The 57,671-nt window shown below is 73.0% G+C and carries 44 protein-coding genes, 1 tRNA gene and 1 riboswitch (2 of these 46 running past the window's edge); of the genes, 28 read left to right on the top strand and 17 right to left on the bottom strand.

What is annotated here, in order from left to right; all coding sequences use genetic code 11:
• From GD748_RS01060 to deoC, 4 genes are all read left to right on the top strand, one after another.
• On the top strand, nucleotides 1–457 hold the final stretch of the coding sequence (locus tag GD748_RS01060) for an arylsulfotransferase family protein (RefSeq protein ID WP_152193356.1). Its footprint begins 1,424 nt before the window's first position; only the last 457 of its 1,881 coding nucleotides appear in the window; its start codon lies beyond the left edge, outside the window; it ends in the stop codon at nucleotides 455–457.
• A gap of 106 nt (nucleotides 458–563) precedes the next feature.
• Nucleotides 564–776: a hypothetical protein gene (locus GD748_RS01055; RefSeq protein ID WP_152193355.1), complete on the top strand. Its 213-nt coding sequence runs from the start codon at nucleotides 564–566 to the stop codon at nucleotides 774–776.
• Nucleotides 777–917: 141 nt separating this feature from the next.
• Nucleotides 918–2,567 (top strand): serine/threonine-protein kinase, encoded by a 1,650-nt coding sequence (locus tag GD748_RS01050; RefSeq protein ID WP_193312757.1) that lies wholly within the window; start codon nucleotides 918–920, stop codon nucleotides 2,565–2,567.
• A gap of 264 nt (nucleotides 2,568–2,831) precedes the next feature.
• Nucleotides 2,832–3,536 carry a deoxyribose-phosphate aldolase gene (gene deoC, locus GD748_RS01045; RefSeq protein ID WP_152193353.1) on the top strand — a complete coding sequence of 235 codons (705 nt, stop codon included), beginning with the start codon at nucleotides 2,832–2,834 and terminating at the stop codon, nucleotides 3,534–3,536.
• Between the two features lie 24 nt (nucleotides 3,537–3,560).
• Here deoC and GD748_RS01040 read toward each other — a convergent pair whose 3' ends face one another.
• Nucleotides 3,561–3,992, bottom strand: coding sequence for a protein-tyrosine phosphatase family protein (locus tag GD748_RS01040; RefSeq protein ID WP_152193352.1), 432 nt, complete (start codon nucleotides 3,990–3,992; stop codon nucleotides 3,561–3,563).
• 96 nt (nucleotides 3,993–4,088) lie between these two features.
• Nucleotides 4,089–5,096 carry a citrate/2-methylcitrate synthase gene (locus GD748_RS01035; protein WP_193312756.1) on the bottom strand — a complete coding sequence of 336 codons (1,008 nt, stop codon included), beginning with the start codon at nucleotides 5,094–5,096 and terminating at the stop codon, nucleotides 4,089–4,091.
• Nucleotides 5,097–5,316: 220 nt separating this feature from the next.
• On the opposite strand from GD748_RS01035, the gene GD748_RS01030 reads away from it, so the two are divergent.
• The 3 genes from GD748_RS01030 to GD748_RS01020 all read left to right on the top strand — a co-directional run bounded on the left by GD748_RS01030 (nucleotide 5,317) and on the right by GD748_RS01020 (nucleotide 8,373).
• On the top strand, nucleotides 5,317–6,063 hold the full coding sequence (locus GD748_RS01030; protein WP_152193350.1) for a metal-dependent transcriptional regulator: 747 nt from the start codon (nucleotides 5,317–5,319) through the stop codon (nucleotides 6,061–6,063).
• A 182-nt stretch (nucleotides 6,064–6,245) separates the two neighbouring features.
• Nucleotides 6,246–6,404, top strand: a riboswitch (cyclic di-AMP (ydaO/yuaA leader).
• A gap of 4 nt (nucleotides 6,405–6,408) precedes the next feature.
• A complete protein-coding gene (locus GD748_RS01025) occupies nucleotides 6,409–7,191 on the top strand; it encodes a C40 family peptidase (RefSeq protein WP_152193349.1) in 783 nt (260 codons plus the stop codon).
• Nucleotides 7,192–7,449: 258 nt separating this feature from the next.
• Nucleotides 7,450–8,373, top strand: a complete 924-nt coding sequence (locus GD748_RS01020) for a universal stress protein (RefSeq protein ID WP_152193348.1) — start codon at nucleotides 7,450–7,452, stop codon at nucleotides 8,371–8,373.
• 356 nt (nucleotides 8,374–8,729) lie between these two features.
• Here the strand turns inward: GD748_RS01020 and GD748_RS01015 are convergent, their stop codons facing one another.
• Nucleotides 8,730–8,912, bottom strand: a complete 183-nt coding sequence (locus tag GD748_RS01015; RefSeq protein WP_152193347.1) for a hypothetical protein — start codon at nucleotides 8,910–8,912, stop codon at nucleotides 8,730–8,732.
• Nucleotides 8,913–9,174: 262 nt separating this feature from the next.
• Nucleotides 9,175–10,377, bottom strand: coding sequence for an ornithine--oxo-acid transaminase (rocD, locus tag GD748_RS01010; protein ID WP_152194314.1), 1,203 nt, complete (start codon nucleotides 10,375–10,377; stop codon nucleotides 9,175–9,177).
• A gap of 711 nt (nucleotides 10,378–11,088) precedes the next feature.
• Here rocD and GD748_RS01005 point away from each other — a divergent pair.
• Nucleotides 11,089–12,558 (top strand): dicarboxylate/amino acid:cation symporter, encoded by a 1,470-nt coding sequence (locus GD748_RS01005; protein WP_152193346.1) that lies wholly within the window; start codon nucleotides 11,089–11,091, stop codon nucleotides 12,556–12,558.
• Nucleotides 12,559–12,684: 126 nt separating this feature from the next.
• On the opposite strand, the gene GD748_RS01000 is transcribed toward GD748_RS01005, so the two are convergent.
• Complete coding sequence (locus GD748_RS01000) at nucleotides 12,685–13,074, bottom strand: universal stress protein (protein WP_152193345.1); 390 nt, start codon at nucleotides 13,072–13,074, stop codon at nucleotides 12,685–12,687.
• Nucleotides 13,075–13,240: 166 nt separating this feature from the next.
• Nucleotides 13,241–13,678 carry an SRPBCC family protein gene (locus GD748_RS00995; RefSeq protein ID WP_152193344.1) on the bottom strand — a complete coding sequence of 146 codons (438 nt, stop codon included), beginning with the start codon at nucleotides 13,676–13,678 and terminating at the stop codon, nucleotides 13,241–13,243.
• 268 nt (nucleotides 13,679–13,946) lie between these two features.
• Between GD748_RS00995 and GD748_RS00990 the strand changes: the two genes are divergently transcribed.
• Together GD748_RS00990 and GD748_RS00985 are read left to right on the top strand one after the other, a co-directional pair.
• On the top strand, nucleotides 13,947–14,402 hold the full coding sequence (locus GD748_RS00990; protein WP_152193343.1) for a hypothetical protein: 456 nt from the start codon (nucleotides 13,947–13,949) through the stop codon (nucleotides 14,400–14,402).
• The gene (locus GD748_RS00985) at nucleotides 14,399–14,881 is read left to right on the top strand and encodes a nucleoside deaminase (protein WP_152193342.1); all 483 of its coding nucleotides are present in this window, start codon (nucleotides 14,399–14,401) and stop codon (nucleotides 14,879–14,881) included. The genes GD748_RS00990 and GD748_RS00985 overlap by 4 nt, the downstream gene beginning before the upstream one ends.
• 129 nt (nucleotides 14,882–15,010) lie before the next feature.
• Here GD748_RS00985 and GD748_RS00980 read toward each other — a convergent pair whose 3' ends face one another.
• Both GD748_RS00980 and GD748_RS00975 read right to left on the bottom strand, forming a co-directional pair.
• Nucleotides 15,011–15,832, bottom strand: coding sequence for an alpha/beta fold hydrolase (locus GD748_RS00980; protein ID WP_152193341.1), 822 nt, complete (start codon nucleotides 15,830–15,832; stop codon nucleotides 15,011–15,013).
• Between the two features lie 45 nt (nucleotides 15,833–15,877).
• Nucleotides 15,878–16,387 carry an STAS domain-containing protein gene (locus tag GD748_RS00975; protein WP_152193340.1) on the bottom strand — a complete coding sequence of 170 codons (510 nt, stop codon included), beginning with the start codon at nucleotides 16,385–16,387 and terminating at the stop codon, nucleotides 15,878–15,880.
• Between the two features lie 282 nt (nucleotides 16,388–16,669).
• On the opposite strand from GD748_RS00975, the gene GD748_RS00970 reads away from it, so the two are divergent.
• A complete protein-coding gene (locus GD748_RS00970; protein ID WP_152193339.1) occupies nucleotides 16,670–17,380 on the top strand; it encodes a TetR/AcrR family transcriptional regulator in 711 nt (236 codons plus the stop codon).
• Between the two features lie 33 nt (nucleotides 17,381–17,413).
• On the opposite strand, the gene GD748_RS00965 is transcribed toward GD748_RS00970, so the two are convergent.
• Nucleotides 17,414–19,153 carry a RecQ family ATP-dependent DNA helicase gene (locus GD748_RS00965; RefSeq protein WP_152193338.1) on the bottom strand — a complete coding sequence of 580 codons (1,740 nt, stop codon included), beginning with the start codon at nucleotides 19,151–19,153 and terminating at the stop codon, nucleotides 17,414–17,416.
• Between the two features lie 190 nt (nucleotides 19,154–19,343).
• Here GD748_RS00965 and GD748_RS00960 point away from each other — a divergent pair, with 190 nt between their 5' ends.
• From GD748_RS00960 to GD748_RS00950, 3 genes are all read left to right on the top strand, one after another.
• Complete coding sequence (locus GD748_RS00960) at nucleotides 19,344–21,230, top strand: glycoside hydrolase family 13 protein (protein ID WP_152193337.1); 1,887 nt, start codon at nucleotides 19,344–19,346, stop codon at nucleotides 21,228–21,230.
• A 14-nt stretch (nucleotides 21,231–21,244) separates the two neighbouring features.
• A complete protein-coding gene (locus GD748_RS00955) occupies nucleotides 21,245–22,195 on the top strand; it encodes a hypothetical protein (protein ID WP_152193336.1) in 951 nt (316 codons plus the stop codon).
• An 83-nt stretch (nucleotides 22,196–22,278) separates the two neighbouring features.
• Nucleotides 22,279–22,351: transfer RNA gene (locus tag GD748_RS00950), tRNA-Arg, on the top strand.
• Nucleotides 22,352–22,421: 70 nt separating this feature from the next.
• Here GD748_RS00950 and GD748_RS00945 read toward each other — a convergent pair.
• Both GD748_RS00945 and GD748_RS00940 read right to left on the bottom strand, forming a co-directional pair.
• Complete coding sequence (locus tag GD748_RS00945; protein WP_152193335.1) at nucleotides 22,422–24,113, bottom strand: ABC transporter ATP-binding protein/permease; 1,692 nt, start codon at nucleotides 24,111–24,113, stop codon at nucleotides 22,422–22,424.
• On the bottom strand, nucleotides 24,110–25,276 hold the full coding sequence (locus GD748_RS00940) for a DUF1611 domain-containing protein (protein ID WP_226920617.1): 1,167 nt from the start codon (nucleotides 25,274–25,276) through the stop codon (nucleotides 24,110–24,112). Before GD748_RS00940 ends, GD748_RS00945 begins: the two co-directional genes overlap by 4 nt.
• 273 nt (nucleotides 25,277–25,549) lie before the next feature.
• Between GD748_RS00940 and GD748_RS00935 the strand changes: the two genes are divergently transcribed.
• Nucleotides 25,550–26,767 carry an MFS transporter gene (locus tag GD748_RS00935; protein ID WP_226920615.1) on the top strand — a complete coding sequence of 406 codons (1,218 nt, stop codon included), beginning with the start codon at nucleotides 25,550–25,552 and terminating at the stop codon, nucleotides 26,765–26,767.
• A gap of 16 nt (nucleotides 26,768–26,783) precedes the next feature.
• Here the strand turns inward: GD748_RS00935 and GD748_RS00930 are convergent, their stop codons facing one another.
• Nucleotides 26,784–27,803 (bottom strand): LacI family DNA-binding transcriptional regulator, encoded by a 1,020-nt coding sequence (locus tag GD748_RS00930; protein WP_152193334.1) that lies wholly within the window; start codon nucleotides 27,801–27,803, stop codon nucleotides 26,784–26,786.
• Nucleotides 27,804–28,043: 240 nt separating this feature from the next.
• Here GD748_RS00930 and GD748_RS00925 point away from each other — a divergent pair, with 240 nt between their 5' ends.
• The 6 genes from GD748_RS00925 (at nucleotide 28,044) to GD748_RS00900 (ending at nucleotide 39,107) form a co-directional block, all read left to right on the top strand.
• Nucleotides 28,044–29,261, top strand: coding sequence for an Nramp family divalent metal transporter (locus GD748_RS00925; RefSeq protein WP_152193333.1), 1,218 nt, complete (start codon nucleotides 28,044–28,046; stop codon nucleotides 29,259–29,261).
• The gene (locus GD748_RS00920) at nucleotides 29,258–30,313 is read left to right on the top strand and encodes an NAD-dependent epimerase/dehydratase family protein (RefSeq protein WP_152193332.1); all 1,056 of its coding nucleotides are present in this window, start codon (nucleotides 29,258–29,260) and stop codon (nucleotides 30,311–30,313) included. The genes GD748_RS00925 and GD748_RS00920 overlap by 4 nt, the downstream gene beginning before the upstream one ends.
• Entirely contained in the window at nucleotides 30,313–31,377 is a 1,065-nt protein-coding gene (locus GD748_RS20100) for a dihydrodipicolinate synthase family protein (RefSeq protein WP_152193331.1), read from the top strand. Before GD748_RS00920 ends, GD748_RS20100 begins: the two co-directional genes overlap by 1 nt.
• Nucleotides 31,378–31,609: 232 nt before the next feature.
• The gene (locus tag GD748_RS00910) at nucleotides 31,610–34,129 is read left to right on the top strand and encodes a carbohydrate binding domain-containing protein (RefSeq protein ID WP_193312755.1); all 2,520 of its coding nucleotides are present in this window, start codon (nucleotides 31,610–31,612) and stop codon (nucleotides 34,127–34,129) included.
• Between the two features lie 240 nt (nucleotides 34,130–34,369).
• Nucleotides 34,370–36,802 (top strand): ligand-binding sensor domain-containing protein, encoded by a 2,433-nt coding sequence (locus GD748_RS00905; protein ID WP_152193329.1) that lies wholly within the window; start codon nucleotides 34,370–34,372, stop codon nucleotides 36,800–36,802.
• A 97-nt stretch (nucleotides 36,803–36,899) separates the two neighbouring features.
• On the top strand, nucleotides 36,900–39,107 hold the full coding sequence (locus GD748_RS00900; RefSeq protein ID WP_152193328.1) for a hypothetical protein: 2,208 nt from the start codon (nucleotides 36,900–36,902) through the stop codon (nucleotides 39,105–39,107).
• A 44-nt stretch (nucleotides 39,108–39,151) separates the two neighbouring features.
• Here the strand turns inward: GD748_RS00900 and GD748_RS00895 are convergent, their stop codons facing one another.
• On the bottom strand, nucleotides 39,152–40,630 hold the full coding sequence (locus GD748_RS00895; RefSeq protein WP_152193327.1) for a DUF4127 family protein: 1,479 nt from the start codon (nucleotides 40,628–40,630) through the stop codon (nucleotides 39,152–39,154).
• A 224-nt stretch (nucleotides 40,631–40,854) separates the two neighbouring features.
• Between GD748_RS00895 and GD748_RS00890 the strand changes: the two genes are divergently transcribed.
• From GD748_RS00890 to GD748_RS00875, 4 genes are all read left to right on the top strand, one after another.
• Nucleotides 40,855–43,821: an outer membrane protein assembly factor BamB family protein gene (locus GD748_RS00890; RefSeq protein ID WP_152193326.1), complete on the top strand. Its 2,967-nt coding sequence runs from the start codon at nucleotides 40,855–40,857 to the stop codon at nucleotides 43,819–43,821.
• Nucleotides 43,822–43,861: 40 nt separating this feature from the next.
• Nucleotides 43,862–44,854, top strand: a complete 993-nt coding sequence (locus GD748_RS00885) for a Gfo/Idh/MocA family protein (RefSeq protein WP_264372462.1) — start codon at nucleotides 43,862–43,864, stop codon at nucleotides 44,852–44,854.
• Nucleotides 44,851–45,894 carry a Gfo/Idh/MocA family protein gene (locus GD748_RS00880; protein ID WP_152193324.1) on the top strand — a complete coding sequence of 348 codons (1,044 nt, stop codon included), beginning with the start codon at nucleotides 44,851–44,853 and terminating at the stop codon, nucleotides 45,892–45,894. Before GD748_RS00885 ends, GD748_RS00880 begins: the two co-directional genes overlap by 4 nt.
• Before the next feature lie 148 nt (nucleotides 45,895–46,042).
• On the top strand, nucleotides 46,043–48,109 hold the full coding sequence (locus tag GD748_RS00875; protein ID WP_152193323.1) for a hypothetical protein: 2,067 nt from the start codon (nucleotides 46,043–46,045) through the stop codon (nucleotides 48,107–48,109).
• Nucleotides 48,110–48,189: 80 nt separating this feature from the next.
• Here the strand turns inward: GD748_RS00875 and GD748_RS00870 are convergent, their stop codons facing one another.
• The 4 genes from GD748_RS00870 to GD748_RS00855 form a co-directional block, all read right to left on the bottom strand.
• Complete coding sequence (locus tag GD748_RS00870; RefSeq protein ID WP_152193322.1) at nucleotides 48,190–50,595, bottom strand: NHL repeat-containing protein; 2,406 nt, start codon at nucleotides 50,593–50,595, stop codon at nucleotides 48,190–48,192.
• 79 nt (nucleotides 50,596–50,674) lie between these two features.
• A complete protein-coding gene (locus tag GD748_RS00865; protein WP_152193321.1) occupies nucleotides 50,675–51,391 on the bottom strand; it encodes an SGNH/GDSL hydrolase family protein in 717 nt (238 codons plus the stop codon).
• On the bottom strand, nucleotides 51,388–52,416 hold the full coding sequence (locus tag GD748_RS00860) for a Gfo/Idh/MocA family protein (protein ID WP_152193320.1): 1,029 nt from the start codon (nucleotides 52,414–52,416) through the stop codon (nucleotides 51,388–51,390). Before GD748_RS00860 ends, GD748_RS00865 begins: the two co-directional genes overlap by 4 nt.
• Nucleotides 52,413–53,282 carry a Gfo/Idh/MocA family oxidoreductase gene (locus GD748_RS00855; protein WP_193312754.1) on the bottom strand — a complete coding sequence of 290 codons (870 nt, stop codon included), beginning with the start codon at nucleotides 53,280–53,282 and terminating at the stop codon, nucleotides 52,413–52,415. Before GD748_RS00855 ends, GD748_RS00860 begins: the two co-directional genes overlap by 4 nt.
• A gap of 120 nt (nucleotides 53,283–53,402) precedes the next feature.
• Here GD748_RS00855 and GD748_RS00850 point away from each other — a divergent pair, with 120 nt between their 5' ends.
• From GD748_RS00850 to GD748_RS00840, 3 genes are all read left to right on the top strand, one after another.
• Nucleotides 53,403–54,428, top strand: coding sequence for a Gfo/Idh/MocA family protein (locus tag GD748_RS00850; RefSeq protein WP_152193318.1), 1,026 nt, complete (start codon nucleotides 53,403–53,405; stop codon nucleotides 54,426–54,428).
• Nucleotides 54,428–55,426, top strand: a complete 999-nt coding sequence (locus tag GD748_RS00845) for a Gfo/Idh/MocA family protein (RefSeq protein ID WP_152193317.1) — start codon at nucleotides 54,428–54,430, stop codon at nucleotides 55,424–55,426. Before GD748_RS00850 ends, GD748_RS00845 begins: the two co-directional genes overlap by 1 nt.
• 486 nt (nucleotides 55,427–55,912) lie before the next feature.
• On the top strand, nucleotides 55,913–57,671 hold the 5' portion of the coding sequence (locus tag GD748_RS00840) for a hypothetical protein (protein ID WP_152815156.1). It continues 677 nt past the right edge of the window; the window shows 1,759 of its 2,436 coding nt (coding positions 1–1,759); its start codon is at nucleotides 55,913–55,915; its stop codon lies beyond the right edge, outside the window.

Raw genomic sequence — 57,671 nt, 5'->3', positions numbered from 1 at the left:
CGTGCGCGAGGTGATCCATCCCGAGGAGCTCTTCGCCGAGAGCCAGGCCAGCTACACCGAGCTCCCCGGCGGCAACGCCCAGATCGGCTGGGGGAGCCTGCCGCGCTGGACCCTCTTCGACGCCGACGGCGACGTGCTCCTCGACGCCCGGATCGATGACAGCCTGGACATCACCTCCTACCGCGCACCCCGGGTGCAGTGGGTCGGTCGGCCGACCACCGACCCGGCGGCCGTGCTGGCCGGCGACGGTGCGAGCGTGCACGCGAGCTGGAACGGTGCGACCGAGGTCGCCGCCTGGCGCGTGGTCGACGCCTCGGGGACAGAGGTGGCGGCGGCGGAGCGCGCCGGGTTCGAGACCGAGATCGCCGTGCCGGGCGGGCGGGCGGACCTGCGCATCGAGGCGCTCGACGCCGCCGGTGAGGTGCTCGGCACGGCAGACGTCGCCGCGGCCGGATGACCGGCGCCGAGCGGGACTCGGCGCCGGGCGGGCGCGCCTCGTCGCCACCTGTTGACAGCCGCTCCGCACGTGGGCACGGTGGTCCGACCGTGAGGAGGTGGTCGACGTGACCGATCCGGAGCCGAGCGCCGGCGAGCTCGCCGCCGAGGCGAAGCAAGAGGCGGACGCCGCCGAGAAGGACTACGCCGAGAGCGCCGGTCCCACCTACCCGACCCCCAAGCAGGCCGCCGCCGCCGACCCCGATGCCCCGGCAGGCGAGGACGAGTGGAGCGATGGCGACGTGACGACCGACCCGGCGGGGTCCGCGCCGACGCCCTAGCCGTTCCCACCGGCCGGCCGGAACGAGCTGTCGCGCACCGCACCGGCCGGACACCCCAGCGGTGCGCTGTCGTCGCAGTTGCGGGCCGGTGCCGTCCGCCCCGGGATGCCGCGTCCGCCGTCCTCGCCGAGAATCGGGGACGTGAACAGTCTGCTCGCCGATCGCTACGAGCTCGGGCCTGCCCTCGGCCAGGGTGGCATGGCCGAGGTCTGGCGGGCGCGCGACCGGGTCCTCGGCCGCGACGTCGCCGTCAAGACCGTCAACCTGGCCGCGACGACGGACCCCACGACCGGCGACCGGTTGCGCCGTGAGGCCGTGGCCACGGCCGCGCTCGAGCACCCGGACATCGTCACCGTCTACGACGCCGGGGTCGACGGGGATACCGGGTACCTCGTCATGGAGCTCCTCACCGGGCGCGACCTCGCGGTGATCCTGCGGGAGGGACCCCTGCAGCTGGGCCTGGCGCTGCACGTCGCGGCACGCATCGCCGGAGCTCTCGACGCCGCCCACGGCGCGGGGATCGTGCACCGCGACATCAAGCCGGCGAACATCGTCGTCGACGGAGCCGACGTCACGGTGCTCGACTTCGGGATCGCCGCCGTCGAGCACCACGCGGTCGGCACGCTGACAGTGCCCGGCACCACGTTCGGGACCGCGGAGTACATGTCGCCGGAGCAGGCGCGCGGCGAGCCGGTCTCCTCGGCCTCGGACATGTACTCCTTCGGCTGCCTGCTGACGACCCTCGTCGCTGGGCGCGCCCCGTTCACCGGAGAGCCGCCGATCGTGCTGCTGCAGCACCACGCCTTCCGGGACGCCCCGCGCCTGGACGACCTGAGCCCCGGCGTCCCGCGCGAGCTCGTCGACCTGGTCGACGAGCTGCTGGCGAAGGACCCCCACACCCGCCCGTCGGCGCGGGCGGCGCGTGACGTCCTCGACCGTCTGGTGGAGGAGACCGGGGGAGAGCCGGTGGTCGCCGCCGTCCCGGACCCCGGACTCGCCGGCAGGGTCGGCGCCGCGATCGCCGCCGCGGAGGCGAACGGCTCGATGGGCTCCGCCGGGAGTGCGGACCCGCCCGCCACGGCGGAGCACGTGGTCGCGGGCGAGCCGGCGACGACGGCCGCGATGGCGAGTGCGGAGCCCGACGCCGCGCCCGGAGCGGCGACCCGTGCCGGCAGCGGCAGCATGGCGACCTTGCTCGGGTCCACGGCTGCCCTGGGCGCGATGCCGTCTGACGGCCCGGCCGCCCTGCCGGACCCGCCGGCGGGGACGTCGTCGCCGGAGACCGCGCTCCTCGCGTCGCTGACGGCGCCGTCGCCTGTCGCCGTGACCCGGTCCGCCGACGACGGGGCGGCGGGCGAGGCGGATCGCGGCCGGCCGCGCCGTGCGCTGTGGGCGAGCATGGCCGCCGTCGTCGCCGTGCTGCTCGTCGGTGCCGCCGCCGTGACGCTCGACCCGCTCGTTGGCACACCGCTGAAGGCGACCCTCGTCGAGGTCGAGAAGCCGTCCCCCGTGGCGCCTGAGCCCACGCCCGCGCCGGAGCCGGTCGACCCCGACGGCGAGCAGGTCCTCACCGACGACGCGGGCGCCGGTGTTCCGGCGGGCACGACCGGCACCTCGGAGGTCGGGCCCGCGGAGGTCGCGCCGCCGCCGCCAGGCCCCGAGAGCCCCGGTGCCACCGGCAACGGCCAGGGTGGCGGCAACCATGGTGGTCAGGGACCCGACGGCGACCCGCCCGGGAACTCCGGCCACGGTCAGCAGCAGGGCAACGGCGGCGGGCGGGGCAACGGCTGACGCAGCCAACGTGCTGCGCCCAGGTGTCCAAGAGCACACCGTCCGTGCACGTGGGCCCGTGCCCCGCGGCACCGGTGCTCATTACGATGAGGGAACAGGCGAAGCGCCGGCAGGACCACTCCGCCGCGCTGGTCCGGCCCGGTCGGGACCCACCTGGGGTCGCCGACCCGGACGCCGAGCCCGTCACCGATCAGGACGCCGCGCGCACGCGCGCCGGCGGACACCCCGGACGAGAGATCCCGAGCGGATCCGAAGGTAGGACGCATGACCCCCCAGCACGTCACCGAGGCCGCCGAGCGCACCCTGGCCGGCCCGGTCTCCACCGTCGCCGTCGCGAGCATCGTCGACCACACCCTGCTCAGGCCCGCCGCGACCGCCGCGGACGTCGCCGCGCTGGTCGCCGAGGCCCAGCGTCTCGGCGCCTACTCCGTCTGCGTCTCGCCGAGCATGCTGCCGCTCGGCGACACGGGCTCCGTCAAGGTCGCCACAGTCTGCGGTTTCCCGTCCGGCGCGCACCACGCCGACGTCAAGGCCGCCGAGGCGGCGCGCGCCGTGGCCGACGGCGCCGACGAGATCGACATGGTCGTCAACCTGGCGCTCGCCACCACCGACCGCCACGACGAGGTGCGGGCCGAGATCGCCGCCGTGCGCGCGGCCGTGCCGGCCCCGACGGTCCTCAAGGTCATCATCGAGTCCGCCGCCCTGACGGACGAGCAGATCGTGGCGGTGTGCCGGGCCGCCGAGGCCGCCGGCGCCGACTTCGTCAAGACCTCCACCGGCTTCCACCCGGCCGGCGGCGCGTCCGCGCACGCAGTCGGGCTCATGGCGCGGACCGTCGGCGGGCGTCTCGGCGTCAAGGCCTCCGGCGGGATCCGCACCACCGAGGACGCCCTGGAGATGATCGCGGCCGGTGCGACGCGCCTCGGCCTGTCCGGCACCGCCTCGGTCCTCGCCGGCCTCGTCGACTGAGGTCGAGGCCCGGGCGTTCCCGCCTCAACGGGGCGGGAACCGGCGGACGAAGCGCCGCTGCCACGGCGTCTCCACCGCTCGCGGGTCGTAGCGCTCGCGCACGTAGGCGACGGCTTCCTCGGCCGCCAGGCCGTCGAGCACCGTGAGGCAGGCCAACGCCGTGCCGGTGCGGCCGCGGCCGCCGCCGCAGGCCACTTCCACGCGCTGCCCCGCGGCGCGCGCCCACGTCTCGTGCAGGGCGTCGACGGCGTCCGTCCGGTCCAGCGGCAGACCGAAGTCCGGCCATCGGAGCCAGCGCGAGTCCCAGCCGACGGCCGGCGGGCGCCTCCCGAGCAGGTACAGACCGAACTCGGGCTCGAGCCCCGGCGGGAGCGGGCGGCGCAGGCCGCGGCCCCGGACGAGCCGGCCCGACGGGAGTCTCAGCAGCCCGGACGCACCGGGGTCCCAGGTCTCCACTGACCTCACCTCTTCCAGCCGGTGATGCCGAGCGTACGGAGGGCAAGCGTACGGAGGACGAGGCCCCGGACGCAGGGGCGGCGCGGCCGTGACCGGTCAGTCGTCCAGCGACGCCTGGACCTGCAGCACGTGCGCCGACCACCCCGCCGTGCGCCCGCACAGGTACATCGCGCTGAGCAGCGGGGCGCCGACCCCGATGTGGTCGAGGAGGACCGCGCCCCAGAACATCGAGTTGGGCCGGGTGTCGGCCACCGCGTGGCCGGCCTCGGCGAGCGCGTCCTGCCCGGCGGCCGCGACGGCGGTCGCCGCCTCGAGGTGCCGGGCGTCCAGGCGCTCGCAGGCCTCCCGGAGCATCCGCAGCCGCACGTCGGTCGGGACGAGCTCGTCGCCGAAACCGGGGAGCGTGCGGTGCGCGGCGAGGTGCCGGCGCACCACCGCCGCGGCGTCGCCCGTGCTCGCGGCGTCCTCCACGAGGGCGAGGCCGCGGGCGACGGCGCCGCCGAGGAAGGGAGCACCGCCGACGGCGACGGCGGCGGCCAAGCACGAGGCGGCGTCGGCCCCCGCGGACGCCGCGAGCCGCGCCGTGCGGGTGGAGGGCGTGAGGCCGTTCTCCGCCATCGCCAGCCAGTACGTGTCCAGGGCGGCCACGGCGACCGGGTCCGCCTCGCCGCGCCACCGCACCAGGAAGCGCTCGGTGATCGTGGTCGCGAGGTCGACCTCGCGCTGGGGGACGGCCGGCACGTCCTGCCCACGGGCTGACTGGGCGACGAAGCTCAGGGCGAGCGCCGAGGCGCGGGCGAGGTTGTCGCGCGCCTGACCGGCGCTGATCTCGCTCAGCGGCCGGAACGACCAGGCCGGGGTGAGCTGGGCGAGGGCCGAGAGGACGTCCACCCGGGTGTCGCCGGTGCGTGCGGGCAGGTGGAACGGCTCCGCGGGCGGCAGGCCGGGCTCTCCCGCGCCGTCGACCAGCAGGCCCCACACCTGCTCGAAGGGCACGCCTACGAGGTCGGTGACGGGTCTGCCCCGGTAGCAGGGGCGGCCAGCGTCGTCGACGGCGAAGATCTCCTCCGCGGGCACGCCGGACGGCTGGGGTGTGGTGGGCATCACGCGGAGGATAGGCGCCGGGGCCGACACGGACGAAATCTGCCCGCGGTGCAGGGACGGCGACGCGCCCCCGCGAGGGTGGCGACGCGCCCCCGCGAGGGTGTCGGAAGGCGGCAGTCGTGGCCCGCGACGGGCGATCCTCCGTATCCTGGGATCTCGTCGGTTTTTCGGACCGGACCGCTCCGGCGGCTCCACCGGACCTGCAAGGAGCGGAATGCGCGTGAGCGACCTCATCGATACGACGGAGATGTACCTCAAGACGGTCTACGAGCTCGAGGAGGAGGGCGTGATCCCGCTGCGCGCCCGCATCGCCGAGCGGCTGGGTCACTCCGGCCCGACCGTCTCCCAGACCGTCGCCCGCATGGAGCGCGACGGCCTGCTCGTGCTCACCGGCAACCGCCAGCTCGAGCTCACCGAGGTGGGCCGTGCCCGGGCGACCGACGTCATGCGCAAGCACCGGCTGGCCGAGCGGCTGCTCACCGACGTCGTCGGCCTGGACTGGCCGCACGTCCACGAGGAGGCGTGCCGCTGGGAGCACGTGATGAGCGAGCGGGTCGAGCGCCGTCTGCTCGAGCTGCTGGACCACCCGCACGTCGACCCCTACGGCAACCCGATCCCCGGCCTGGAGCTGCTCGGCGACGTCACCCCGGCGCCGCCGGGTCCGGAGGTGCGTTCGCTGGCCGACGTCGTCGCCGAGCTCCAGCCCGCGGGCGGACCAGGTGCTGCCCCGGACGGCCCCGACGGCCCGGCCGCCACCCCGGAGGTCGTGCTGGCCCGTATCGGCGAGCCGCTCCAGGTCGACGTCGAGCTGCTCGGTCGGATGGCCGAGGCCGGCCTGCGGCCCGGTGTGCGCATCCAGCTACGTCTACGACCTGAGGTGGACCTCGTCACCTTGCACACGCCCGGCTCGGAGATCGATCTCGAGGTGCCGGAGGAGATCAGCCGGCACCTGTTCGTGACCCTGTGACCTGCGGCTTTGGCCGCATCATGGAAGGTCCTTGGGGAGCCGCAGCAGGTGCTCGCCGCGTGAGAACCGACACGCCGTGTTATCCGAACGTGACATCTCGTATCCGACCTGGGTAGTGTTTCGACCGCTTCACGAACCCTCCTTCGTGAGGTCTCCGGGCGGGACGCCGAACCCTGCCGCCGCCCGGGGTCCGTCTGAGTCCAGTGGCAGGGACGGGGGACCCACGTGTTCGCGGCTCCGGAAGGAGCCTTGGGGTGAAGTGCGGCCAGCTCGCTGGTGGCACCGGGCGTTCTCCCGCCCGAACCCGACAGCTCACTCCGTAGGCAGCCAGGAGAGGTACACGTCTTGACAAGCACGACCACGACCGGGGCCCGCCACCGCGCGGCGCGCCGTCCCTCCACCCCGCTGACCTCCCTCGTGTCCGGCCCCACGGCCCGTCGTGGTCTGCTGACCGTGGCGTCCTCGGGCCTGGTGCTGACGATGGCGGCCACCACCGCGTCCGCCGCACCCGAGGGCACGACGACCGCGCTGCCGCAGGTCGACGTCACCTCGCTCACGTCCGAGGCGCTGACCGCGATGGTCACCACCCCGAGCGTCACCGTCCCGACGGACGTCACCTGGTCGGTCGACGCGGTCGCCACCGCCGAGGCCACCCCCGCCCCGGAGCCCGAGCCGGAGCCCGCGCCCGTCGTCCAGGCGCCCCGGGTCACCGAGACCGCCTCCCGCTCCGGCGAGCGCGCCGAGATCGCCGCGGCCGAGGCCCCGGCACCGGCGCCCGCCCCGGCGCAGTCCGCCTCCGCCTCGGCGATCGTCAACATCGCCCGCCAGTACGTCGGCACCCCCTACGTCTGGGGCGGCACGACGCCGGCCGGCTTCGACTGCTCCGGCTTCACCTCCTACGTCTTCGCCCAGGTGGGCATCTCCCTGCCGCGCTCCTCCGCCGCCCAGGCCGGCGCCGGAGTGCAGGTCTCCGCGGCCGAGGCCCGCCCCGGCGACCTCGTGTGGTGGCCCGGCCACGTCGGCATCTACACCGGCGGCGGCAACCACATCGCGGCGCGCAACCCCAGCACCCCGCTGCACGAGTCCCCGATCTACCGTGCGGACGCCGTGTACATCCGGGTGGCCTGACACCCACCTGCACGTCGACGGCGGCCCGTCCCTCCACACGAGGGGCGGGCCGCCGTTCTGCGTCTTCGGGTCGTCTCCCCTCCTCGTCGGACCGGGCCGCCGGCCGCCACCGGGGTCCTGTTCGGGGCGGGGCCGATCCCGTCCGGAACCTTCCCTGACTCGTGCGGATGACACCTCTGTGCGTGCCGACGACCACCGGTAGGGTTCAAGAAGCGACACAATGAGGTCAACGCAGCACCAAGAGAAGGGGGCGACATCATGGCCCACGAGAAGGTCGTGGTCGTCGGCGTCGACGGGTCCGAGTCGAGCATGGCCGCCGTGGACTGGGCGATCGCCGAGGCCAGGCGCTCCGGCTGGCGCCTGCACGTGGTGTGCGCCTACGCGCTGCCCTCCTTCACCGCGGCCTCCCTCGACGGCGGGTACGCCGCGATGGACGACACCGCCATCCAGCAGGGCGCCCAGGCCGTGGTCGACGAGGCGGTCGCCCGCACCACCGGCTCCGGGCTCGTGGTCACCTCGGCCCTGGAGACCGGCGACCCCGCCGGCGTCCTCGTCGACCTCTCCCGGGAGGCCTCGATGGTGGTTGTCGGTACCCGCGGCGGCGGCGGCTTCACCGACCGACTGCTCGGCACCGTCTCCTCGGCGCTGCCCGCGCACGCGCACTGCCCCACCGTGGTCGTCCCGGTCGGCAGCAGCCGGGAGTTCAGTCCGGTCCGGCGCATCGTCGTCGGCGTCGACGGCTCGGAGTCGGCGCGCATCGCGCTGCGCCGTGCCGTGGACGAGGCCGCGCTCTGGGACGCCGAGCTGACGGCCGTGGCCGCCGTGCCGATCGCCACCGGGGCCGGTGCCATGGCCTGGCTGCCGGCCGCCGTCGACCGTGACGAGGTGCTCGCCGATGTGCGGGAGGGTCTCGGCGTGGCCGTCCAGGCCGCCGTCGGGGACCGTCAGATCCGGGTGCGCCAGCACGCCCTCGACGGGAACGCCGCCGCGCTCATGGCGGAGTTCTCGACCGCCGTCGAGCTCGTGGTGGTCGGCTCCCGCGGTCGCGGCGGCTTCGCCGGCCTGCTGCTCGGCTCCACCAGCCAGGCCGTGCTGCACCACGCGGTCTCGCCGGTCATGGTCGTGCCCGCCCGCGCCGCCGACGAGGGTCTCAGCCCGGTCGACGTTCCCTGGAACCGCTGAGGGTCGGCTCCCGGTCGTCCGGGCACCGGCGTGAGCTCACGCCGGAGGACGTCGACGACGTGCCAGCCGGGCAGGTAGAGACAGGAGGGGCTCCGATGCGTCCCGCACCAGCTGTGGTGCGCTGACGGACATCGGAGCCCCATCCTCGGCCGGCCACCGTGCGGGGCCTGGCCTCCGGGCGCCCCCTGCGCCCCCCTGCGAACGACAGTCAACCGTGCACGCGCGCGGAGGGGAATGGGGAGAACTCCCCATGTGGCTCTCTGCCGGGATGCGGTAACGCTCGCGCGCCGCACGCACGACGAGGGGCCCAGGACCGTCGGTGTCCTGAGCCCCTCTGTGGGGTGGGTCGCTGGGGCCTACCGCTTGGGCTGTCGCAGCGGGACCGCCGGGCGACGCGGCGGCGGCTGGTGCGGCTTCGGCTGGTGCTGCGGACCCTTGCGCCGCCGCAGGTCAGTCATCGGACGGTGCGGCATCTCCGCGATGTCGGCCGGGTTCTTCCCGAGACTGTTGAGGGTGAAGGCGTGGAGCAACGGTTCCATGAGGGCTCTCTCCTGGTGGGCGCGGGCGTGCGGCAGCGGAGCCGGGCCCTGGTGATCTCGTCCGTGAGCGCCGCGGGAGGCGGCGCCGTCACCGCGTCGAAGGCGGTCGCGCATCCGGCGCGCGGCTCGAGAGCGGCCGCGCCGGCCGGGGATCAGGAGTGCTTCTTCATGCTCGTCAGCCTGGCAGGACAGGTTGGGCCGGGTCGAGCGAATATTCCGGGCGCCGCACGCCCCGGTGAGGACAGCCGGGTTGTGCGTGCCGTTACCGGGCAGCCTCGCGCAGCACGTCGGTGAGGGTGTCCAGCGCGAGGGCGAGGTCCGGCTCGCTGATCGTCAGCGCCGGAGCGAGCCGGATCGTCGAGCCGTGGGTGTCCTTCGCGAGCACGCCTCGTGCTGCGAGCAGCTCGCACGTCCGGCGACCGTTCAGACCGAGTGCCGGCTCGACGTCGAGTCCTGCCCACAGCCCCACGGTCCGCGCGCCCGCCAGCAGCCCCTCGGCGACCAGTGCGTCGACCCGGTCGGTCAGCAGCCCGCCGAGCTCGCGGGCGCGGGCCTGGAGGTCGCCCGGCCGGAGCAGGTCCACCACCGCCAGGCCGACCGCGCAGGCCAGCGGGTTGCCGCCGAACGTGGACCCGTGGGTGCCCGGCGTCAGCACGCCCAGCACGTCGCGGCGCCCGACGACCGCCGAGACCGGCAGGATCCCGCCGCCGAGCGCCTTGCCCAGCGCCGTCAGGTCCGCGCGGACCGCGGCCAGGTCCTGGGCGAGCGTGGTTCCCGTGCGGCCCAGCCCGGACTGGATCTCGTCGAGGACGAGGAGCACGTCGGCGTCGTCGCACAGCTCGCGCAGCCGCGGGAGGTAGCCCGTCGGCGGGATGATGACTCCGGACTCGCCCTGGACCGGCTCGATCAGGACCGCCACCGTCGTCTCGTCGATCGCGGCCGCGACCGCCTCGGCGTCGCCGTAGGGCACGACCCGGAAGCCGGGGGTGTACGGGCCGAAGCCGTCGCGGGTCTCCGGGTCGGTGCTCATCGAGACGATCGTGGTGGTGCGGCCGTGGAAGGCGCCCTCCGCGACCACGATGGTGGCCTGCCCCGGCGCGACGCCCTTGACGTCGTAGCCCCACTTGCGGGCGGCCTTGACCGCCGTCTCCACCGCCTCAGCGCCGGTGTTCATCGGCAGCAGCATCTCGGTGCCGGTCAGCTCGGTGACAGCCCGTGCGAACGGCTCGAGCAGGTCGTGGTCGAAGGCGCGCGAGGTCAGCGTCAACGCGTCGAGCTGGGCCTTCGCGGCGGCGACGAGCGCGGGGTGCCGGTGGCCGAAGTTCAGGGCCGAGTACCCGGCGAGGCAGTCCAGGTACCGGGTGCCGTGGACGTCGGTGACCCACGAGCCGTCGCCGGTCGTCAGCACGACGTCGAGCGGGTGGTAGTTCGGGGCCAGCACACTGCCGGCGGCCGGCACGGGCAGTGCGTGTGCGGGCCGGGCGCCTGTGCCGGCACCGGGGCCGGCGGCGTGTGCCGTGGTGGTGGTGGTGGACCGGACGGTGGGGCGTGCCACGGGGGTGGCGGGCACGTCTGCGTGGTCGAGCACGAGGATCCTCCCTGATCGACGGTGGTGCTGCCGACGCTATGCCGCTCCGGCGCGGAACGGAAGGAGTTCGGACCCGGGCACCGCCGGTTCCCCGCGGCCGGGACATCCGCAGCGCCGGTCGCCCCGTCCCGCGGCGTGGGCCGTCGAACGTCCCATCCCTCGGGACGGTCCGTGACCGTCGTCTCATTTTGCGTCGTCCGCTTCCGGAACGGGCAGGCCTCCTCTACGGTGCTGCTAGATCCGCCACCGGCGGACCTCACTCACCAGGAGTACTCGTGCTCAACCCGTGGAACCTCACCATCTGCCGCGCCGTCGACCTTCGTCGTCAGGCCAGCATGATGTGTGCGCCCACGGCGTGTTGTCGCTGAACCTCTAGCGGTCCCGAGCCCGCGCGTCTGAGCTGACGCGCCTGCACCCTCCTGGCGCCGGACCCCCCGGCACCTCTCGCCGCTCCCGGCGTCTTCTGCCGGGCCCCGGCACCTTCTGCCGCCGTGCGCGGCCCCATGCCGCTGCGTCCCTCCCGCAGCGTCACTTCCGCAGGTCTGCAGGGCACCGTGCCCTGGCACGCCCACACCGAAAGGTTCGACTGTGTCCACCAACCCCGTCGCGACGGACCAGCAGTCCGGCGCACCGCGCCGTCGGCTGCGGCTGCCGTCCTTCAGCACCCAGATCCTCATCGGCCTCGCCCTCGGCGTCGTGCTCGGCTGGGCGGCGCTCAGCATGGGCAAGACGCCCGCAGGCGAGGAGAACTGGCTCACCGTCACGCTGAGCACGATCGGCAGCTCGTTCGTCAGCCTGCTCAAGGCGATCGTCCCGCCGCTCGTCTTCGTCGCCATCGTCGCCTCGATCGCGAACCTGCGCGGCGTCGCCAACGGCGCCCGCCTCGCCGGGCAGACCCTGCTCTGGTTCGCGATCACCGCGCTGGTCGCCGTCGGCATCGGCATCGGCCTGGGCCTGGTCCTGCAGCCCGGGGCGAACACCGGCGTCTCCGCCGACGACGCGGCCGCCCCCGGGCGCACCGGCTCGTGGCTCGACTTCCTGCAGGGCCTGATCCCGACGAACTTCCTCGGCCTGGGTGCCTCCAGCTCCATCGAGACCGGCGCCGACGGCGCGGTCAGCGCCGTGAGCACCGGTGTGAGCTTCAACGTGCTGCAGATCATCATCATCGCGCTCGCCGTCGGCGTGGCAGCCCTGAAGTCGGGCAAGAAGGCCGAGCCGTTCCTTGCCTTCAACAAGTCGCTGCTCAAGATCATCCAGACCGTGCTCTGGTGGATCATCCGCCTCGCCCCGCTGGGCACCCTCGGCCTCATCGGCCGCGCCATCGCCACGTACGGCTGGAGCTCGCTGACCAGTCTCGGCACCTTCGCGATCGCGATCTACGTGGGCCTCGCGCTCGTGCTCTTCGTGGTCTACCCGGTGCTGCTGAAGACGCACGGCCTGTCGGTGCTCAGCTACTTCCGGGGCGCCTGGCCGGCCATCCAGCTGGCCTTCGTCTCGCGCTCCTCGATCGGCACCCTGCCCGTGACCGAGCGGGTCACGCACCGCAACCTCGGTGTGCCGCGCGGCTACGCCTCCTTCGCCGTTCCGCTCGGCTCGACCACCAAGATGGATGGTTGCGCCGCGATCTACCCGGCGATCGCCGCCATCTTCGTCGCGCAGTTCTTCGGCGTCGAGCTGGCGCTGACCGACTACGTGCTCATCGCCTTCGTCTCCGTGGTCGGCTCCGCCGCGACCGCCGGCCTGACCGGTGCCACCGTCATGCTGACCCTGACGCTGTCCACGCTGGGCCTGCCGCTCGAGGGCGTCGGCCTGCTGCTCGCGATCGACCCGATCCTGGACATGGGCCGCACCGCGGTCAACGTGGCCGGTCAGGCGCTCGTGCCGGTGATCGTCGCCAAGCGGGAGGGCATCCTCGACCTCGAGCAGTACGGCTCGGCCGACGCCGAGGACATCTTCGACGACGACGAGGACGAGACGTCGGCGGAGACCGTCGCCGCGGACGGGACAGCCGAGCCCGCGGCGGGCTCCCGCGACGCCGAGCTGGCCACCAGCCGCTGACGACCGACGCCGGGCCGGTGGCGGGACCTGCGGGTCCTGCCACCGGCCCGTCCGTCTTGCCGGCCCTCCGCCCCGTCCGCGCGTGTCCGCACTCGACCTGCCCGGGCTAGTGACCGGCCGGGCGAGTCAGGCCTTGACGGCGAGGACCGGCGCGTCGACGTTCAGCAGGATCCGCTGGGAGTTGCTGCCGAGCACGAGCTTGCCGACGGGCGTGCGCTTGCGCAGCCCGATCACCACCAGGTCGGCCTCCACCTCGTCGGCGACGGCGGCGATCTCCTCGGCCGCGTCCTTGCCCCGGACCAGCTGGCGGACCGTGGCCTCGACGCCCGCCCGGTCCAGCTGCGCGCGGACCTCGTTGAGCTCGTCCTCGCTCGCCAGCGCCGGGTCGCGGGTGCCGTCGCCCTCGGAGACGTTGAGGACCATGAGGTCTCCGCCGTGCGCCTTCGCCTCCACGATCGCGCGCTCGAGTGCCGCGCGGCCCTCGGGCCTGCTGGTGTATCCGACCACGATGGTCATGGGGTTCCTTTCTCGGCCGGCGGGGCGGGTGCCCTGCCCTTACCGGGCATCATGGCGCAAAGCGGACTCCGAGGGATGGGACCTGCGTCCCTAGAGGTGCGCGCGTCTCGCGGACGGCGCGCCGCTGGATGGCCGCGGGTCCTCCCGCCGCGGGTGAGCGAGAGGCTCAGCCGGCCCGGCGCTCGTCCAGATGGCGTGCCACCCATCGCAGGGCGACGGCGGTCATGGCCTCCAGCGTCGGCGCCAGCAGCAGCCGCGTGAGCGGGCGGGGGAGCGGTCCGCGCAGCCACACCTCCTCGGTCCACCGCACCGTGCACCGGTCATGGCCGGCCGGTTCGACGGCGATCGTCACGGGCCCGAGCAGCAGCGGCCCCTCCTTGCGGACCCGCAGCACCCCGGCCGTGTCACCGGCGGGAGCGCGCACCTCGGTCACCACCATGCGGTCGGGCAGCACGCCGGCGGTCACCGCGGTGAGCAGGTCGCCCGGCCGGGGCGGGGCCGGCGGGGCGTCCGTGCGGGTCAGCGGGATCCACCGGTGGTGCCCGGCGAGGTCGGTCAGCAGCCCGAAGGCCGCCGCCGCCGGGACCGGGAGGGCGCGGCGCACGGCGGGTCAGCCGGTCGGGCCGGGTGAGAGGGCTCGCACCTGACCATCATGGCCGACGGCGGGGCGCGGACGCAGGTACGAGCGCGTGCGTGATGCGCGGGCGAGTGCGCGCGGGCGGCGGGCTACCTCGGTCGACCAGGTCTTGGTCGGTGGGAGGTGGGCGCAGGGGCCCGCGGTGACCACCGGGAAGCGGGTGCAGGACACGCGGTGACCTGCGACTTCACCGCGGCGCACTTCCCGGGCAGGATGTCCCCGACAGGGAGGTCGGATGCGACGGACGGCGGTGACGGCTGTGCTCGGTGCGCTCGTGGTGCCCGGACTCGCCGCGTGCAGCCCGCCGGAGCCGGCCCTGCCCGCGGCGATCGCCTGCACCACCCAGTACCGGCCCGACCACGCGTCCGACGCCGGGCAGCGTCAGGACCGGCTCACGGTGCTGCGTGCGGTCGGTGTCCCGGCGGCGCCGGAGGCTCTCGAGCTGCCGGACTTCCACCTGGAGGTGACCTACACCGGCGAGGCCCCGGAGGGACGCACCGTGCGGCTGGTCGTCACCACCGAGGACGGCGACCCGCTCGTCAGCACGCTCTACCAGCTCGACGCCCCGGAGGACCTCGCCGAGCACTTCGGCACCCAAGGCTTCACCGGTCTGCACTACGTCCGCAACGGCCCGGCCGAGCTGCAGATCTTCTGCGGCCCGGCCGACGGCGAGGAGGAGGAACCCTCATGACCCACCACGACCATCACGCCGAGGAGCACCTGGCCCGGGCCGTCGAGCTCGCCACCCGCAACGTCGGCGACGACGGCGGACCGTTCGCGGCGATCGTCGTCACCGCCGACGGGCGCAGGTTCGAGGGATCGAACCGGGTGACAGCGACGCTGGACCCCACCGCCCACGCCGAGATCGTCGCCATCCGCACCGCGTGCAGCGAGCTGGGGGTGCCCGACCTCGACGGCGCGACGCTGTACTCGAGCTGCGAGCCATGCCCGATGTGCCTCAGTGCGGCGCTGTGGGCGCGTATCGAGGCGGTGTACTACGCCGCCGACCGGCACGACGCCGCCGAGGTGGGCTTCGACGACGCCGAGTTCCACCGCTACGTCTCGGACCACGCCGACCGCGCCATCATGCCGCTGGTCGAGCTGCGCCCGGACAACGCCACCGCCCCGTTCGAGGCCTGGAGCGCCTACGACGGCCGGCAGCACTACTGACGCGCCGGGCAGCACTTCTGACGCGCCGGCACGACGGCTGACGCGGCACGACCGCTGACGCGCGGCACGACGGCTGACGCGCCCGGCAGCGCGACTGCCCGGTCCGTGCCCGAGCAGTCCCGGTCGCTGTCAGGTCGCGCGGGTGCGGGCGATAATCGCGGCGGCGACCTCGTCCGCCTCGGTCTCGGGCAGCCAGTGCCCGGCGGACAGCTCGACGAACCGGTAGGGTGCGTGGACGTACCGCTCGGTCAGCTCCGCGGCCGTCCGTCCGAGCGCGAAGTCCCGCGCGCCCCAGACGTAGGTCGTCGGCACGGTCACCGGAGGGGTCCTCACGTGCGACATCGGCAGGGCGCGGTACCAGTTCAGGGCGGCCGTCAGGGTCGCGGGCTCGCGCATGCGTCGGGCGTAGCGGCCGGCGTCGGCCGCGGGCAGACCGCGCCGGCGCAGTGCCTGCTCCAGGCGCGGCGCGATGAGCCGCTCGGGGAGGGCGGGCAGCTGGAAGGCCGCCATGTACCCGGACCTGAGCGGCTGCCTCGACCGCGGCATCGACGCGAGCATGGCGGCCGGGTGCGGGGTCGAGAGGACCGTGAGGGAGGCGGTCCGCTCCGGTGCCCGCGCAGCGGCCGCCCAGGCGACACCTCCGCCCCAGTCGTGGCCGACGAGGTGCACGCGTGCCAGGCCGAGCGAGTCGAGGAGGCCCAGGACGTCGGCGACGAGGAACTCCAGCCGGTACGCCCCGCGGCCCGGCGGGCGGGCGCCCGGAGAGTAGCCGCGCTGGTCGGGGACGAGGGTGCGCAGACCCGCGGCGTGCAGGTGCGGGACGACGCGGGACCAGCTGGTCCCGTCCTGCGGGAACCCGTGGAGCAGGAGGACCGGGAAGCCGTCCTCGGGCCCGTCGTCACGCAGGTCGAAGCGGAGCAGACCACGATCGAACCGACGCAGCGGGCTCATCGCCCCACCGTACGTGGGGGAGCGACGGACCAGGGGCGGGCCGGGTCAGCTCTCGACCGTGCGGGCCTCCACGCCCGCGGGCACGCTGCCGGTGACGGCGGCCGCGTCGCCCGGGCGTGCGGCCGCGCCGACGGTGCTCGGGACCGGGGCGGCGTCGTCCGCGGCCGCCGACGGGGACGTCCGCCCTGCCGGGTCCGACGGGTCCGGCGCGTGGTCGACGACGTCGACGGAGTCGCCGATGGCGGTGACCTCGAGGAGGAAACGCACGACGTCCGGGGGCTGGATGATCCGCACGCGGTGCGGCACACGGGCGGCCAGGCGGGCCAGCATCGCCGCACCGGAGGAGTCCATGAACGTCACGTGCCGGACATCGACGTCGACCGGGAGCTCGGCGCGCTGCGCGTCGGAGATCGCGTCCGAGAGGTCCGTGGCGAGCGCCGCGTCGACCTCGCCCGCGAGCACCACGCTGGTGCGGTCGGCGGAGAACAGCACCGAGACCGTCCCTGCCTCACCGGCAGGGAGGTGCGGCTGGGGAGTCTTGGTCTCCTCGGCCATGCGAGCCATCCTCTCGTTGCCCAGGTCGGGCGGGGTCAGCGTCCGCTGGTGCGGGCTGCGTGTGAGTTTACACCGTAAAGACCCTGCCCTGAAATGTCGATCGAGTCACAGCGGCGCCCTCTCGTGGGGCGTTCCGTCCGGACCGCGGGCGGGTGCCCGACCGGCTCGGCCGTGCAGCCGCCGAGGTCGCCACCGGGGCGCGCCCGGGGTGCGACCCACCGTAGACTGCAGGGCCCAGCACCCGCCCACGGCCGGTCCCGGACCGGCCCAGAACGGATCACGATGAGCGAGCAGCTCGGCGCCGAGCGCGCCGACCGCCCTGCCCTGACGCGTGGACGGATCGTCGACGCAGCCGTCCGGCTCGTCGACGAGCAGGGGCTCGCCGCGCTCAGCATGCGCCACCTCGGCGCCGAGCTCGGCGTCGAGGCCATGGCGCTGTACCGGCACATCAACGGCCGGGAGGACCTGCTCGAGGCGATGGTCGATGCCCTGACCTCGCGGCTGCACCTCACCGACGACTGGGACCTGGGCCCCGAGGACGGCTGGCAGGCGTACCTGCAGAAGCTCGCCCACACGGTGCGGGAGCTCGCCTACGACCACCCCGAGCTCTTCCCCCTGCTCGTGACGAGGCACCCGGCGGCGCCGTGGCTGCGCCCGCCGCTGCGGAGCCTGGAGGTGGTGGAGGACTTCCTCACCGCCCTCACCGGTCGTGGCTTCTCCGACGACCAGGCGGTCGCCGCCTACCGGACGTTCTCGAGCTTCCTCATCGGGCAGCTGCTCCTGGCCGTCGCCCAGCGCGGCTCGATAGCGATGGCAGGCGAGGAGGTCCTCGACGAGGGCGGTGCGTCGTCGCCGAACACCACTACGTCGCTCGACGACTTCCCCCTGGTCAAGCGGCTCGAGGGCAAGCTCTCCGAGGACCACGCCGACGAGGAGTTCGAGCGGACGCTCGAGGATCTCCTCGAACGTATCGACGCCGAGGTCAGCAGGTAGCGGTCTGAGCTCCGGTCAGCGCGGCCGGATCGGTCAGCGCGGCCGGAGCAGGTCGTGCTCGGCGATCAGCCCGCGCGAGAGGGTCTTGTACCCCTCCTGCTCGAAGAAGATCGTGATCCGGTCGTCCTCGTGGCGCATCACCGTCCCGGCCCCCCACTCGGCATGGACGACCGGGGCCTGGAGCGGGAACTCGTCGTCGCCGTCGTCGGCCATTCCGCCGCCGGTGAGGGCTCCGGCTACCTCGCCGACGGCGGTCGGCTCGGACGGTGAGGGCGCCGAGCCAACGGCGCTCGGCTCGGACGGCGAGTGCGCCGAACCGGCGGCGGTCGGCACCTGGCCGAGGCAGACGTCGCAGGCCCCGCACGCGCCGTCGTGCGGCTCCCCGAAGTACCCGAGCAGGAACTGACGACGACAGCCCCGGGTCTCGGCGTAGCCGCGGACCATCTCGATCCGGGAACGGTTGATGCGCTCGCGTGACTCGACGAGCTCGGTCGCGCTCTCGACCACCCGCTTTGGGGTGTCGTCGCCCTCGACGACGACGCCGCGTCTCGTGCGGCGGGCGGCCCCGACCTCCTGCAGCAGGTTCACCGCCGAGGTGACCTTGCGCGCCGAGCGACCGGTGGCCTCTCGCAGCGTGCCGAGCGGGGCGGGCCCGTCGCTCCGGCGCACGGCCGTGAGCACCGCGCGCAACGCCTCGTCGTCCACCGACCTGGTGGCGAAGAACCGCCGCACGCCGAGATCCTCCGGCCGGTAGTGCAGCACCGCGCGCGCCTGACCGCCGTCGCGCCCGGCGCGGCCGATCTCCTGGTAGTAGCTGTCGAGGGAGTCCGGCGCGTCCACGTGCACCACGAAGCGCACGTCCGGCTTGTCGATCCCCATCCCGAAGGCCGAGGTGGCCACGACGACGTCGACCTCGCCGTCGAGGAACGCGTGGTGGACCTCCTCGCGCGTCCTCGCAGCCAGGCCGCCGTGGTAGGCGGCGACCGCCCGACCGTCCGCGCCGAGGGCCTCGGCGTAGCGGCCGGTGTCGGCGCGGGTGGCCACGTACACCAGCCCCGGTCCGGCCAGCGACGCCACCTCCTCGAGCACCGCCCGACGCTTGGCGTCCCCGTCGGTGTGCCGGGTGACGGTCAGCATGAGCTCGGGCCGGTCGAAGCCGCGGGTGAGGACTAGCGGGTCGCGCAGCCCCAGCCGGTCGACGATCTCGGACTGCACCGGCGTGGCCGCCGTGGCCGTGAGCGCCACGACCGCCGGGCGGCCCAGCTGGTCGACGACGGAGCCCAGGGCGAGGTAGTCGGGCCGGAAGTCGTGGCCCCAGGACGAGATGCAGTGCGCCTCGTCGACCACGAGCAGCGACGGTTCCAGCTCCCGCAGACGGGTGACGACGTCCTCCTTGGCGAGCTGCTCGGGGGAGAGGAAGAAGAACTCCGCACCGCCGCGCGAGACGGCCCGCCAGCTCGCCGCGTTCTCGGCGTCGTCCTGGGCGGAGTTCAGGGTCACCGCCTCCGGCGCGTCGGACGCCTCGATGCCGGCGACCTGGTCCGCCTGCAGCGAGATCAGCGGTGAGACGACGACCGTCGGCCCGTCGAGCAGCACACCGGCGATCTGGTAGATCGCCGACTTCCCGTACCCGGTGGGCATGACGGCGAGCACGTCCCGTCCGTGGAGCAGGGCGTCCAGCGCCTCACCCTGACCCGGCCGCAGCTCCGGCCACCCGAACATCTCCCGGGCGACGCTGCGGACCCGATCGGCGCCGCTGACCTCGGGACTCATGGGCGGGCCGGCGAGTCGTCGTGGCACAGGAGGACGGAGACGGCGCAGAGGCCGCCGCACAGGCGGGGGAGCACGCCTCAACTGTGCGGCTCGCGCCGACCGGCGGCAATCGGAAGAGCGCCACACCGCCGGCGGCCCGGGGGCGTCCGCCGAAAGGTGACCCCGGGCGACCGCTCCTAGGGTGGACGGCATGACCTCGTCCTCCGCGTCCTCAGCCCCCGTCCCGACGGCCGGGGAGCTCCCTGGCCGGACGGGGCGCACCCGGCGCGGCGAGCACACGCCTGCCCGCGAGTGGTGGCGCACCGCCGTCGTCTACCAGGTCTACCCGCGGTCCTTCGCGGACTCCGACGGCGACGGCGTGGGCGACCTGCGCGGGGTCCTCGGCAAGCTCGACTACCTGGAGCGGCTCGGCGTCGACGTCGTCTGGCTGTCGCCCATCTACGTCTCCCCGCAGGACGACAACGGCTACGACATCGCCGACTACCAGGCGATCGACCCCACCTTCGGGACCATGGCCGACCTCGACGAGCTGATCGCCGGCCTGCACGCGCGCGGCATGAGGCTGGTCATGGACCTCGTCGTCAACCACACCTCCGACGAGCACGCGTGGTTCGCCGAGTCCCGCACCGGCAAGGACTCGCCCAAGCGCGACTGGTACTGGTGGCGCCCGCCCCGGCCGGGCCGCACGGGCGGGGAACCGGGCGCCGAGCCGACCAACTGGCACTCGTTCTTCTCCGGCTCCACCTGGGAGTGGGACGCGGCCTCCGGGGAGTACTACCTGCACCTGTTCTCGCGGAAGCAGCCAGACCTGAACTGGGAGAACCCCGAGGTCCGCGAGGCCGTCTACAAGATGATGCGCTGGTGGGTGGCGCGCGGCGTCGACGGGTTCCGGATGGACGTCATCAACCTCATCTCCAAGGACGTCGGCGAGGACGGGTCGCTGCCCGACGGCGCGGTCGACCCGGGGCTGCCCGCGGGCGGCTCACGGTTCGGCGACGGCGCGCCGTACTACGCCAACGGGCCGCGCCTGCAGGAGTTCCTCGCCGAGATGAACCGGGAGGTCCTCGCGGCCGGCACCCCCGACGGCGAGGTCCTCATCACGGTCGGCGAGATGCCCGGGGTGACGCTCGAGCTCGCACGGGACGTCACCGACCCGGCCCACCGCCAGCTCGACATGGTCTTCACGTTCGAGCACATGGGGCTCGACCACGGTGCGGGCGGCAAGTGGTCGCTGCAGCCGCTGCACCTGCCCGACCTCAAGGCCAACCTGGCCGCCTGGCAGGAGGGCCTGGCCGACGCCGGCTGGAACTCCCTGTACTGGAACAACCACGACCAGCCGCGCATCGTCTCGCGCTGGGGCGACGACTCCGCCGAGCACCGGGTGACCTCGGCCAAGACGCTGGGCACCGTGCTCCACATGCTGCGCGGCACGCCCTACGTCTACCAGGGCGAGGAGATCGGCATGACGAACGTCGGGTGGGCCGAGATCGAGGACTACCGCGACATCGAGACGCTGAACTACTACCGCGAGTCCGTCTCGGGCGGGGCCTCCGACGGCGAGGTGATGGCCGGCATCGGGCCCGTGAGCCGCGACAACGCCCGCACCCCGATGCAGTGGGACAACTCCGCGAACGCCGGCTTCACCACCGGCACCCCCTGGCTGGCGGTGAACCCGTCCTACGTCACGATCAACACGGCGGCCGCCGTCGCCGACCCGGACTCGGTCTTCCACCACTACCGGCGGCTCGTCGAGCTGCGGCACACCCACGACATCGTCGTGGACGGACGCTTCGAGCTGCTCCTGCCGGACCACGAGCAGGTCTTCGCCTACACCCGCACCACCAGCACGAGCGATACGCGGGTCGCCCGGGAGACTGAGGAGACCGGCCGGGCCCCGGCGGCCGCGCAGACCCTGCTCGTCGTGGCCAACTTCTCCAGCGAGCCCGCCGAGGTCGCGCTCCCGGGGCTGGCGGACGTGCTCGCCGGGGAGGTGCTGCTGACCACGCACGACGGCGCCCCCGTCGACGGCGAGCAGGTGCGGCTGGCCCCGTGGGAGTCGCGCGTCTACCTCGCCTGACGGAAGGATCCGACATGCACATCGCCGAGGGCGTTCGCCATCCTGGCCACCACGCCGGGTGGCGTGGCGGGATCTATCGCTCTTCCGGAGAGCTTCTCGGCGGCACCGTGGCCCTCTACTCCGACGCACCTCAGGGCCCGCCATGGCGCCTCGGTGGACGCGACGGCCGGCCGGTCTACGAGCTCGAGGTGCCGCTGACCGACCTGGACTCGTTGATCAGTGTGTCCGTCGAGGCAACGTGGCAGGGACGCGGCTACGGAATCATTGCCGTGGCGCCGGACGGCGTCGCGGCCGGATATGTCGACATCCCCGACGGGCACGTCGGTGAGTACGCGGAGACGGCTGCGAGGCAGGGTGCGACGCTCCGGTGGGTCGACCGCGGCGAGGTCCACCTGGACGTCTCCCTGCAGTTCGTCGAGAACCTCCGCGAGAGCAGCGTCAGCGACGTGAAGAGGGCGATCGAGGAGCGCGTGCGGGACGAGCCGCGCCGTCGCGCCGAGCAGGCGCGCCGCGAGACCGTCACGCAGGAGCTCGAGACCAGGGCACGCGCCGCGCACGAACGACGCCGTCAGGAGCTGGTCGGGGCCGTCGCCGAGCTGCTCCGCGCGCACCTGCCGACCGGCTGGCAGAGGGTGCGGACCACGGCGACGATCGTGGGCTACGACCGACGCGTGCGGGTCGACGTCGCGTACGAGGGCCGGGAAGAGCCGGTTCCGCCGCCCGAGGGTCTCGTCGCACTCCTGCGCGACCTGAAGCATCTGGACCATAACCGCGTCGAAGGGACCTGGCTCTCGGCGGAGCTCGAGATCCTCCCTACTGGAGAGAGCTCGGCGCGGACGGTGCGGGACAGCGAGCCGTCGGTGATGCCGCCGATCTCCGAAGACGACTTCGACGCCGAGCTCTTCACCTACGGGCGTCGTGCCGACCACATCCCCGACTGGTGGTCGCGGAAGCTGCCGCGCTGACCGGTCCGCCGGCACCGGTGATCCGGCGTCGTGCCCGCGTTTCCTCGAGCTGTCACGCGCCGGGTAACCTGTTCGCGGTCCCCGCCCTCGTAGCTCAGGGGATAGAGCACCGCTCTCCTAAAGCGGGTGTCGGCAGTTCGAATCTGCCCGAGGGCACAGAGCGGTCCCACACCGGTGCCCTCGACGGCGCTTCTCGGCGCGGCGGCCACCCGCAGACAGCCGCCGGTCAGGACGCCGACGCTCCCGCCGTCTCTCGTACCACCCTCGGTGGCCGTGCCATCACCGCGCGCCCGCCGGTCGGCGCGGCGTCGTCGAGGTCCCACTCGGTCAGCGGCGACGGCAGCCCGTCCGGGTCGTCGCTCGCGACCACGATGACGCCAGGGTAGGTCCGCCAGAGCCGCTCGATCAGCTCGTGCCCGCCGGGGCCGAGCCGGGTGTCCACCCGGTCGAGGACGACCAGCGGCGGGTCGCCGAAGGTTGCCCGGGCCAGCAGCAGCCGCGTGCGCTCGGCCGCGGTCAGCGGCTCGCCGCCGCGGCGCAGCCGGGTCCGCTCGCCGTCCGTGAGCTCGGCCACCCGGTCGGACAGCCCCACCCGCTCGAGCACCTCCGCGATGGCGAGGGTGCTCTCCGGGTCGCGGTAGCGCACCGCGCGGGCGAGCGTGCCTCGCTCGAGGACGTCGGTGCTCGTTGCGGCGCCGACGAGCAGCCGGCGGCGGGCACCGGGCAGGTCCTCGAGCGGATGGCCCGAGACCCGCACCCACGCGCCCGGCACCCGCGTCACGCCGGCGAGCACGGCGAGAGTCTCCGACTCCCGGGCGGGATCGGCGCTCCGGGCCAGGACCCGCGCGCCCGGGACCGCGACGAGCTCGCGCACCGGCATGCTCCGAACAGCGAGGTCACCGGCGTGGACGACCCCCTCCTGGCTCCGCGTACGCGCCGTCACCTGGTGTGCGCGCCCGTGCCGCTGCCGACGTCGTCGTTCCTCTGCCCGGTGCGCCGCGCCCGCCGCGAGGACCGGCGCGAGGATGCGCCGCGCGGCCAGGAACGCCTGGCGGTACTCGACCACCCGGCCAAGGTCGGTCACCGGCCCGGCGACCAGCCCGACGATCGTCAGCGCACCCGCGACGGCGGGCGCCGACACCTCGAACCAGGCGCCGACCACGGCCACGGCGGCGAGTGCGAGTGCCGAGGCGAGCGCTGAGGCACCCCGCAGCGCCCCAGCCACCCGCGAGCGGTGGACGGCCGCCTCGGCGACGACACCGCTGAGCCGGTCCAGGTTCCGCAGCTCGCGCCGCTCGCCGCCGCCGGCCCGGACGGTCCGGGCCGCGGTGACGGTCTCGGAGACGGCCGTCGCCAGCCGACCACGACGGCGCCGCAGCTCGCGCGAGCGGCGGAAGGCCGGCCGGGCGAGCGCCGTCAGCACCCCGGCGAGCAGCAGCATCGGGCCCGCCACCGCGGCGGCGAGCAACGGGTCGAGCACGGCCAGGGCCACGGTGGCCGCGACGATCGTCGGCACCCCGACCACCAGCGGCGTGATCCCCAGTGCCACCCAGTTGCGGACCGCGGAGAGGTCGTTCGTGGTCCGCGCGACGGTGATCCCCAGGCCCGGCCCCTGCTCGGTCGTCAGCGCCGTCCCGAGGAGGCCGCGGCGCAGCTGGCGCACGTAGTCCTGGCTCACCCGCTCGGCCCGGACCCGCTCCTGGGCGCGCAGCACGCCCACGCCCACCGCGGCGGCGCCGAGGACGACCGTCGAGGCGACCTGCCCGTCCCGGCTCCCGGCCGCCAGGAGCGCGGAGAGCGCGAGCGCCGTCGCGACGGCGCACACCGCCTGGCCGACCCCCGTGGCGACGAGCCCGAGCAGCTGCCGGCGCCGCCGCCCGTGCCACAGCGGCGGGAAGTCCGTGCGGGGCGCCGTCATCGCGGCAGGAGGGACGTCGCCGACTCGGCCTCCACCAGGCCGTACGTCGGCAGTACCGGCACGGTCACGGCCTCGGTCGCCTCGCGGACGGCGAGGGGCGAGGAGGTGAGGACGCCGCTGACCGCGGCGACGTCGATGCCCGCCGTCTCGAGGAGGTGGACCCCTGACGTCGCCCCGAGCGCGTCGCCCGCCGCGAAGACGACGCGGTCGACCACCGAGCGGAAGAGCGGGTCGGCCAGCAGCCGCGCCGTCTCGGCCTGGTAGACGCCGTCGGCGATCTCGACCACGATCACGTCCGGCCCGGCGGCGGTGAGCGCATCCACCAGGGAGACGAGCAGGGAACGGACGCGGCCGTGGTCGAGCCGGAACGTCGACGGCAGCCCGAAGTCGGTGAAGTCCAGGACCGTGGACGCCCCGGCGTCGGCGAAGAGCCGCGGGTCGCCGCCGGCGCCGGTACCGGTCGCCTTTCCGGCCGCGACGGTCAGGCCGGCGGACGCGAGACCGCGCACCAGGCAGGCGAGGGCCGTCGACTTGCCGGAGTTCATGGACGTCCCGAGGACGGCGATGACCGTGGGGCGCCCGGCCGGGAGCTGCCCGCGCGGGACGGCCGGGACGTCGCCGCGCAGGCGCTCCGGTGCCAGCCGTCCCAGCGTGACGACGCCGCGGTCGTCCGTGAGGAGTCCGACCGGTTCGAGGACCGTGGCGTCGTCCATCCGTGCGTGCTGGCCCGTGACGACGCCGGCCAGTCCGCCGGCCGCCACCAGGTGGACGGGCCGCAGGTCCTCGGGCACCTCTGCCTCGAACTGGTCGGGTGCGTAGCGGTGGCCGTAGGAGACCAGGATCTCGTCGCCCGCGAAGAGCACCTGCCGCCGGCTCCCGGGACCTTCGAGGCGGCGGTGCTGTCCGAGCTGGACGACACGGGCGAGCACGACGTCGCCCGCAGCCGGTCGCACGGCCTCGCCCGCGAGCAGCCGGTAGCCCTCGGCGTCGGCGTCGAGACGCTCGGCCAGGAACCGGGTGGTGTAGGCCTTCTTCGCCCGGCGGAGCCGCACCGCCGGGACCTGCTCGCTCACCGTGCCGGGTCTCAGGGCCCTGGCAGCGAGCGGTGCGCAGTCCTCCAGCGAGAGCGGGGGCGTGATCGTGCCGGTCGGGGTGGTGGTCATGGCGTGCTCCTCCGTGCGCTGTGCGTCAGCTCTGAGTCCGGCCGCTGATTGCCGCCGGTGCTGTCCGGAATGACGCTAGGGAGGGGACGTGAAGGTCAGATGATGGTCCGATGAGAGGGCCCTCATCCTGCGCACACCTCGTGTTCAGGTGCGGTCCAGCGGATCGCGACTCGGCACCGGCGGTCCAGCGGATGGCGACGCGGCGCCGCACCGGACGTCGCGAACTACCCTGTCGCGGACAGTGACAGGACGGTGAGGACGGGGGGTCCTTCGTTGAGCAGGAGCGGGTCGTCGCGGACGGCAGGGGCCGAGCCGCTGTGGACCCGGGACTTCGTCCTCGCCGCCGTGACCACGCTCTTCATGGCGATGGTGTTCTACCTGCTCATGACGACGCTGGCCCTGTACGCCGTCGAGAGGTTCGCCGCCTCGGACAGCGCTGCGGGGCTCGCCGCCAGCATGTTCGTCGTCGGGGCGACGGCGGGACGACTCTTCGCGGGCAACCTCGTCGAGCTCGTCGGCCGACGACGGATCCTCCTGGTCTGTCTCGGAGTCTTCGTCGTCTCCAGCCTCAGCTACTTCCTCGCCACGACCCTCACGCTCCTGCTGGTCGTCCGGTTCGTGCACGGGGTGGCGTTCGGCATCGGCACCACCGCGGTGGTCACCATCGCGCAGAGCATCATCCCGCCGCTGCGCCGCGGGGAGGGCACCGGCTTCTTCGGGATGAGCACGACGCTCGGCACCGCGCTCGGCCCGTTCCTCGGGCTGCTGATCGTCGACCGGTCCGGGTACACGGCCCTGTTCGCCGCCTCGGTCGTGGCCTCGGCCGCGGCGCTGGCAGTGGCGCTGTTCCTCCGGGTGCCCGAGCCGGTCCTCGCCGGCGAGCACCGGGCCGCTCTCCGTCGCTTCCGGCCTGCGGACCTGCTCGATCGCCGGGTGCTGCCGCTCGCCGCGTTCATGCTCGTCATGGGCGCCGGCTTCTCGGGCGTCCTGACGTTCCTGAGCACCTACACCGAGCAGCTGGGCCTCCCCGCGGCGGCCAGCCTGTTCTTCCTCGTCTACGCCGGGGTGCTGTTCGTGTCCCGGTTCGTGGTGGGACGCCTGCAGGACGTCCGCGGCGACAACCTGGTGATGTACCCGGCCATCGTCAGCTTCGTGCTCGGGCTCGTGGTCCTCGCGGTCGCCACCGGCGTGGCGGCGATCGTGCTGGCCGGTGCGCTCATGGGCCTGGGCTTCGGGACCCTGATGTCCGCCGGGCAGGCGATCGCGGTCGCCCGGGTGGCACCGCACCGGATGGGCCTGGCGGTCTCGACGTACTTCTTCATGGTCGACATCGGCACCGGGCTGGGACCGGTGGCGCTCGGCTGGCTCGTCCAGGGCACCAGCTTCCGGACGATGTACCTGGCCATGGCCGGCGTCGTGCTCCTGGCCGCCGGGCTGTACCACCTCGTGCACGGGCGCTCCCGCCGGGGTCAGCGGCCGCGGACCGCCTGAGCGCTCGCGGCTCGTCTCAGGCGCGGTCGCGGGCCGCCGCCGTCGACCTGCGCACCACGAGCTCGGTCGCGAGCGTGCGCACCAGGTACTCCTCGTCCGGCGCGGGGGTGGTGGCGAGCTCCAGGGCCGACCTGCCCATCTCCTGCAGCGGCAGCCGGACGGTGGTCAGCGACGGCTCGAGATCCTTGGCGATCGCGATGTCGTTGAACCCCGCCACGGACACCTCGCCGGGCACCGCGCGTCCCTGCGCGCGCAGGTGGGCGAGCGCACCGATGGCCATCTGATCGGCGGACCCGACGAGGGCGGTGACCTCCGGGTGCGCGGCGAGCACCTCCGCCGCGCCGGACCAGCCGCCGTCCCGGGTGGGGGAGCCGTGGCGAACGTGCAGCGTCCCGCCCGCACGCTCCACCGCCTCGCGCAGCCCCGCGACGCGTTCGACCGTCGAGGCCACGTTCGCGGCGCCGGCCAGCATCGCGACGTCGCGGTGCCCCAGACCGACGAGGTGCGCACCCAGCTCGCGTGCCCCGGGCGCGTTGTCCACCAGGACGCGGTCGACGTCGAAGAGCGGGTCGCCGATGGCGACGACGCGACCGCCGCTCTGCTGGAAGGACCGGGTGCGGGCGGTCATCGCCTCGGTGTACCGGTCGTCGATCAGGCCGGAGCCGGCGATGATCACCACACCGGTACGGTGCGCCTGCAGGAGCCGGAAGTACTCGAGCTCGCGGTCGATGTCGCGCTTGGTGTTGCAGATCGTGACCAGCAGGTGGTGGGTCGTGGCGACGGCCTGGATGCCGTTGACGATCTCGGAGAAGTACGGGTCGTCGACCTCGCCGACGAGGACCCCGACCGTGCGCGGGTTCCCGCGCAGGAGCGCCTGGGCCTGGGCGTTGGGTACGTAGTCGAGCTCACGGGCGGCCTGCTCGACCCGCTCGCGCAGCTCGGGCGCCACCGGGTAGTCGCTGCCGGAGAGCACCCGGGAGGCGGTGGGCGTGGAGACCCCCGCCCGTCGTGCGACGTCGCGCAGGTTCACGGCCATGCCGGGAACCCTAGCGAGACCGCGGCGAGCCGCCGGCACGCGGCCCCCAACCGGCCGGGCGGCTGCCCGAGGTCCACGGGTTCCTCGAGCTCCGCGGATGCCGCCGAACTCCGCGGGGTCTGCCCAGCTCCGATGCTGGAACCGCGGAGGTCAGAGCCCACCGGCTCGCCGTGGTTCTTGACGTGGTGTGACCTGTGACCTAGTTTCGTGCGAAACACCTTCGAGAAAAGGCTTTCTGCCATGGCTGCCACCTCCACCTCGGTCGACCGGCGCACCCGCGTGCCCGGCCGGCTCGGTCCCGCGTTCGTCACTGCCGCCCTGGTCTTCGGGCCGGGCAGCATCACCACGGCCAGCTCGATGGGGGCGCAGTTCGCCTACGACCTCGTCTGGGCGCCGGTGATCGCCACGATCCTCATGCTCTGCTTCGTCGACCTCTCGGTCCGCATCGGGCTGTCGACCGACGTCGGGCCCATCCAGACGGTGACCCGGCGCATGGGCCGCGTGGTCGGGGTGCTCGTCGGCATCGGCGCCTTCCTCGTCGCCACCTCCTTCCAGGCCGGCAACTCGGTCGGGACCGGCGCGGCGAGCAACGTCCTCTTCGGCGGCAGCACGGCGCTGTTCGCAGCGATCTTCACCGCCATCGCCATCGGCTTCCTCTGGCTCCCCTCCTTCTACAAGCACCTCGAGCGCACGATGATCGTCATCATCCTGGTGATGCTGGCGATCTTCATCATCACCGCGATCGTCGCCAGGCCCGACCTCGGCGCCGTGCTCGCCGGGCTCGTGCCCTCGTTCCCGCAGGGCTCCGCGGCGCTCGTGGTCGGCGTCGTGGCCACCACCTTCTCGGTGGTCGGCGCGTTCTACCAGATCCAGCTCGTGCGCGAGAAGGGCTGGGGGATCGACGACTACAAGGTCGCCCGCCGCGACGCCGTCGTCGGCACCCTGATCCTGGGCACCCTCTCCGTCATCATCATGATCGCCGCCGCGGCCGTGCTGAACCCCGCCGGCGTGAGCGTCTCCTCGCCGGCGGACATGGCGACCATCCTCGAGCCGTCCGTGGGACGCTGGGCCTCGATCCTGTTCGCCCTGGGCCTGTGGGCCGCGGCGTTCTCCTCCCTCATCGGCAACAGCACCATCGGCGGCAGCATGCTGGCCGGGGCGCTCGGCATCGAGGGCGGCGGACTGGACTCGCGCAGGGTCAAGCTCTGCATCACCTTCGTCCTGGTGCTCGGCGGCGTGGTCGCCGTCGTCTTCGGCGGGATCCCGGTCCAGCTCATCCTCACCGCCCAGGCGGTCACCATCTTCGTCGTCCCGCTCATCGGCGTCGTGCTCGTCGCCCTGGCCCGCCACCGCGACCGCGGCCGCCTCGCCATCGGCACCCCGCAGCTCGTGCTCGCCGTGGTCGGCGTCCTCTTCCTGCTCCTGCTCGCCATCAACTACGTGAGGAACCTGCTGTGACCAGCTCCACCACCGTCGCCCCGGCGACTGCAGCACCCACCGACGAGAGCGCCCTCGACGAGCTGCTCTCCCGGCCGTCGCCCGGAGTCGGGGAGGCGCTCGCCGCGGCGGGCGGCGACATCGTCCTGCTCGGTGCCGGCGGCAAGATCGGCCCGACGATGGCGCGCATGGCGCGTCGGGCGCTGGTCGACGTCGGCTCGGACGCCCGGGTCATCGCCGTCTCGCGCTTCTCCGACGCCGCCGTGCGCGAGGAGCTCGGCGAGCAGGGCATCGAGGTGCGCTCCGCCGACCTCGCCGAACCGACCTCGTACCGCGACCTGCCCGACGCCGCCGCGATGTTCTACCTCGCCGCCATGAAGTTCGGCACCACCGGCCAGGAGCACCGCACCTGGTGGTCCAACGCCGCGATGCCCGCCCTGGTGGCCGACCGCTACCGCGGCGTGCCCTCGGTGGTGTACTCCACCGGGAACGTCTACCCGCTCTCGCCGCTGGCGCACGGCGGGTCGCTCGAGTCCGAGCCGGCCGCCCCGGTGGGGGAGTACGCCCAGTCCTGCCTGGCGCGGGAGCGGATCTTCACCAACGCCGCCCACGAGTGGGGCACCCCGACGACGATCTTCCGGCTCAACTACGCGTGCGAGCTGCGCTACGGCGTCATCGCCGACATCGCCGTGAAGATCGCCGCCGGCGAGCCGGTCGACGTCACCATGCCGGCGGTCAACGTGGCGTGGCAGGGCGACGTCAACGCCTGGGCGCTGCGCAGCCTCGAGCTGGCCGCCGTCCCGCCGCACATCCTCAACGCGACCGGCCCGGAGACGGTCTCGGTGCGGCGCCTGGCCACCTGGCTGGCGGAGGAGATGGACGCCGAGGTGACCTTCACCGGCACCGAGTCCGACGACGCCTTGCTCAACGACGCGTCCGAGTGCCACGAGCGGTACGGCTACCCGAGCGTGCCGCTGCGCCGGCTCGTGCGCTGGGTGGGCCAGTGGGTCGCCGACGGCGGCCGACAGCTCGGCAAGGCCACGAAGTTCCAGCAGCGGGAGGGCAAGTACTGATGGCCGGCGTCCTGACCGAACCGCTGCGCTCCGACGTCCTGACCCGGCGGCTGCGTTCCGGCGTCGTCATCCCGGCGCACCCGCTGGCGCTCGACGACGGCGGTGCGGTGGACCTGCGGGCCCAGCGGGCCCTGACCCGGTACTACCTCGCGGCCGGGGCGCACGGGATGGCGGTGGGCGTGCACACCAGCCAGTTCGAGCTGCACGACGACCGCGGCCTCCTCGAGGAGGTCTGGCGCCTCGCCGCGTCGGAGGTGGCGGCGGCCGGCGGTGACGCGCTCCTGGTGGCAGGGCTCACCGGCGACACCGCGGACGCCGTCGCCGAGGCCGAGATCGCCGCTGCTGCCGGCTACCAGGCCGCGCTGCTGTGCGGGTGGGGCATGGCCGAGGTGACCGAGGAGGCGCTGCTGGACCGCGCCCGCGCCGTCGGCGAGGTGCTGCCGACCATGGGGTTCTACCTCCAGGAGAGCGTGGGCGGGCGCAGACTCGGCCGCGACTACTGGCGCCGGCTCTTCGACCTCGAGTCCGTCGTCGCGGTCAAGACCGCACCGTTCGACAGGTACCGCACCAACGACGTCGTCCAGACCCTCCTCGAGCACGACCGCTGGGACGACGTCGTGGTGCTCACCGGGAACGACGACACCATCGTCCACGACCTGATCACGCCGTACCGGCGCGAGGTCGGCGGCACGGTTCGCGAGGTACGCGCGGCCGGCGGACTCCTCGGGCAGTGGGCGGTCGGCACCCGGGCCGCGGTCCAGCTGCTGGAGAAGGTCCGGGCGGCGACGGCGGAAGGAGCCGTCCCGGTCGACCTCCTCGCGGACGCGTCGGCCCTCGTCGACGTCAACGCCGCGGTGTTCGACGTCGACAACGACTTCGCCGGGTGCGTGCCGGGAGTCAACGAGGTGCTGCGCCAGCAGGGCCTCGTGCGCACCGCACGGTGCCTCGGGCCCGACGTCCTCTCGCCCGGGCAGGCCGAGCTGATCGCCACCGTGCGCGAGCGTCACCCCGACCTGCTCGACGAGGGCTTCGTCGCCACCCACGTCGAGGAGTGGCTGGCCTGAGAGCTGGCTTCACGGCGCCGTCACGCCTGGCGTGGCGGCGCCGCCGTGGCTCTGGCGTGGCGATGACCAGCTCGACGGCCCGCAGGTGGTCGACGGGCAGGCGCCCTCGGTGGTGCCCTGCGCGCGGCGGCGCCGCCGTGGGCCCACCCTTGACTCCTGCAATCGGTTGCAATAGGTTCGCGTCGCTTCCTCGCGATCCGTCCCGACACCGATGTTGCTGGAGAGGTCTCTCATGGATGACAAGCGCCCACCTGCCCTTCGCCCCACCCGACGGCGGTGGGGGGTGCTCCTCGCCGGCCTCGCCCTGATGGTCCCGGCGGCCCTGGCTCTGCCGGCAGGCGCCGCGACCGGCGACCCCGCGGAGCTGTCGCCCGGGCCCGTCAACGGAGGTTTCGAGGACGCCCCGGTCGACGGCGGCATCCCCGGCTGGTCGCAGCGCGGCGGCGACCTCGGCGGCTCGGTCCTCGTCGAGGATCCCGTCTTCGCGGGGGAGCGCAGCCTCCGGTTCGTCGACCCGGAGGCCACGCGGTCCTACGGCCTGATGAGCGACCCGATGACGGTGCAGGCGGGCCACTCCTACCAGCTCTCGCTCCAGGCTCTCGTCGAGACGGGGACGCCGACGGTCTACGTCTACTTCCACGACGCGGACGGCGCCGAGCTCGACGTGGAGTTCCAGCACTTCTCCGGCCAGCCGGTGGGGGAGTGGTCGGAGCTGGTTCTCGACGTCACTGCCCCGGAGGGCGCGGCCACGGCCTCCGTGTACCTGTACTCCACGATCGCCCGGGTCTCGACGTACTACGTCGACGAGGTGCGGCTGGAGCACACCCACGGCCCGCTCGACATCACCGATCTCGGGCCTGCGTTCTACAGCCCGAACGTGCGGCTCGCGGAGGTGGACGTGCTCGCCGACGGCACCCCGCTCGCCTACGTCTTCTCGGACGGTCAGCCCGTGAGCCTCAACGTCGTGGACCTGCGCACCGGTGAGCTGGTGGACAGCCACGACATGGACGGTTACTCGATCGCGGCCTCCGTCGTGGTGGCCGACGACGACTCGGTCTACTTCAGCGTGCGGGGCCCGAACGACGGCACGCTGTGGCGCTACGACCCGCAGACCCAGGAGGTCGAGCGCCTGGCCGGCCGGATCGCCGGCGAGTCCCTCCTGCGCAGCCTCGTCATCGAGGACGGCGTCCTCTACGGCAGCACCTATCCCAACGCCAAGGTCTTCTCCTACGACCTGACCACCGGGGAGATCCGCGACTACGGCAGCATGGTCGACGACGGCTCCGCCTACGCCTGGGGCTTCGACATGGTCGACGGCAAGCTCTGGGTCGGTACCGGCACCACCCCGCACCTGCTCGAGCTCGATCCCGTCACCGGCACGGTGACCGAGATGGCACTTCCGGCGGACGTGGCCGAGCAGGCCGACTTCATCACGCGCGTGGAGCAGCACGGCGACCTCGTGCTGGTCAGCTACTCACCTGCCGGTGCGGCGAACACCGCCGTCTACGACCTCACCGCTCGCAGGTGGCTCGAGCCGCTCGAGGGCGTCACCGGCCAGTGGACCGCGGACGAGGCGGACGGTCGGATGCTGTTCACCGTCGACGGGACCGTGCGCGCCCTCGACGTGGCCACCCGCGAGGTCACCGACATCGGCTGGGAGTCCGGCGACCTCGCCGGCGAGCTCGACGGCACGAACGACCTCGCGCTCGTCGAGCTGGGCACCGAGGGGCTGCCCGGCGACAGCCTCGTCGGCATACGGGTGGACGGGCGCGTGTGGCGCCAGCACCTCGGCACCGGCGTGGGCACCGTCATGACCCCAGGAATCGTCGGCGCCCCCGCCACGGTCCACTCGGTCGGGCACGGCGGCGACGGGAACGTCTACTTCGGCGCCTACCTCAGCTCCGGCGTCATGGCCCGCGTGGACACCTCGACGGGCACGCTCGAGCAGCTCAGCGGCCCCAAGCAGGCCGACAGCATCGTCGCGCACCGCAACCGCACGGTGGTCGGCACCTACCCCGGCGCCGAGTTCTACGTCGCCCAGCCGAACCAGCAGTGGGAGTGGGGTGTCAGCCCCACGCACCTGTTCAGCCTGGGCCGCGGGGAGCACGGTCAGGACCGCCCGCTCGCCATGGTCTCGGCAGGGTCGCGGGTCGCTGCGGGAACGATCCCGAACTACGGCGAGCTGGGTGGTGCGCTCACGCTCTTCAACCCGGCCAACGGGAAGTTCGAGGTGCACCGCAACCTCGTCCCGGACCAGAGCGTGACCGCCCTCGCCTACCGAGACGGACTGATCTTCGGCGGGACCGGGATCCACGGCGGCCTCTCCACCGACCCGACGCAGGACGAGGCCGAGCTCTTCGTGTGGGACGCCCGGCGTGACCGGCTCGTCACGCACTCGGTGGTGGCCGAAGGTGCCGAGGTGATCCATGCCCTCACCTTCGACAGGGACGGACGGTTGTGGGGACTGGCGAGCGACGGCACGCTCTTCCAGTACGACACCGCCACGCACGACGTGGTCCGGAGCGTGAAGACGCCCGCGCGAGCGAGCAACGACTGGGGCCGGCTGAGCGAGCTGTACCTGCACCCGGACGGCAAGCTGTACGGCAACGCCGACGGGCGCCTGTTCTCGTTCGACCCGCAGACCGAGCGGTTCGTCACGCTCGTCGGCGACGGTGCGCGCCACTCCGCCGTCGCGCCTGACGGAACCATCTACCTCGCCGACGAGACGAACGTCTTCAGCTATCGGCCCTGAGTGATCGCAACCGATTGCAGGAACCTGCCATGTCCGGTTCCTGACAGGGGCGGGACCTTGTTCTGCAATCGGTTGCATGCAAGGTTGGACACACCGCAAGCCGGTCGGCCGCCCGGGCGGGGAACCCTTGCCGCCCGGGCCGGCACGGACGGGGTCTCCCGCGCGCTCGTGCGGGTCCCCTTCGGCTGCTGCGGCTGCCGCCGACGACGACGGCAGAGCCAACCGCGTGAGGAGAAGCTCGTGAGTGCAGTCCCCGTCAGACCCCGGGCCCGGTGGCTCGCGGCGTCCCTGCTCGCCGGTGCGATGGCGCTGGCCGGGGCGACCGCGACCCAGTCCGGTGCAGTTGCGGAGCCCGCGCCCGGCACGTCCGCCGAGGCCGAACCACCGCGTCTGCCGTCCAACCCCACGCCCGAGGAGATCCTCGCGCAGAACCCGAACCTCTCCGACCTCGGCACGCCCGTCACCAGCCGGATCATCACCAACATGGTGCTCGGCGAGGAGGACGGCGTCTCCATGACCTACGGGGTGTACCGGGGCCAGGGCGACACCGAGAGCCCGGCCACGCTCGTCGTCGCCGAGACCCTCACCGGGGAGATCGTGCGCACGATCAAGCTGGCGGAGACCGACCACGTCACGGAGATCCGGCGTGCGACGGACGGCAGGATCTACTTCGTCACCGGCTCGGACTACACCCTGTGGGTCTACGACCCGGAGACGACGGAGGCCACCAACCTCGGCCACATCAACCCCGGCTCGCCCAGCGACGGGTACGGGTGGACGCTCGCCGCCGCCGAGGACGGCCGGATGTACATCGGCAGCTACCCTGAGGGGCTGCTGTACCTGTACGACCCGGCCACCGGTGCCATCGAGAACCTCGGCCAGGTCGACCCCACGCAGAAGTACATCCGCGCGCTCGCCTACGACCTCGAACGGGGCAACCTCTACGTCGGCGTGGGCGGCTCGCGCGCCCAGATCTACAAGATCGAGCCGGACGGCACGAAGACCGCGCTGCTCAGCGAGGAGGCCACGCCGGGCGCGATGGACCACTCCTTCGTCTCGACCTTCACCGTCACGGGCGGAAAGCTCTTCGCCCGCGGGGGGCTCAGCGAGCTCCTCGTCATCGACGTCGAGACCGACGAGGTCGAGTACTGGAAGGGCGACGGCAAGGAGGCGTTCGGCTACCAGGTCACCCAGCGCCCGGACGCACCCGAGAAGTTCATCTTCACCTTCCGGGAGAGCTTCTGGGAGTACGACGCCGCCACGGCCACCACCCGCAGCCTCGGCGTGCCGCACAACGGCTACCTCAACGACGGCTACTGGACCCAGCTCGACGACCCGGAGTGGCCCGGCTGGACGCTCGTCGCGGCGACGCAGCAGGGCGTCGTCAAGTTCAACCCCGAGCGCGGCATCTCTGAGGGGGCGGACATCGACTACCGCAACCCGATCCTGGTCCAGAAGCTCCTCGACGGGCCCGACTCGATGTACGCCTCGGGCTACATGGTCGGTCTGGCACCGTTGGACACCGTCACCGGCGAGGCCGGGGAGACCGTGCAGGCGGGCCAGTTCGAGTCCTCGGCGGTGCGCGAGGGCAAGATGCTGCTCGGCACCTACGGGCACGGCCGGCTCCTGGAGTACGACCCCGCCACCGGTGCGACGCCGCGCGAGGTCTTCACCCTGCAGGCGGAGAACCAGGACCGGCCGTTCGGGCTGGACTACGACCCGGTCACGGACACGGCCTGGATGGGGACCGTCCCGTACTACGGCCACAACCAGGGCGCGCTGACGCGGTACGACTTCGCCTCGGGCGAGAAGACAGTCTGGACGGACGAGATCGTCACCGAGCAGTCGGTCATCTCGGTGCTCCACCACGACGGCCTGGTCTACGTCGGCACCACGCTCGACGGCGGACTGGGGGCCGAGCCGTCCGGGCAGACCGAGGCGCACTTCATCGTCGTCGACCCGGCGACCGGCGCGAAGATCCACGACTTCGTGCCCGTGCCGGGCGACGAGGGCGTCACCGGGCTGATGGTCGGCCCGGACGACCTGATCTGGGGCGTCTCCGAGGACACCGTGTTCAAGTACGACCCCGCCACCGAGGAGATCGTCTACTCCGAGGCCCTGCTCGGCACGCGCTACGGCACGAGCACCGTGTGGGCGTGGGCCTACCTGGGCATCGGGAGCGACGGCAACGTCTACGGCACGAACCGCTCCCAGCTCTTCCGGATCGACGCAGAGACCATGGAGTACACCAAGCTCGTCAACGGAGTGGGCAACTACCTCAACATCGACGCCGCCGGTGACGTGGTGTTCTCCTCGGGCGTCCACGTGTACAAGTACGACGTCCCGGCCGCCGACGACGGCACCGAGGCGGCCATCGAGTTCACGGCCACCGCGGCGGCCGTGTGCGAGGACGGGGTGGCGACGCCGCGCGTCAGCGTGACGAACGAGGACCACCGGCCCATCAGCGTCCGCGTCCGCACCGACGCCGGTGCGGCGACGAGCGGGCTGATCCGGCCCGGGGCCACCGCGGAGGTCGGTGTCGCGACCGGGGCCGCCGAGATCGCCGACGGCACGGTCCGCATCGAGGCCCTGCCCGGCAACGCCGCCCAAGGCGACGGTCCCGCGCACGCCGTGCAGGAGCTCGACTACGCGGGGGTGAGCTGCGCCGGCTGACACGAAGGTCGCGCCCCCGGCCCCGTCTCGACGACGGGGCCGGGGGAGCGACCGGCTCGACCACGAACCGCTCAAGCATCAGAGGGAAGGCACACCCATGATCAGCAGACGGCTGGGCTCGATAGCGATCGGCCTTGCGCTCCTGGGCGGGACCGGGGCGAACGCCCTGCTCGCCCCGTCCGCCGAGGCGGACGCGACGACGTCACGCACCTACGAGAGCCTGAAGAACGGAAGCTTCGAGGCCGACGCCGGCTGGTCGAGCTTCGCCCAGGGTGCCGGCACCGAGGCGGCGGTGAGCGACCTACGGGCCTCTCACGGTCAGCGTTCCCTGCGGATCGTCGACAGCTCCAGCTCGTCGGCGGTCGGATGGGCTTCCAACGCGATCCGGGTCGACCCCGGCAAGCAGTACACCGCGACCGCACTCTCCTACGTGGCGAGCGGCCACGCCCCGCTGCTCTACCTCAAGTTCTACGACTCCGCCGGACGGGAGCTCGACAGCACGGCCACGAGCGCATCGACCCAGCGCGGCGAGTGGCGCGCCTTCCCGGCCGTGTCAGCCTGGGCTCCTGACGGTGCCACCCACGCCCAGGTCGTCATCTACTCGCTCAGCAACCGCACGGGCACGTTCTTCGTCGACGCCGTCGACCTCGCTCCGGGCGCGAACGCCTCCCTGACCGCCAACCAGTACTTCCACGTCCAGAACGACGGGTCGGCCACCCCGTGGGGCTGGTACGAGCTCGACGACGCCCGGCAGGCGGGCTCGGTCGTGCCGGACCCGACCGACGCGGCCAACGGCGTCCTCGCCATCCGGCCCCACGTGTCCACGGGCGACGAGTGGAGCGGTGCGGTCGGCACCCGGTTCTCGGCGTCGGAGGCCGCCCGCTACTCCCTCAGCATGAAGGCGCTCCGCCAACGGGGAACGCCGGTGATGCACGCGGCTCTGCGCTACTACGACAGGCACGGCGAGGTCATCGGCACCGACCGGAGCGGGATCGACGTCGTGCCCGGTCGGTGGCAGGAGTCGTCACTGACCTCGCTCGCCCCGAGCGGCACGGTCGAGGCCGAGCTGATCATCGGCTGCACCGGTACGGTCCGGTGCGACACCCTGGTCGACGACGTCACAGTGACTCCCCACTGGGACACGACGTTCTACGCGGCGCCGAGCGCGCTGGGATCGGCGGACGGGTCGACCCCGGAGTCGGCCGCGGACTATCGCGACGACGCGTTCTGGCAGGAGGTGGACGCAGCACTGGAGACCGGCACGGCCCGGGTCGTCCTGACCGACGGGCAGTACGACGTGGCGACCGACGACGATGCCCTTCACCTGCGCGGGATCGGGTCGGACGACCATCGGCTGCTGGTGAGCGGTGAGTCCCGGTTCGGTGTGGTGCTGACCCAACGGGCCGACCTGACCACCTACGTGGTCCAGGTCCGTGACGTCGTGAACCTGACCGTGGAGAACATCCACCTGACCGCCGATGGCACCTACGTGACCCCGTCGGCCTTCCTGATCACCGAGGACCCGACGGCCGGCGAGCGCACCGAGGGGATCATCGTGCGAGGGATCTCGCTCACCGACATGCCGGGGGTCAAGTACTCCGGCGTCGGTGTGGCGGGAACCGTGCCGAGCGGTCCGGGTGTCGTGGACGTCGTCGTCGACGACGGCCTGTTCGCCCGCGGCGGGTCGGGCGCGGGCTACCACCACGTGTATGCCACGCGCGGGGCGACGACGGTGCGGGTGAGCGAGTCGGTCCTGCAGGACTCGGCGGGGACCTACGTCAAGCTCCGCGACAACGTCGGCGACTGGGTGATCGAGGACAACATCTTCGTCTCGAGCGGCACCTGGATCAACAACGTCCAGTTCATCCAGTGGGCGCTGTACAACACGACCGAACCGGGCAACGAGTTCTTCTCGCCCGGCCCGTACCGGATCGCGGGGAACGTGTTCGAGGCCCAGGAAGGGTGGTGCGCCCCGCAGTGCCGGGTGATGACCCTCACCGCACGCGGCTACAACCCGGTCGACCACGACGGCGTCGAGTGGGACCACCTGCTGGACCCGGTCAAGCGGGAGATCCTGATGGACGAGAGCGAGGGCAACATCGAGACGCGCCGGGCGGTCGTCCGGCAGAACTTCAACCTGGCCCTGGACGACGCCCACGGCATCTCGGTCACGGACAACGAGTACCGCAACATCGACACGCTGATGACCCTGTGGAACACCAGCGACTACGGCGCCCCGAGCCAGGGCGGCAACGGTGTCTACGACCTGTCCAACCTCTTCGCCACCTACCGCGACGGCCTGTGAGCGTGGCCGGATGACCGTCGTGCGAGCAAGGGAGATCGGCGGGTTCAGCCGGTGCGCTCGAGGTCGAAGTCGACCGTGAAGGTGTAGCCCCAGGGGAGGCGGGCGTCGGCGACCCGGTAGCCCGAGAGCGCCCGCACCCCGCGGGCCCACGTGTCGAGGTCCTCGGTGATGCGGCGGTGCACCGCGGGCAGCTCCGCGAGCGGCGGGTCCAGCAGGCCGGCTCCGGCGGCCTCTGCCTGGATGGCCGCACGGACCACCGGCAGGTAGTGGCCGTCCTCGACGATCTTGCGTGCGAGGAACTCCCGGCGGGCGGCGGCCGCCTCCTCGGAGGTGCCGAGCACCGGGCTGACGCCGGCCGCCAGGGTCGTGCCGATGGTGTTGCCGGCGGTGTTCCAGCCGCCGTAGGCCACGAGCCGGCCCAGCAGCCCGGCGTCGTCGAGGGCATCGAGCAGCGTGGGGTCGGAGCCGTTGGCGTAACGCACGTCCGCCACCGCCACGCGCCTGCCGAGAGCGAGGTGCTCGCCGACCTCCGCGACGACGGCGGCGCTGTCCGCGGCGCTGTCCTGCGCCGGCGGGTCCATCACCCAGTCACCGGGCTCGGTCGCGGGGGCGTGCAGCACCAGGACGAGATCGGCGTCGTCGGGCTCGTCCACCCGCACACCGCCGAGCGCGCGGATTTGGTTAGCCAGACCGGCGCCGACCGGGCGGTCCTCGTAGGGGGCGATCCGCTCCAGCCCGCCCGGCGCGGGGCAGCGCACCGCCACTCGGGGCCGGACGCCTCTCGCCTCGGCGGCGACCCGGGCCACCAGCACGCTCGGCACCTCGTCCGCGCCCGGGTAGGTCAGCACGTCGACGCAAAGCCGGTCGATCCACGTCGCCAGGGCGCGCCGGTCCGCGGCGGGCAGCCCTCGCGGGGCGGTGTCGTCCGAGGTCAGGAGCAAGGCGTTCACGACGCCGTCCGAGGCCAGCTCGAGAGCGGCGAGGTTGACGACGTGGTTGCGCAGGCGGCGCCGCACGAGGTCCGCGACGACGTCGTCGGGGACCTCCGCCCGGGCCGCCGCGACCTCGGCGTCGCCGGCCTCGCCGGCGGCGTGCTGGTCCCACAGTCTCGAGAGGCGACCGATGCGGGCGCCGTGGGTGGACCAGTACCCCGGCTCCTGGCGCGAGCGCGAGGCGTTGTCGTAGTGCGGCAGACGGGTGACCACCTGGTACGCGGTCACCGGTACCGCGAGCTCGCGGAGGACGTCCAGGCGCGGGAGCACGTCCTGGACGCGGTCGTCGGTGTTGCGCGAGGGGATCAGGCCGCCGTGGACGAGGAGGTCGAGCGAGACGGCGACGTGGTCCACCTCGTGGGCGACCGCGCGCAGCCAGTCGGCCAGCGCCCCGGTGTCGGCCGGCTCGCGGAAGCGTGGCATCGCCTCCGCGGGCGGCAGCACCACCTCGACGTCGCAGCAGGCTCCGACCGTGCGGGCGTACCCGGCCGTGTTCGGACGTTCGTCGGGCGGCAGCAGAGCGATGCGCATGGATGTCCTCCTGTCGCGGGTCACCGTACGGCCCGCACGCAGCGCGATGCAAGCGATTGCACAGGTGGAGGCAATGCCGAGGCGGGGGTTGACGTGCAACCGATTGCATGCCACCCTCGCACCAGTCGACTCGGCGTGACCCGCCGACGGACAACAGGGGTGCACACGGTGGTGCGCCCGGCCGGCCGATCGGTGCCGGCAAGCCGCTGATCGATGGGGGAACGATGCGCACGGTCCGACGACTCGCCACAGCCGTCCTCGCTGGCTCGACGCTGGCAGCGATGCTCGGTGCCGCTGCGGTGGCCGACGAGACGGAGCCCGCACCTGCTGCGGCCCAGACCGGTACCGTCCAGGCCGGTACCGTCCCGAACCACAGCTTCGAGGAGCTGTCCGCGGACGGGACCCCGGTGGGGTGGGGACCGCTGTGGGCGTCCTCGGTCGAGTACTACTCCGTCACCCAGGAGCGCGCCTCCGACGGTGCCACCAGCATCCACATGCTCGACACGAGCACGAGCGGAGGCGGCGGGCTCGTCTCCGACCCGGTTCCGGTCGAGGCGGGCCAGAGCTACCAGCTGAGCTTCGACCAGTTCATGGTGTCGGGGGCGATCAACCCGACGATCTACTTCGACGCAGCCGACGGGTCCGTCGTCGCGCAGCCGTACCAGACCACGCGCACCGCGGCGGGACGGTGGGAGCGTGCGGCCATGGTGGTCGAGGCGCCGGAGGGTGCCGTCGCGGCCCGGCTGACGCTCTACACCGCATCGGGCGGACTGCTCGAGTCCTACGTCGACAACGTCGCCTTCACCGCCATCGACGTGCCCGAGCCCGTCGAGCCCGAAGGCTTCGCGGAGAACCTGGGAGAGCACCTCGGCCAGCTCAACGCACAGACGACCGGACTCACCCACGACTCCGACGGCCGCCAGATCGCGCTGTTCGGGTCGATCGGGAGCCCGCTCGTCTTCTCGGCCGTCGACGCCGCCACCGGCGAGCTCCTGATGCAGCAGGAGATGCCCGGCACCGCCATGACGTGGAGCTTCGGCGTCGCCGAGGACGGCACCACCTACGTCGGGACGTACGGCTCGGGACTGTGGGTGTTCGACCCCGAGACCCTCGAGCTCACGCAGGTCCAGGACGACCCCCTCGGCGAGACCCACCTGTACTCGATGGACATGCACGACGACGGCCGCGTCTTCATCGGCACCTACCCCAACGGGAAGGTCCTCAGCTACGACCCCGCCACCGGCGAGTGGGTCGATCACGGCCGGCTGCGTGAGGACGTCACCTACGCCCAGAGCCTCGACGTCGACGGCGACAAGGTCTTCGTCGGCACCGCGCCGGTCGCCACCACGTTCGTGCTCGACCTGGCCGCCGGGACGAAGACAGAGATCCCGCTGCCCGAGCCCTATGACGACGAGCGCAACGTCTCGTCACTCGGTGCTTTCGAGGGCAAGCTCTTCGCACTCACCAACCCCTCGCGCACCCTGCTGGTGTACGACCGTGCGACGGCGGAGTGGACCCACGAGATCGCGGACGTCGCCAACCGGCGCATGGCCCCCGCGCGCCTGGTCCCGACGCCGGACGGGGAACGTCTGGAGACCTACTTCCAGCACCGCGCCAGCCGGGAGGTGCGGGCGTTCGACCTGGAGAGCGGTGAGATCCGGTCGCTCCCCTTCACCATCGAGCTCAACTCGATGTCCTGGTACTGGGGTGAGCTCGAGCTGGACGGCTTCCCCGGGACGAGCCTGATCGGCACGACGCAGCGCGGCGTCGTCTACGCCTGGAACCCCGAGACCGGCGACGTCCACCGCGTGGAGGGAGAGTTCGCGCCGTCCCTGGCGTGGATCCGTTCTCTCTCCGAAGGTCCCGACGGCAAGATCTACATGGGTGGCTACGCCTCGGACATCGGCGCCGTCCAGTACGACCCCGGCACCGACGAGGTCCAGGTGCTGCGTGGGCCTCCGCAGATCGAGCAGTTCGGACGCAACGGTGACAGCCTTCTGATCGGCACCTACGGCGGTGCGACGATCTTCGACTACGACACCACCCAGCCGTGGGTCAACGGTCAGAACCCGCGGGCGCGCGTGTACTCCACCGACGAGCAGGACCGCGTCACCTCCTTCGCTGCGGTGGACGAGAATCTCACTGCCTTCGGTTCCTACCCGTTCCAGGGACAGATCGGTGGCGCGCTGTCGTTCTACGACCATGATGCCCGCACCATCGAGGTGCACCGGAACGTGGTCCAGGACCAGACCCCGCTCGCCCTGGTGTACCGCGACGGCCTGATCTACGGCGGTACGGGGGTCGCCGTCGGCCTGGGGGCAGAGCCGACGACCACCGAGGGGCACCTGTTCGTCTACGACGTCGCTGCCCGCGAGGTCGTCTACACGGGGGTGCCGGTGCCCGGTGAGGAGAACGTCGCCGGTCTCGCCTTCGACGAGACCGGGATCCTCTGGGGCATGACCGGGACGACCCTGTTCTCCTTCGACCCGGTGACGCGGCAGGTCGTCGACCGCATCGTCTACGACCAGCGTCCGGACCGCGCGACCTATGTGGTCGGACGTGGCTTCCGCCAGGTCGGCGACACCATGGTCGGGCTCAGCCGCTGCACGTTGTTCGAGTTCTACCCCGATGACGGGACCTTCTCGATCCTGGCCACGCATCCCGACGCGCTGACCTGCACCGGTCTGGGGATCGACGACGACGGCCGCTACTACTACGGCGCGGCCAAGGCACTGATGCGGTGGACCCCCGACCGCGCCCCGGCGTGCGACGCCGTCGTGACGGGCCACCGGCGCGGTCCGCTCGCGGTGGGGGCCGGCACGACGTGCCTGGACGACGCGACGATCGAGGGACCTGTCACCGTCACCGATGGTGCCGGCGTCGTCGTCACGGGCTCGACGGTCGACGGGCCGCTGAGGACCGACGGTGCGTCCGTCGTCCACGTCCTGCAGAGCACGATCGACGGGCCGGTCGAGCTGCACGGCACCACGGGCGAGCTCGTCGTCACCGGCACCTACGTCACAGGTCCGCTCCAGGTCACGGGCACCCGGGCGGGTGCGGGCACCGTGGTCGTCGCGGGCAACACGATCAGCGGCCCGCTGCGTTGTGAGGACAACGACCCAGCACCGACGAACGAAGGCGAGGCGAACTCGGTCAGCGGCCCACGGACCGGCCAGTGTGCGGGACTCTGACACGGCCGTCGACTCGTGGCAGCAGGACGGAGGCAGAACGGTGAAGGAACTCAGGGTCGGGCTCGTCGGGGCCGGCACGATAGCGGGGGCACACCTGCCCGCGTGGCACGCGCTGGGGGCGCAGGTGAGCGCGTTCTCGCTCGAGGGCGCCGCTGAGCTCACGGACAGGCACGGCGGGAGCGTCGTGACCAGCTTCGAGGAGCTGATGGAGCGCTGCGACGTCATCGACGTGTGCACGCCGACCCCGGTGCACCGGCACTATGCCGAGGCCGCCCTGCTGGCAGGTCGGGACGTCGTCGCCGAGAAGCCGCTCGCCCGCACCGGCGACGACGCCGTCCTCCTGGCGCGGGTGGCGGCAGAGACGGGCCGGCACCTGTACCCGGCGCACGTGGTCCGCTTCTTCCCGGCCTACGCCACGATGGCCGAGGCGGTGCGTGCGGGTCGCATCGGCCGGCCCGCCGTGCTGCGACTGACCCGCACGAGCGCCTTCCCGATGTGGCGCGAGTGGTTCGCCGACCCCGCCCAGTCCGGCGGCGTGGTCATGGACCTGATGATCCACGACCTGGACATCGCCAGGTGGGTGGCCGGCGACGTCACGGACGTCTACGCCACCCTCGCCCAGGGCGAGGAGGACGGCCTGCCGATCGCCATGGCGCACGCGGTGCTCACGCACGCGGGCGGCGCCATCAGCCATGTTCGCGGCGTGTGGGGCGCGCCGTCGACCACCTTCTCGACGAGCTTCCACGTCGCCGGCGACGGCGGCGTCCTCACCTACGACTCCCGGGACGCCAGGGCGCTGACGCTCGACGTCGGCACGGGCTCCGGCGGCGGGCGGCTGCCCGACATCAGTCTGGGCGAGAGCCCCTATCTGACACAGCTGCGCGAGTTCGCCGGCGCCATCGCCGGCGGACCCGTGCCGCGGGTGAGCGCCGCCGACGGCGTGGCTGCCGTCGAGCTGGCCCTGGCCGCCCTGACGTCGATCGAGACCGGCGACTCGGTCCGGCTCCCGGCGGCGGGGGGCGGTGCCCGATGATCGGCGACCGCCCGCTGCGTGTCGGGCTGATGTCGTTCGCGCACACCCACGCCGCCGGGTACGCCCAGCTCCTCCGGGACTGGCCCGGCGTCGAGCTGCTGACCACCGACCCCGACGGCGAGGGGTCCGCCGAGCTGCGCGGCGCGGCGCTCGCGGCCGAGCTCGATGTGCCGTACGTGCCTACCTACGAGGACCTGCTCGATCGGGCGCCGGACGCCGTCGTGGTCTGCAGCGAGAACGTCAACCACCGACCGCTGGTCGAGCTGGCCGCACGCGCCGGCGCCCACGTGCTGTGCGAGAAGCCGCTCGCCACCACCGTCGCCGACGCCGAGGCGATGGTCGAGGCGTGCCGGGCGGCGGGCGTGTTCCTCATGACCGCGTACCCGGTGCGGTTCGCGCCGAGCTTCGCCGCCCTGCGCTCGCTGGTCGACGCCGGCGCGCTGGGCGAGGTGCTCCTGGCGACCGGTACGAACAACGGCAAGGTGCCGGCCGGGCGGGCCTGGTTCACCGACCCGGCGCTCGCCGGCGGCGGCGCCCTCGTGGACCACACCGTGCACGTGGCGGACCTGCTCGACGCCCTGCTCGAGCGTCCGCTCACCCGGGTCCGCGCGACCGTCAACCACGTGCTGCACGCCGATCGCCCGGAGGTGACCGCCGAGACCGGCGGGCTCGTGAGCTTGACCTACGCCGGCGGCGTCGAGGTGGTCGTCGACTGCTCGTGGAGCGTGCCCGACGAGGCACCGACCTGGGGCGGGCTCACGCTCGAGGTCTTCGGCACCCGGGGCAGCGCCGCCATCGCCCCGTTCTCGGACCGTCTCGACGGGTTCACCCCCGCGACGGGCGGGGCCGCCTGGCTCCCGTTCGGCTCGAACCTCGACCAGCTGATGCTCGCTGCGTTCCTCGACGGCGTGCGCACCGGCACCCCACCTCAGCCCGACGGCGGCGCCGGCCTGCGCACGGTCCGCGCCGTGGTGGCTGCCCAGGAGTCGGTCAGGACGGGCCGGCCGGTCGATCTCGAGGAGCCCGCGACGACCACTTGAGCCTGCCGCGTGCAGCCAGCGGCTGCTGCACGCGGCAGGCGTCGGACGACGCGCGGCCCCCCTCCGGCCGGCCCGTCGAATGCGCGGGGCTGGTTCCCGCACGCAGACGTCCGCCGGACCGTCCGGCGGCGCGAAGGAGGAAACGACCATGAGACAACTGTCCCTGGGACGACGCGCCGTCGCCCTGGTGGCCGCTGCAGTGACTGCGCTCGCCGCGCTGGTCGCCGCCCCGGTCGCCGCGGCGACAGGCCCCGAGCCGGCCCGCGTGACCGACCTCGGTCCGGCGATCATGTCGGTCAACGTCCGCAACGCCGCGTTCGCCGAGTTGTCCGACGGCACACCGGTGGTCTACGCCATCTCCAACGGCAACCCCGCGACCTTCACGATGGTCGACGTCACGACCGGGGAGAGCCTGTTCGCCGCCGAGCTGCCCGGGACGACGCTCGGCAGCTTCATCACGGTTGCCGGGGACGGCACCGTGTACTTCTCCGCCCGGCACCCGATGCTGGCCGGGCTCTTCTCCTTCGAGCCGCGCACCCACGAGCTCGTCCAGATCGCCGAGAACGTCGCCGGGGAGCGGGTCCTCTACGACGGAGCCGTCACCGAGGACGGGAAGCTGTTCTTCGGCACCTACCCGCACGCGAAGGTCGTCTCCTACGACCCGGCGACCGGCGCCTTCCGGGACTACGGCTCGCAGACCGACGAGGCCGCCTACGTCTTCTCGCTCGGCATCGTCGACGGCGAGGTCTGGGCGGGGACCGGCCCGGTGCCCCACCTCTACGCCATCGACCCCGCGAGCGGCGAGCGGCGCGAGGTCGAGGTCCCCGCTCGCCTCATGTCGAACACCCAGTGGTTCATCGGCATCGCCCAGCGCGGCGACGACGTGCTGGTGCGGCTGTCCCCGCGCGGCGGCTACGACACGGCGGTGCTGCACCTGGCCACCGGCGAGTGGGACGAGGACATCATCCCCGCGGTCGGCGGCTCCGACCCGACCGCGACGGACGTGCGCGGGCGGAGCTTCGTCCTCTCCGATGGGATGCTCACCGCGTACAACACCCGGACCGACTCCGTGACGACGACGGGTTTCGCGGACACGGACCTGCCGGCCCATCTCGCCCAGCAGGTCAACACCTACGGCATCGAGGTGATGTCCCTGCCCGGCAGGGACATGCCGGCCCAGAGCGTGGTCGGTCTGAGCACCGACGGCGACATCTGGGCGTACAACCTCGCCACCGGCAGCACGAGCATCCGGCGGGCAGCGATCGCCCCGTCCCCGGCGGAGGCGCACGGGCTCGGTGTGGGGCCCGACGGCAACGCCTACATCGGCGCCTACCTCTCGTCCGGGTCGATGAGCCGCGTGGACGCCGCGACCCTCGGTGTGGAGCCGCTGCGAGGGCCCAAGCAGGGCGACGCCATCACGACCCACGACGGTGAGCTCGTCGTGACGTCCTACCCGGGCGCCGTCGTCCACGTCGGAGACCTCGACCAGCCCTGGGAATGGGGGACGAACCCGCGCCACGTGCTCACCATCGGCCGTGGTGAGCCGCACTTCCAGGACCGCATCTTCGGCGTCGTCTCCACCGGTGACCGCCTGGCGCTGGGCACGGTGCCCGACTACGGCGAGGTCGGGGGTGCGCTGACGCTGCTCGACACGGCGACGGGTGCGTACGAGGTCCACCGCGACGTGGTCCCAGGGCAGAGCATCGTCTCGCTCGTCCACCGCGACGGGATCGTCTACGGCGGCACGGCGGTGAGCGGTGGCCTGTCCTCGACGCCCACCGCCTCCTCCGCCCGGCTGTTCGCCTGGGACGTCGCCGCCGAGAAGGTGGTGTGGGAGAGCGAGGTGAGCCCTGGCGCCGGGTACGTCGGCGGGCTCGCGTGGGGCCCGGACGGCGTCCTCGTCGCGCACACCTCGGACGGACTGCTCGTCGAGACCGACCCGGCCACCGGTGAGGTCAGCCGGACCGTGCGGACCGCGCCGGCGGAGAGCGGGGCGCACACCTCGTGGGGGTACTCTGCGCGGACGGTGTGGGACGCCGCCAGCGGCAGCTACGTCGCGACGAACAACGGCCGGCTCTACCAGGTGCACCGGGCCGACTCCACCGTCGCTGTGCTGTCCACCGACATGGAGCAGGTCGTGCGCGACGGCGCCGGCAACTACATCGCCGTCGACGACACGAACGTGTTCCACGTCGAGCTCGGCGCGACGGGCTGATCAGGTCCTGAGCACCACGTGAGCACAAGAGTGCCCGCCCCGTCCTGCGGGGCGGGCACTCTCGTGTCGGCGGGTGGGTGCTACGAGGCGCACTGCCCCCGCGAGGGGCCCGCGACGGCGTTCGGTGCGCCCTCGTCGGTCGGGTCGTACGCGTTGTCCCGGCACACGAGCGGACCGGCCACCGTGAGATCGGCCAGCGCGACGCGTCCGAGGGTCCCCACGACCTCGACGGGGCCGCCCACCTCGGTGCCGCGCACGGCCACCGACTGCGCGCCGCTCGTGCGGAGCGGGCCGTCGACGACCGACCCCTCGACGACGAGGGACGCGCCCGGGGCCACGGTGAGCGGTCCGGTGACGTGTGCCCCGTCGAGGCAGGTCGTGCCCGCAGTGACGCGCAGCGGCCCGTCGTGCCGTCCGGTGACCGTGTCGTCGCACGCGCCGGGCAGGTCGTAGCGCAGGACGTTCGTCTCGTCGGTCAGCCAGACGTCACCGTGCGCGACGGTGGAGTTGCGCGCGCCGTCGGTCAGGACCGTCTCCACCGACAGGTCCGCCGGGTCGATCCGGACCAGCCGGTCGGCGACCGAGGCGTAGATCTGCCCGTCGAGCGGGTTGTAGCCCATCTCGCTCTGGTCGCCCCAGATGTTGGCGTTGCGGATGCCGGTCTGCACGGACCGGACGACCTCGTGGGTGTCGGTGTCGTACTCGAAGAGCACGCCGTTGTCGGTCATGCCGAAGAGGCGGCCGACACCGTCGACGACGAGTGCGTGGACCACCGTCGCGCCGTCGACGACCGGGCCGCTCGCGACGAGCGAGTCGGTCTCGACGTCCCAGGCGAACACCTCGGCCGTGCTCTGCGTCGGCACCGAGGACAGGCCGCCGTGGACGGACGTACCGGCGTAGACCACGCCGTCGGCGTAGGCGAGTGCGGTGACGCTCTGGTCCTCGACGACGTCGCGGTGCATCGTGTGCTCCCCGGTGACCGGGTCGAACAGCGTCAGCGCGCCGCCGAGCTCGCCGTAGTTGGCGATGGTGCCCGCCGCGACGACGTCGCCGGCCGAGACGAGGCTGCGCGGCCGGTCCTGCCCGGAGGCGGCCCGGCCCAGGGTGAGCACGTGGGCGGGGTTGGTGCCCCACGCCCACGGTTCGCCGGCCCGGGCGGCGTGGAAGACCGCCTCGGGGTAGCTGCCGATGACGGTGAGGTCTTCGTGCCGGGTGATCGCGTCCGCCTGCTCGGGACCGTCGAGCTGCTCCACCTCGCCGGTCGTCGGGTCCACCCGGGCCATGACGCCCGGGCTGAGGTAGGCACCGACGTAGACCTGCCCGTCGCCGCCCTCGCCGATCGACATGGTCGTCACGGGGGAGCCGATCGCCGGCGCGGCGAGGACGTCGCCGTGCCCGGTGGCGAGGTTCTGCCGCCAGATGCGCCCGTCCGTGCGCATGCCGACCAGGGTGTGGCCCGGGAGCTGCTCGGTGCCGAGCTCGACGAGGAACAGGCGAGAGGTGCCCGCCAGAGCCGCCTCGACGTCGGGGGCGAGCTGGACCGGGGAGTCGGTGCGTGCGGCGATGTCGTAGGCGTGCGGCCGGCTGTCGGCGTCGAGGTAGTAGAACCGTCCGTCCGCCGAGGCCTCGGTGGAGTTCCACAGCCCGCCGACGTAGAGCTGGTCGACGGCGGTGGCTGCCGCGTCCGTCACGGTGACGTTGACGCCGTCGACGGTGCGGTGCGAGACGACCTTGAGGTCGCCGTGCGTCTCGATGCGCTGGATGAACTCGGCCCCCTCCGCCACCGGCCCCGGCAGCGGCAGCTCGGCGACCGTGCCGTCGGCCGGGTCGACGTCGTAGAGCTGTGCCGGGGTGCCGGCGCCCACCCACACGTTTCCGCCGTCGGCCTCCAGGCCCCAGGCGTAGTCGCCCTGTGCGGCGATGCGGCCGTACTCGGTGAGCTCGCCGGAGGTCAGGTCGAGCGCGTAGAGCTCCGCGTTGGGGTAGGTCGTGCCGTACAGCGTCGTGCCGTCGACGTCGAGGGTGCGCAGCATCTGCTCGCCCGCCACACCGGTGGCGACGGTAGTCAGCTCGCTCGTGGCCGGGTCGTAGCTCCACAGCGTTCCGTCGTTCGGGCTGCGGACGCTGAGGTAGACGGTGTCGTCGGCAGCGACGTCGATAGCGGACGCGACCGAGTACGGCGGCATCGCGTGGCTGTCGAGGACGGTGCCGGAGCGAAGGTCGACGACGTTGAAGCTGACCGGCTCGCCGTCGGAGAAGACGTATGCCACCGGGGTGCCGTCCGCCAGGACGTCGACGTCGGAGAGCCGGACGTTGGGTGCGCGCATCGCGACGCCGAGATCCTCGAGCGTCCCGGCCGCGGGCGGTGGCGGCGGTGGTGTGTCGGTCGCACCGGCGGCCGGGGCGAGAACGATCGTGCCGAGCGCCAGTGCCGCGCCGGCCAGGGGAGGGCCGGCCCTGCGGGGCAGGCGGGAACGGGATGGCATGAGCACTCCTTCGTGGTCGTGGATCTGGACGGCACGCGGCGGCCGACCGGGGCACGGCGGCCCGGGAGAACCGCGAGTCTCAGGGGATCGTGAGTCGGCAGGTGCGGCTGCTCGCCGGGTCCCACAGCGCGAAGGTCTCCATCAGGGTCCGGGCCATGGCCCGGTGCCCGAAGGCGTTCGGGTGGCACCCGTGCCCGAGCCAGTGGTACGTCGAGCTCACGTCGGTCGCCTCCCACACCGCGTGGTGGTCCACGAGCACCGTGCCCAGCTCAGCGGCGGCTGCCCGGATCGCCTCGACGTAGGCCGGCAGGTGCTCGAGCACGTGCTCGGGCCCGGTCGGCAGGGTCCCGTTCGGCGTCTGCGTCACGACCAGGGCGCCCGTCTCGGCGCGGATTCGCTGCACGACGTCGCGGTACCGGCGGGCGAAGTCCGGCGCGCCGTCGGCCCCGCCCCTGGTGTCGTTCAGGCCGGTGCCGATCACGACGACGTCGGGCCGGTAGCGCAGGCAGACGAGCTCGAGCTGGTCGGCCAGGTCGGTGACCTGCCACCCGCTGACGGCGGTGTTCACGACGCCGTCGCGTGTGCGCCCGGACTCGCGGAGCCGCTCGTGGAAGAGCTCGGCGAAGCCCCGTGAGCCCCAGGTGTGCCAGCTCGCCGCCGTCACGCTGTCACCGACGAAGGACCAGACCAGCGGCTGCTCGGCGTCGAGGACGGCGACGGCGTCCGGGTGCGCCGGCGAGACCGGCGCCGCCGCCGGCGCGGGGAGCTCCGCACCCGCGGGGACCGAGGCGCTCACCGGACCGTCGGTGCGGACGGCGCGACGGCGGGCTGTGCCGGGCGCACCGGCCGGCCGGTGCGCCCGGACTCGTACACCGCCTCGATGAAGGCGACGGCGGCGCGGGCCTGGTGGGACGTGACCAACGGCGCCGCACCCGTCCGCACCGCGGTCACGAAGTCCTCGAGCTGGGCGAGCTGCTGGTCGACGGGCGTGAACGCGGGAGGCTCGACGCCCTCGCGGGAGGTGAACCGGGTGATCAGCTCCGACTCCGTGACCACGGCGCCGCCGTCGCCCATCACGGCCATGCGGATCGGCAGGTCGCCGTACGCGGTGGTGGTGGCCAGGAACGTCAGGAGCGCCCCGCTGCGCAGCCGGGCGGTGATGGTGACCGTGTCCTCGACCTCGATGCGCTCGTGCGCGAGCAGGCCGGTGTGCGCGTAGACCTCCTCGACGTCGCCGAGCAGCCACAGCGCCAGGTCGACGAGGTGGACGCCCTGGTTCATCAGGGCGCCGCCCCCGTCGAGCGCCCAGGTCCCGCGCCACGCACCGGAGTCGAAGTACTCCTGGTCCCGCCACAGCGCCACCTCGACGGTCGCCGCGGTGACCCGGCCGAGCGCGCCCTCGCGCAGCGCCCGGTGGATGAACTGGTTCTCGGCGGCGAACCGGCGCTGGCTCACGACCGACAGCGTGCGGCCCGAGCGCTGCTCGGCGGCGATGATCTCGTCGGCGGCGGCGACCGTGACGTCGATCGGCTTCTCCAGCAGGACGTGCTTGCCCGCGTCCAGCGCGGCGACGGTGACGTCGGCGTGCAGGCCGGAGGGGATCGCGACCACGACGGCCTCGACGTCGGGACGCGCGAGCAGGTCCGGCACGGTGGCGGACTCGACGCCGCGTTCCTGCGCGAGCGCGTCCGCCGCCGCGGGGAGCTCGTCGGCGACGGCGACCAGGGTGGCGGGGGAGGCGGCGTCGAGCAGACGGGTCACGTGGGCCCGGCCGATCACCCCGACGCCGATCACGCCCATGCGCAGCGGGTCGGTGCTCATGACTGGTCCTCCTCGAGGGAGTCGGCGATCGCCGCGAGGACGGCGACCGGGGAGAGCAGGTGCTCGGGTCCCGCCGGGGTGCGGCCGGACTCGACGGCCCCCACGAAGCGGGCGAGCGCCGGGGCGTTGTAGTCGGGCCCGAGCGTGAGCTCGCGGGCGAGCACCGCGTTCGTGAACGACGCCGTGGCGTGGAAGGGCACCCGCGTGGCCTCGCCCGGCGTGATGAACGTCAGCGTGACGTCGACCCCGGCGATCCGGGTGCTGGCGACGGTGGTGTCGCCGGTCCGGGTGACGACCGGCTGGAGCTGGCCGGGCATGACGACCGGGTTGCCCAGGATCTCCAGGGCGGTCTCGACGTGGTGGATCCCGTAGAAGAACAGCCCGGAGTACTCGCTGTCGGGATCCGCCGGGCCGACCACGCCGAGGTGGCGCAGCTCGCCGCGGTCGTCGTCGCGAGCCGTCAGCTCTGCCATCTCGGGCACGAACCGCAGGGCGGAGCAGGATACGAGCGGAGCACCACCGACGTCGGCCGCGGCGATGATGGCCTCGGCGTCCAGGACCGTCGTCGCGAGCGGCTTGTCGACGAGCACCGGCACCCCCGCGGCCAGGAGCGGCTCGGCCTGTGCCCGGTGGGTGGCGCCGTCGCGGCTGGAGATGATCGCCGCGTCGACGAGTCCCAGCAGGTCCTCCGGCGCCTCGACCACGACGTCGATGCCACCCGTGGCGGCGAGCGTCTCGTTGCGCTCGTGCCGCCCGCCCACGAGTGCGGCGGCGCGGAAGCCGGGATGGCGCTCCTCGGCGTTGAGGAACCGGATGAAGTGGTCGGTGTGGGAGTTCTCCGTGCCGATGAAGCCGATGCGTCTCACGCGTGTCCTCTTTGATCGTCTCGCGGGTACAGGGACCACCCTGCTATGCAATCGGTTGCAGGTCAAGGTGGGGCGCGGCTACGTTGGAGCGGCACGCAGTCGGCAGAGCAGGAGGACGTCATGGTCGGGCAGCGCATCGGGGTCGGCATCGTCGGTCTGGGGGCCATCGGTGCCACCCACGCCCGCGCGCTGCGGGAGATCGACCGGGTCGACCTCGTCGCGTACAGCGGCGGGACCACGGCGGCCGCGTCGGACGCGGGGTGGCCGGACGCCGTCCAGCTCTCGCCGGCAGAGGTGATCGACCACCCCGGGGTGCAGGTGGTGGCGATCTGCACGCCGTCGGACACCCACGCCGCGCTGGCGCTCGACGCGCTGCGGGCAGGCCGCCACGTCGTCGTCGAGAAGCCGCTCGCGCTGCGGGTCGCCGACGCCGAGGCCGTCGTGACCGAGGCGAGGCGCCGTGGCCTGGTGGCGTCGATGATCGCGCACCGCCGGTTCGAGCCGGAGCACGAGCACGTCAGGGAGCTTCTCGGGACCGGCGCGCTCGGGGAGCTGCGGCTGGCCCGGACGCACGTGCACTGGGTTCGCGACGACGCCTACTACGCCGCCGCGCCGTGGCGCACGTCCATGGCGGCCGGCGGTGGGTCGCTGATGAACCAGGGCGCGCACAACGTCGACCTGCTCCGCTGGCTGTGCGGCGAGGTCGTCGAGGTCACCGCCCAGCACGCCACGCTGGGGCACGACATGGACGCCGAGGACACCACCGTCGCGACGGTCCGGTTCGCCTCCGGGGCGCTCGGCGTCATCACGACCTCGACGGCGACGCCGCCCGGTGACGAGGCCTCGATCGTGCTGCACCTCTCCGGCGGCACGGTCGAGCTCGGCCAGGGCACGGTCCTGCGGTGGGACGTCCCGGGCGTGCCGGCCCCCGGTGCCGCCGACGACGGCGCCGCCAGCGGGGCACGGGACCCCGGTGCCATCGGCCACTCGGGGCACCTCACCCAGTGGCGCGACGTCGTCGACGCGATCGATTCCGGACGGGCCCCGGCGATCGACGTCGCCGACGCCGCCAAGACCGTGCGGCTGCTGTGCGCGGTGTACGAGGCGGCCGCCAGCGGCCGCGCGGTGAACCCGGCGGACCTCTGATGCGGGTCGCGATCCTGGGGGCCGCCCACCCGCACGTCCAGTACGCGCTGGACGAGGTCGCCCACCGGGACGAGCTGGAGCTGGTGGCCGCGGCCGAGGCGGATCCGCAGATGCGTGCGCAGTACCTCGACGGGCTGCCGGCTCCCGTGTACCCGAGCATCCCCGAGCTGCTGGCCGCCCACACCGTCGACGTCGCGCTCGTCGCCGGTATCTACACCCACCGGGCGCAGGCGGTGCTCGAGGCGCTCGCAGCCGGGGCGCACGTGCTCGCCGACAAACCGCTGTGCACCTCCCTCGACCAGGTCGACGCGATCAGTGCCGCTGCCGCTGCGAGCGGGCGGCACGTCTCCCTCGTGCTGGAGAAGCGGTTCTACCCGCCGACGCTCGCCGCGGCGCGGCTGATCGCCGACGGCGTGCTCGGTGAGCTCGCCCTGGTCGCGAGCACCGGCCCGCACAAGCTCAACCTCGGCGCCCGGCCGGAGTGGTTCCTGCGCCGGGACGGCTACGGGGGGATCGCCGCCGACCTGCCGGTGCACGACATCGACCTGGTCCTGCACCTGACCGGCGCCACCGCCGGCACCGTCTCGGCCGTCACCGGGAACGTCCGCGCCGCGGAGCACCCCGGGCTCGACGACCACGTGGCGCTGCTGCTGCGTGCCGGGCAGGTGACCGCGACGGTCGAGGCGAGCTGGCTGTCCCCGCAGGCCGCGGACGTGCACGGGCACTACCGGATGCGGCTGACCGGCTCCGAGGGCACCGCCGAGCTGGACTGGGCGTACGGGCGGCTGCACGTGGCGACCCACGACCGCCCCGGCTGGGCGGAGCCGCTGCCTCCGGCCCCGCGGCCCGCGCAGTACTTCTTCGACGCCCTGCTCGACGGCCGGGAGCCGGAGATCACCACCGCGGCCAGCCTGCTCGCCACCCGCGTCGCCCTCACCGCCCAGGCGAGCGCCGACACCGGGGGCCGACAGCTCGACTGGGCTGCGGACGCCGGCTGAGCAGGGGAGGGGACGTGGCTCGCCGATCTCCGGCTTCCCCGTCGCCTCGGGTCCGACCGCACCCCCGTCGCCTCGGGTCCGACTGCACAGCGTCGCCTGGAGTCCAGCCGCTCCGCATCCGTGACGCCACTACGCAACCGATTGCAGGAAGGTCTTGACGGCAACCTGATCCCCCCGGTAGGTTGCGAGTGCAATCGGTTGCAAGGATGCACCGCAACGCAAGCAGCGTCGCAAGAGGCGCAGCGGGATGTTCCGGGAGATCCGGGTGACCGGTCGGGGGGCCACAGGCTCCGGCGGCCTCCGCCGCCGAGAGCTCGGCTGTCCGACACGCGGGCGTCCAGACGGTCGAGCTGGAACGCCTGAACGTTCTGGTCGAGCCGAGAGGGAACCGTGAAGCTGACGATGAGTGCCTGTCCCGCCGGGCGGAGGGACGGTCGCAGAACCGCTCTCGCCGCCCTGGCAGCTGTCGCGCTGGGGATCACCGCGATGGCCGTCCCCGCGCAGGCTGAGAGCAGCAGCCCCGGGGGGCCCGTCAACGGTGGGTTCGAGCAACCCGTCGACGACGGCCAGATCCCCGGATGGACCCACACCCTGGGCGTGGGAGACGGGGGCTTCGCCGTCGTCGACGCGCCGGTCTTCGATGGAGGGGCCAGCCTCGAGGTCCACGACCCGGAGGACGGTGTGGCCTACGGCCTCCTGAGCGAGGAGATGCCGGTGCAGGCGGGCCACACCTACGAGCTACGGTTCCAGGCCCTCGTGGAAGAACCGCGGGAACCCGGTGACCTGCGTGGCAAGGCGTACCTGTACTTCTACGACGCGAACGGCACGAGGGTGCACGCGCAGAGCACGCACCTGCGTGACATCCCGGCCGGTGAGTGGACCGGTGTCCGACTGGCGGTGACCGCACCGGAGGGCGCGGTGAGCGCCGCCGCGCTGCTGTACACGCAGCGCGACGAGATCTCGACCTACTACGCCGACGACGTGGAGCTCGTCCACACCCTCGAACCGCTCGAGATCACCGACCTCGGCGTCGCGATGCGCACGAACAACGTCCGGGCGAGCGAGACCGACGTGCTGCCCGACGGCACCCCGGTCGCCTACCTCTTCAACAACGGCGCCCCGACGAGCCTCAACGTCGTCGACCTGCGGACCGGCGAGGTGCTGGACACCCACCACTTCGACCAGCACACCGTGGCCAGCTCGGCCGTGGTCGCCGAGGACCACACCCTGTACTTCAGCGGACGCAGCCCGAGCCTCGCGTCGCTGTGGCGCTACGACCCGATCACGCAGGACCTCGAGCAGCTCCTGGACGGCCCGACGGGGGAGACCGCCATCTCCGACCTGATATCCGACGGCTCGACGATCTATGCCAGCACCTACCCCAGCGCCAAGGTGCTGGCGTACGACGTCGGCACCGGTGAGCTGCGCGACTACGGCAGCATCACCGACAAGGGCGACTACGCGCGATACATGACGATGGTGGACGGCGACCTGTGGGTCGGGACGTCGACGAGCCCGCAGCTGATCGTCCTCGACCCCGAGACGGGCGCTCGCAGCGAGCTGCCCATCCCGCCCGACATGGAGGTCGCCGGCGACTTCTTCAGCGAGCTCACGACGCACGGCGACCTAGTCCTGGCCCGCTACTCGCCCTCCGGCGAGGCGAACTCCGCGATCTACGACCTCACGGCGGGCGAGTGGTGCTGCGTGCTGGACGCCGCGGCCGGCCGGTGGACCCTCGAGTCCGTCGACGGCGCGTTCTTCTACGCGTCCGGTGGCGTGGTCAAGGCCTTCGACATCGAGACGCGTCAGTCACGCTCGATCGGCTGGGAGGACAGTGCGCTGGCCGGCGAGTACGACGGGACGTCACGGATGACCGTCGTCGAGATGGGAACCGAGGAGCTCCCGGGCGCGACCCTCGTGGGGACACGCGCCGACGGGACGGTCTGGCGCTACAACCTCGAGACACGGACCGGCGATGTCATCTCGACCGACATCGTGGGCAACCCCGCGCGGGTGCACTCGGTCGGCGTCGGACCCGACGGCGACGTCTACTTCGGGGCCTACCTCAGCTCGGGCGTGATGGCCCGGGTGGACCACGAGGCAGGCGTGGTCGAGCGCCTCAGCGGGCCGAGCCAGGCGGGCAGCATCGTCGCCCACGGGAACAAGATCGTCGTGGGGATGTACCCGAACGCCGAGTTCTACGCCGGCCACGTGAACAAGGACTGGGACTGGGGCACCAACCCGG

This window comes from Georgenia subflava, from assembly GCF_009193155.1.
Lineage (GTDB): Bacteria > Actinomycetota > Actinomycetes > Actinomycetales > Actinomycetaceae > Georgenia > Georgenia subflava.
Note: the sequence above shows the minus strand (reverse complement) of the source record. Positions and strands in the feature narration are given on the sequence as shown.

Bases quoted from the DNA above. Each gene is read 5' to 3' on its own strand.
- GD748_RS01035 (WP_193312756.1), bottom strand. From the start codon at position 5,096: ATGCCCACCACACCCCAGCCGTCCGGCGTGCCCGCGGAGGAGATCTTC.
- deoC (WP_152193353.1), top strand. From the start codon at position 2,832: ATGACCCCCCAGCACGTCACCGAGGCCGCCGAGCGCACCCTGGCCGGC.
- GD748_RS00975 (WP_152193340.1), bottom strand. From the start codon at position 16,387: ATGGCCGAGGAGACCAAGACTCCCCAGCCGCACCTCCCTGCCGGTGAG.
- GD748_RS00870 (WP_152193322.1), bottom strand. From the start codon at position 50,595: ATGCCATCCCGTTCCCGCCTGCCCCGCAGGGCCGGCCCTCCCCTGGCC.
- GD748_RS00845 (WP_152193317.1), top strand. From the start codon at position 54,428: ATGCGGGTCGCGATCCTGGGGGCCGCCCACCCGCACGTCCAGTACGCG.
- GD748_RS20100 (WP_152193331.1), top strand. From the start codon at position 30,313: ATGGCCGGCGTCCTGACCGAACCGCTGCGCTCCGACGTCCTGACCCGG.
- GD748_RS01000 (WP_152193345.1), bottom strand. From the start codon at position 13,074: ATGACCATCGTGGTCGGATACACCAGCAGGCCCGAGGGCCGCGCGGCA.
- GD748_RS00965 (WP_152193338.1), bottom strand. From the start codon at position 19,153: ATGAGTCCCGAGGTCAGCGGCGCCGATCGGGTCCGCAGCGTCGCCCGG.
- GD748_RS00960 (WP_152193337.1), top strand. From the start codon at position 19,344: ATGACCTCGTCCTCCGCGTCCTCAGCCCCCGTCCCGACGGCCGGGGAG.
- GD748_RS00985 (WP_152193342.1), top strand. From the start codon at position 14,399: ATGACCCACCACGACCATCACGCCGAGGAGCACCTGGCCCGGGCCGTC.
- GD748_RS00900 (WP_152193328.1), top strand. From the start codon at position 36,900: ATGATCAGCAGACGGCTGGGCTCGATAGCGATCGGCCTTGCGCTCCTG.
- GD748_RS01015 (WP_152193347.1), bottom strand. From the start codon at position 8,912: ATGGAACCGTTGCTCCACGCCTTCACCCTCAACAGTCTCGGGAAGAAC.
- GD748_RS00970 (WP_152193339.1), top strand. From the start codon at position 16,670: ATGAGCGAGCAGCTCGGCGCCGAGCGCGCCGACCGCCCTGCCCTGACG.
- GD748_RS00925 (WP_152193333.1), top strand. From the start codon at position 28,044: ATGGCTGCCACCTCCACCTCGGTCGACCGGCGCACCCGCGTGCCCGGC.
- GD748_RS00895 (WP_152193327.1), bottom strand. From the start codon at position 40,630: ATGCGCATCGCTCTGCTGCCGCCCGACGAACGTCCGAACACGGCCGGG.
- GD748_RS00875 (WP_152193323.1), top strand. From the start codon at position 46,043: ATGAGACAACTGTCCCTGGGACGACGCGCCGTCGCCCTGGTGGCCGCT.
- GD748_RS00930 (WP_152193334.1), bottom strand. From the start codon at position 27,803: ATGGCCGTGAACCTGCGCGACGTCGCACGACGGGCGGGGGTCTCCACG.
- GD748_RS00990 (WP_152193343.1), top strand. From the start codon at position 13,947: ATGCGACGGACGGCGGTGACGGCTGTGCTCGGTGCGCTCGTGGTGCCC.
- GD748_RS00890 (WP_152193326.1), top strand. From the start codon at position 40,855: ATGCGCACGGTCCGACGACTCGCCACAGCCGTCCTCGCTGGCTCGACG.
- GD748_RS01020 (WP_152193348.1), top strand. From the start codon at position 7,450: ATGGCCCACGAGAAGGTCGTGGTCGTCGGCGTCGACGGGTCCGAGTCG.
- GD748_RS00940 (WP_226920617.1), bottom strand. From the start codon at position 25,276: ATGACCACCACCCCGACCGGCACGATCACGCCCCCGCTCTCGCTGGAG.
- GD748_RS00880 (WP_152193324.1), top strand. From the start codon at position 44,851: ATGATCGGCGACCGCCCGCTGCGTGTCGGGCTGATGTCGTTCGCGCAC.
- GD748_RS00910 (WP_193312755.1), top strand. From the start codon at position 31,610: ATGGATGACAAGCGCCCACCTGCCCTTCGCCCCACCCGACGGCGGTGG.
- GD748_RS00860 (WP_152193320.1), bottom strand. From the start codon at position 52,416: ATGAGCACCGACCCGCTGCGCATGGGCGTGATCGGCGTCGGGGTGATC.
- GD748_RS00955 (WP_152193336.1), top strand. From the start codon at position 21,245: ATGCACATCGCCGAGGGCGTTCGCCATCCTGGCCACCACGCCGGGTGG.
- GD748_RS00850 (WP_152193318.1), top strand. From the start codon at position 53,403: ATGGTCGGGCAGCGCATCGGGGTCGGCATCGTCGGTCTGGGGGCCATC.
- GD748_RS00945 (WP_152193335.1), bottom strand. From the start codon at position 24,113: ATGACGGCGCCCCGCACGGACTTCCCGCCGCTGTGGCACGGGCGGCGG.
- GD748_RS00980 (WP_152193341.1), bottom strand. From the start codon at position 15,832: ATGAGCCCGCTGCGTCGGTTCGATCGTGGTCTGCTCCGCTTCGACCTG.